Origin of the sequence: Klebsiella variicola, from assembly GCF_000828055.2 — a bacterium.
In the GTDB taxonomy this organism is placed as follows: domain Bacteria; phylum Pseudomonadota; class Gammaproteobacteria; order Enterobacterales; family Enterobacteriaceae; genus Klebsiella; species Klebsiella variicola.
On record NZ_CP010523.2, the window covers coordinates 4,907,199 to 4,964,252 of the forward strand.

53 protein-coding genes (2 of these 53 running past the window's edge) are annotated in these 57,054 nt (G+C 59.9%); 28 read left to right on the forward strand and 25 right to left on the reverse strand.

Annotation, left to right across the window (positions count from 1 at the left end; genetic code table 11):
* The 7 genes from SP68_RS22940 to SP68_RS22970 form a co-directional block, all read left to right on the forward strand.
* A protein-coding gene (locus SP68_RS22940; RefSeq protein WP_040972644.1) for a SulP family inorganic anion transporter crosses the window boundary here: on the forward strand, positions 1–1,098 show its 3' portion. 372 nt of this gene lie to the left of the window's left edge; the window shows 1,098 of its 1,470 coding nt (coding positions 373–1,470); its start codon lies beyond the left edge, outside the window; the stop codon is at positions 1,096–1,098.
* A 111-nt stretch (positions 1,099–1,209) separates the two neighbouring features.
* Entirely contained in the window at positions 1,210–2,229 is a 1,020-nt protein-coding gene (gene ahr, locus SP68_RS22945) for an NADPH-dependent aldehyde reductase Ahr (protein ID WP_021314291.1), read from the forward strand.
* Positions 2,230–2,359: 130 nt separating this feature from the next.
* The gene (locus SP68_RS22950) at positions 2,360–3,244 is read left to right on the forward strand and encodes a carbohydrate ABC transporter permease (protein ID WP_004146807.1); all 885 of its coding nucleotides are present in this window, start codon (positions 2,360–2,362) and stop codon (positions 3,242–3,244) included.
* Positions 3,234–4,121 (forward strand): carbohydrate ABC transporter permease, encoded by an 888-nt coding sequence (locus SP68_RS22955; RefSeq protein WP_040972642.1) that lies wholly within the window; start codon positions 3,234–3,236, stop codon positions 4,119–4,121. Before SP68_RS22950 ends, SP68_RS22955 begins: the two co-directional genes overlap by 11 nt.
* A 10-nt stretch (positions 4,122–4,131) precedes the next feature.
* Positions 4,132–4,956, forward strand: coding sequence for a phosphodiesterase (locus SP68_RS22960; protein WP_040972639.1), 825 nt, complete (start codon positions 4,132–4,134; stop codon positions 4,954–4,956).
* 5 nt (positions 4,957–4,961) lie between these two features.
* Positions 4,962–6,032, forward strand: coding sequence for an ABC transporter ATP-binding protein (locus SP68_RS22965; RefSeq protein WP_040972637.1), 1,071 nt, complete (start codon positions 4,962–4,964; stop codon positions 6,030–6,032).
* A 139-nt stretch (positions 6,033–6,171) separates the two neighbouring features.
* The gene (locus SP68_RS22970; RefSeq protein ID WP_040972635.1) at positions 6,172–7,482 is read left to right on the forward strand and encodes an ABC transporter substrate-binding protein; all 1,311 of its coding nucleotides are present in this window, start codon (positions 6,172–6,174) and stop codon (positions 7,480–7,482) included.
* A 270-nt stretch (positions 7,483–7,752) separates the two neighbouring features.
* Here SP68_RS22970 and iolE read toward each other — a convergent pair whose 3' ends face one another.
* Genes iolE through iolD form a run of 4 tightly spaced genes read right to left on the reverse strand, consistent with a single transcriptional unit; the run spans position 7,753 to position 12,602 of the window.
* Positions 7,753–8,652, reverse strand: coding sequence for a myo-inosose-2 dehydratase (iolE, locus tag SP68_RS22975; protein ID WP_004192343.1), 900 nt, complete (start codon positions 8,650–8,652; stop codon positions 7,753–7,755).
* Between the two features lie 23 nt (positions 8,653–8,675).
* On the reverse strand, positions 8,676–9,560 hold the full coding sequence (locus SP68_RS22980; protein WP_004152193.1) for a sugar phosphate isomerase/epimerase family protein: 885 nt from the start codon (positions 9,558–9,560) through the stop codon (positions 8,676–8,678).
* A gap of 41 nt (positions 9,561–9,601) precedes the next feature.
* A complete protein-coding gene (gene iolG / locus SP68_RS22985) occupies positions 9,602–10,615 on the reverse strand; it encodes a bifunctional inositol 2-dehydrogenase/D-chiro-inositol 1-dehydrogenase (protein ID WP_004152192.1) in 1,014 nt (337 codons plus the stop codon).
* Between the two features lie 46 nt (positions 10,616–10,661).
* Positions 10,662–12,602 carry a 3D-(3,5/4)-trihydroxycyclohexane-1,2-dione acylhydrolase (decyclizing) gene (iolD, locus tag SP68_RS22990; RefSeq protein WP_040972629.1) on the reverse strand — a complete coding sequence of 647 codons (1,941 nt, stop codon included), beginning with the start codon at positions 12,600–12,602 and terminating at the stop codon, positions 10,662–10,664.
* Positions 12,603–13,107: 505 nt separating this feature from the next.
* On the opposite strand from iolD, the gene SP68_RS22995 reads away from it, so the two are divergent.
* A complete protein-coding gene (locus SP68_RS22995; RefSeq protein WP_012969075.1) occupies positions 13,108–15,021 on the forward strand; it encodes a bifunctional 5-dehydro-2-deoxygluconokinase/5-dehydro-2-deoxyphosphogluconate aldolase in 1,914 nt (637 codons plus the stop codon).
* A gap of 151 nt (positions 15,022–15,172) precedes the next feature.
* On the forward strand, positions 15,173–16,030 hold the full coding sequence (locus SP68_RS23000; RefSeq protein ID WP_004152190.1) for a MurR/RpiR family transcriptional regulator: 858 nt from the start codon (positions 15,173–15,175) through the stop codon (positions 16,028–16,030).
* A gap of 980 nt (positions 16,031–17,010) precedes the next feature.
* Here the strand turns inward: SP68_RS23000 and iolB are convergent.
* Positions 17,011–17,820 (reverse strand): 5-deoxy-glucuronate isomerase, encoded by an 810-nt coding sequence (gene iolB / locus SP68_RS23005; RefSeq protein WP_040972619.1) that lies wholly within the window; start codon positions 17,818–17,820, stop codon positions 17,011–17,013.
* An 18-nt stretch (positions 17,821–17,838) separates the two neighbouring features.
* Positions 17,839–19,344 (reverse strand): CoA-acylating methylmalonate-semialdehyde dehydrogenase, encoded by a 1,506-nt coding sequence (locus SP68_RS23010; protein ID WP_004146794.1) that lies wholly within the window; start codon positions 19,342–19,344, stop codon positions 17,839–17,841.
* 352 nt (positions 19,345–19,696) lie between these two features.
* Here SP68_RS23010 and SP68_RS23015 point away from each other — a divergent pair, with 352 nt between their 5' ends.
* On the forward strand, positions 19,697–20,518 hold the full coding sequence (locus SP68_RS23015) for a TIM barrel protein (protein WP_040972614.1): 822 nt from the start codon (positions 19,697–19,699) through the stop codon (positions 20,516–20,518).
* Between the two features lie 98 nt (positions 20,519–20,616).
* Positions 20,617–22,119 carry a helicase HerA-like C-terminal domain-containing protein gene (locus SP68_RS23020; protein WP_025714859.1) on the forward strand — a complete coding sequence of 501 codons (1,503 nt, stop codon included), beginning with the start codon at positions 20,617–20,619 and terminating at the stop codon, positions 22,117–22,119.
* 48 nt (positions 22,120–22,167) lie between these two features.
* On the opposite strand, the gene lptG is transcribed toward SP68_RS23020, so the two are convergent.
* Positions 22,168–23,250, reverse strand: coding sequence for an LPS export ABC transporter permease LptG (gene lptG, locus SP68_RS23025; protein ID WP_008807120.1), 1,083 nt, complete (start codon positions 23,248–23,250; stop codon positions 22,168–22,170).
* Entirely contained in the window at positions 23,250–24,347 is a 1,098-nt protein-coding gene (gene lptF, locus SP68_RS23030; protein ID WP_012969078.1) for an LPS export ABC transporter permease LptF, read from the reverse strand. Before lptF ends, lptG begins: the two co-directional genes overlap by 1 nt.
* Positions 24,348–24,736: 389 nt before the next feature.
* Here lptF and pepA point away from each other — a divergent pair, with 389 nt between their 5' ends.
* The 4 genes from pepA to SP68_RS23050 all read left to right on the forward strand — a co-directional run bounded on the left by pepA (position 24,737) and on the right by SP68_RS23050 (position 30,293).
* Positions 24,737–26,248: a leucyl aminopeptidase gene (gene pepA, locus SP68_RS23035; protein WP_008807121.1), complete on the forward strand. Its 1,512-nt coding sequence runs from the start codon at positions 24,737–24,739 to the stop codon at positions 26,246–26,248.
* Positions 26,249–26,369: 121 nt separating this feature from the next.
* Entirely contained in the window at positions 26,370–26,813 is a 444-nt protein-coding gene (gene holC / locus SP68_RS23040; RefSeq protein ID WP_008807122.1) for a DNA polymerase III subunit chi, read from the forward strand.
* A complete protein-coding gene (locus tag SP68_RS23045; protein WP_012543078.1) occupies positions 26,813–29,668 on the forward strand; it encodes a valine--tRNA ligase in 2,856 nt (951 codons plus the stop codon). Before holC ends, SP68_RS23045 begins: the two co-directional genes overlap by 1 nt.
* 121 nt (positions 29,669–29,789) lie before the next feature.
* Positions 29,790–30,293 (forward strand): GNAT family N-acetyltransferase, encoded by a 504-nt coding sequence (locus SP68_RS23050; protein WP_008807124.1) that lies wholly within the window; start codon positions 29,790–29,792, stop codon positions 30,291–30,293.
* 283 nt (positions 30,294–30,576) lie between these two features.
* On the opposite strand, the gene miaE is transcribed toward SP68_RS23050, so the two are convergent.
* Together miaE and rraB are read right to left on the reverse strand one after the other, a co-directional pair.
* The gene (gene miaE / locus SP68_RS23055) at positions 30,577–31,341 is read right to left on the reverse strand and encodes a tRNA isopentenyl-2-thiomethyl-A-37 hydroxylase MiaE (RefSeq protein ID WP_008807125.1); all 765 of its coding nucleotides are present in this window, start codon (positions 31,339–31,341) and stop codon (positions 30,577–30,579) included.
* Between the two features lie 49 nt (positions 31,342–31,390).
* Positions 31,391–31,813, reverse strand: coding sequence for a ribonuclease E inhibitor RraB (gene rraB, locus SP68_RS23060; protein WP_008807126.1), 423 nt, complete (start codon positions 31,811–31,813; stop codon positions 31,391–31,393).
* A 98-nt stretch (positions 31,814–31,911) separates the two neighbouring features.
* Here rraB and argL point away from each other — a divergent pair, with 98 nt between their 5' ends.
* Positions 31,912–32,007, forward strand: coding sequence for a putative translational regulatory protein ArgL (gene argL, locus SP68_RS29145; RefSeq protein ID WP_370736902.1), 96 nt, complete (start codon positions 31,912–31,914; stop codon positions 32,005–32,007).
* Positions 31,977–32,981 (forward strand): ornithine carbamoyltransferase, encoded by a 1,005-nt coding sequence (gene argF, locus SP68_RS23065; RefSeq protein WP_040972609.1) that lies wholly within the window; start codon positions 31,977–31,979, stop codon positions 32,979–32,981. Before argL ends, argF begins: the two co-directional genes overlap by 31 nt.
* Positions 32,982–33,042: 61 nt before the next feature.
* Here argF and SP68_RS23070 read toward each other — a convergent pair whose 3' ends face one another.
* A complete protein-coding gene (locus SP68_RS23070; RefSeq protein WP_008807128.1) occupies positions 33,043–33,495 on the reverse strand; it encodes a YhcH/YjgK/YiaL family protein in 453 nt (150 codons plus the stop codon).
* A 194-nt stretch (positions 33,496–33,689) separates the two neighbouring features.
* On the opposite strand from SP68_RS23070, the gene SP68_RS27040 reads away from it, so the two are divergent.
* From SP68_RS27040 to ridA, 5 genes are all read left to right on the forward strand, one after another.
* A complete protein-coding gene (locus SP68_RS27040) occupies positions 33,690–33,794 on the forward strand; it encodes a pyrBI operon leader peptide (RefSeq protein ID WP_012969080.1) in 105 nt (34 codons plus the stop codon).
* The gene (locus tag SP68_RS28980) at positions 33,769–33,828 is read left to right on the forward strand and encodes a pyrBI operon leader peptide (protein WP_227650304.1); all 60 of its coding nucleotides are present in this window, start codon (positions 33,769–33,771) and stop codon (positions 33,826–33,828) included. The genes SP68_RS27040 and SP68_RS28980 overlap by 26 nt, the downstream gene beginning before the upstream one ends.
* Before the next feature lie 2 nt (positions 33,829–33,830).
* Entirely contained in the window at positions 33,831–34,766 is a 936-nt protein-coding gene (gene pyrB / locus SP68_RS23075) for an aspartate carbamoyltransferase (protein WP_004206522.1), read from the forward strand.
* Between the two features lie 13 nt (positions 34,767–34,779).
* Positions 34,780–35,241 carry an aspartate carbamoyltransferase regulatory subunit gene (pyrI, locus tag SP68_RS23080; RefSeq protein WP_002886927.1) on the forward strand — a complete coding sequence of 154 codons (462 nt, stop codon included), beginning with the start codon at positions 34,780–34,782 and terminating at the stop codon, positions 35,239–35,241.
* A gap of 152 nt (positions 35,242–35,393) precedes the next feature.
* The gene (ridA, locus tag SP68_RS23085; RefSeq protein WP_002886926.1) at positions 35,394–35,780 is read left to right on the forward strand and encodes a 2-iminobutanoate/2-iminopropanoate deaminase; all 387 of its coding nucleotides are present in this window, start codon (positions 35,394–35,396) and stop codon (positions 35,778–35,780) included.
* A gap of 72 nt (positions 35,781–35,852) precedes the next feature.
* Here ridA and mgtA read toward each other — a convergent pair whose 3' ends face one another.
* Together mgtA and mgtL are read right to left on the reverse strand one after the other, a co-directional pair.
* The gene (mgtA, locus tag SP68_RS23090) at positions 35,853–38,561 is read right to left on the reverse strand and encodes a magnesium-translocating P-type ATPase (RefSeq protein WP_022065403.1); all 2,709 of its coding nucleotides are present in this window, start codon (positions 38,559–38,561) and stop codon (positions 35,853–35,855) included.
* 145 nt (positions 38,562–38,706) lie between these two features.
* Positions 38,707–38,826, reverse strand: a complete 120-nt coding sequence (mgtL, locus tag SP68_RS29150) for a mgtA regulatory leader peptide MgtL (protein ID WP_353074613.1) — start codon at positions 38,824–38,826, stop codon at positions 38,707–38,709.
* Positions 38,827–38,939: 113 nt separating this feature from the next.
* Here mgtL and treR point away from each other — a divergent pair, with 113 nt between their 5' ends.
* From treR to nrdG, 5 genes are all read left to right on the forward strand, one after another.
* Positions 38,940–39,887, forward strand: a complete 948-nt coding sequence (gene treR / locus SP68_RS23095; protein WP_008807130.1) for a trehalose operon repressor TreR — start codon at positions 38,940–38,942, stop codon at positions 39,885–39,887.
* A gap of 132 nt (positions 39,888–40,019) precedes the next feature.
* Positions 40,020–41,438, forward strand: a complete 1,419-nt coding sequence (gene treB / locus SP68_RS23100; protein WP_008807131.1) for a PTS trehalose transporter subunit IIBC — start codon at positions 40,020–40,022, stop codon at positions 41,436–41,438.
* Positions 41,439–41,489: 51 nt separating this feature from the next.
* The gene (gene treC, locus SP68_RS23105) at positions 41,490–43,145 is read left to right on the forward strand and encodes an alpha,alpha-phosphotrehalase (RefSeq protein WP_040972604.1); all 1,656 of its coding nucleotides are present in this window, start codon (positions 41,490–41,492) and stop codon (positions 43,143–43,145) included.
* Between the two features lie 385 nt (positions 43,146–43,530).
* Complete coding sequence (nrdD, locus tag SP68_RS23110) at positions 43,531–45,669, forward strand: anaerobic ribonucleoside-triphosphate reductase (RefSeq protein ID WP_023339462.1); 2,139 nt, start codon at positions 43,531–43,533, stop codon at positions 45,667–45,669.
* Between the two features lie 249 nt (positions 45,670–45,918).
* Positions 45,919–46,383 carry an anaerobic ribonucleoside-triphosphate reductase-activating protein gene (nrdG, locus tag SP68_RS23115; RefSeq protein ID WP_012969085.1) on the forward strand — a complete coding sequence of 155 codons (465 nt, stop codon included), beginning with the start codon at positions 45,919–45,921 and terminating at the stop codon, positions 46,381–46,383.
* 17 nt (positions 46,384–46,400) lie between these two features.
* Here nrdG and SP68_RS23120 read toward each other — a convergent pair whose 3' ends face one another.
* From SP68_RS23120 to SP68_RS23165, 10 genes are all read right to left on the reverse strand, one after another.
* On the reverse strand, positions 46,401–48,311 hold the full coding sequence (locus SP68_RS23120) for a BglG family transcription antiterminator (protein WP_040972602.1): 1,911 nt from the start codon (positions 48,309–48,311) through the stop codon (positions 46,401–46,403).
* Positions 48,312–48,333: 22 nt separating this feature from the next.
* Positions 48,334–49,488, reverse strand: coding sequence for a lactonase family protein (locus SP68_RS23125; protein ID WP_012543086.1), 1,155 nt, complete (start codon positions 49,486–49,488; stop codon positions 48,334–48,336).
* 125 nt (positions 49,489–49,613) lie between these two features.
* Positions 49,614–50,354, reverse strand: a complete 741-nt coding sequence (gene dagF / locus SP68_RS23130) for a 2-dehydro-3-deoxy-phosphogluconate aldolase (protein WP_008807137.1) — start codon at positions 50,352–50,354, stop codon at positions 49,614–49,616.
* Positions 50,351–51,469: a DgaE family pyridoxal phosphate-dependent ammonia lyase gene (locus SP68_RS23135; RefSeq protein WP_016160167.1), complete on the reverse strand. Its 1,119-nt coding sequence runs from the start codon at positions 51,467–51,469 to the stop codon at positions 50,351–50,353. The genes dagF and SP68_RS23135 overlap by 4 nt, the downstream gene beginning before the upstream one ends.
* Positions 51,453–52,586, reverse strand: coding sequence for an amidohydrolase/deacetylase family metallohydrolase (locus tag SP68_RS23140; RefSeq protein ID WP_012969089.1), 1,134 nt, complete (start codon positions 52,584–52,586; stop codon positions 51,453–51,455). The genes SP68_RS23135 and SP68_RS23140 overlap by 17 nt, the downstream gene beginning before the upstream one ends.
* A 113-nt stretch (positions 52,587–52,699) precedes the next feature.
* The gene (locus SP68_RS23145; RefSeq protein WP_040972599.1) at positions 52,700–53,344 is read right to left on the reverse strand and encodes a DUF4310 family protein; all 645 of its coding nucleotides are present in this window, start codon (positions 53,342–53,344) and stop codon (positions 52,700–52,702) included.
* A gap of 13 nt (positions 53,345–53,357) precedes the next feature.
* On the reverse strand, positions 53,358–54,134 hold the full coding sequence (locus SP68_RS23150) for a DUF4311 domain-containing protein (RefSeq protein WP_002886897.1): 777 nt from the start codon (positions 54,132–54,134) through the stop codon (positions 53,358–53,360).
* Between the two features lie 21 nt (positions 54,135–54,155).
* On the reverse strand, positions 54,156–54,455 hold the full coding sequence (locus SP68_RS23155; protein WP_004206503.1) for a DUF4312 family protein: 300 nt from the start codon (positions 54,453–54,455) through the stop codon (positions 54,156–54,158).
* Positions 54,456–54,457: 2 nt separating this feature from the next.
* A complete protein-coding gene (locus SP68_RS23160) occupies positions 54,458–54,820 on the reverse strand; it encodes an SFCGS family glycine-rich protein (protein ID WP_004206501.1) in 363 nt (120 codons plus the stop codon).
* Between the two features lie 10 nt (positions 54,821–54,830).
* Entirely contained in the window at positions 54,831–55,169 is a 339-nt protein-coding gene (locus tag SP68_RS23165; RefSeq protein ID WP_008807140.1) for a PRD domain-containing protein, read from the reverse strand.
* 103 nt (positions 55,170–55,272) lie between these two features.
* On the opposite strand from SP68_RS23165, the gene SP68_RS28655 reads away from it, so the two are divergent.
* Entirely contained in the window at positions 55,273–55,404 is a 132-nt protein-coding gene (locus tag SP68_RS28655) for a hypothetical protein (RefSeq protein WP_012543089.1), read from the forward strand.
* Between the two features lie 54 nt (positions 55,405–55,458).
* On the opposite strand, the gene cybC is transcribed toward SP68_RS28655, so the two are convergent.
* Together cybC and pmbA are read right to left on the reverse strand one after the other, a co-directional pair.
* A complete protein-coding gene (cybC, locus tag SP68_RS23170) occupies positions 55,459–55,845 on the reverse strand; it encodes a cytochrome b562 (RefSeq protein ID WP_002886893.1) in 387 nt (128 codons plus the stop codon).
* Positions 55,846–55,881: 36 nt separating this feature from the next.
* On the reverse strand, positions 55,882–57,054 hold the 3' portion of the coding sequence (pmbA, locus tag SP68_RS23175) for a metalloprotease PmbA (RefSeq protein ID WP_008807141.1). 180 nt of this gene lie beyond the right edge of the window; 1,173 of the gene's 1,353 nt are visible here — the last part of the coding sequence; its start codon lies off the right edge, out of view — the gene reads right to left on this strand; the stop codon is at positions 55,882–55,884.

Sequence of the window (57,054 nt, forward strand, 5' to 3'; positions counted from 1 at the left end):
ATGCAGCAGATCCCCGTCGCGCTCGGCACGGCGGAAGAGACCGGGCTTGCCGAAGTGGTTCAGGGCAATGCCGCTTTCTCCGTCACTGCGATTGCCGTCGCCGCGGGCGGCCTGCTGGTGCTCTGGCTGTGGGGCTCGCCGCTTATCCGCCGGGTGAAGAGCCTGCGCTGGATCCCCGGGCCGCTGATCGCCGTCCTGCTCGGCTGCGTGACCACCCTGCTGCTGACCCATTTTGCGCCGCAGCAGCTGGCCGCCCTGCCGCGTATTACCCTGCCGGCGTTCGGCAGCCTCGGCGATCTGCTGGGCGAGCTGGAGTCCCCCGCATGGAGCGCCTGGCGTAATCCGTCGGTGTGGGTGGTGGCGGTGACCCTGGCGCTGGTCGCCAGCCTCGAAACCCTGCTCAGCCAGGAGGCGCTGAAAAAGCTGCGCCCGCAAAATCCGCCCCCTTCGCCGAACCGCGAAATGGTCGCCCAGGGCGTCGGCAATCTGCTCTCCGGCGTGCTGGGGGCGATGCCGATCACCGCGGTGATCGTCCGCAGCTCGGTGAACGTCAGCAATGGCGCGCAGAGCAAGCTGTCGATCTTTATCCATGGCGTCCTGCTGTTAATCTGCGGCCTGTGGTTCAGCGGCCTGCTGACCTTAATCCCGCTCGCCAGCCTCGCCGCCGTGCTGCTGTATACCGGCTATAAGCTGGCGACGCCGCGGCTGTTCATCGAGCAGTTCCGCCAGGGGGCGGCGCAGTACGTTCCGTTCCTCGCCACCATCAGCGGGATTATTGCCTTCGGCATGCTGGCGGGGATTGGGATTGGTCTTGCCACCCAGATGGCTTTCAGCCTCTGGCGCAGCCATCGCCACTCGCTGCAGCTGGCGCGCTACGATGACCACTACGTGCTGCGCATCCAGCAGAATCTGACCTTTATGCACAATCCGCATCTGCTGGCCCTGCTGGCGAAAATTCCGGAAAAGAGCGTGGTGATCGTCGAGCACGACAGCGTCGGCTACCTCGACCCGGACGTGCAGGCGGTGCTGGATGATTTTGCCGAGAACGCCCCGCAGCGCGGCATCCAGCTTAATCAGTGGCCGCTGGCCAGCCGCTGACCTTAACGGGCGGCTGGTCCGCCCGCTGCGCGACCCCTCCGATTGCCAAGCGCCGGGGAATACCATGCTCTACACTTTCTGGGTTATCACGCCAACCCCAAGGAAATGAACATGAGCATCATTAAAAGCTACGCCGCCAAAGAAGCGGGCGCCGATCTGTCGCTGTGGGAATACGATGCCGGCGAGCTGCAGCCGGAAGATGTCGAAGTTGAAGTGGAATACTGCGGGATCTGCCATTCGGACCTGTCGATGATCGACAACGAATGGGGGATGTCGAGCTACCCGCTGGTGGCCGGTCACGAGGTGATTGGCCGGGTGGCGGCGCTGGGCAGCGCGGCGCAGGATAAAGGGCTGAAGATTGGCCAGAAGGTCGGCATCGGCTGGACGGCGCGCAGCTGTGGCCATTGCGACGCCTGCATCAGCGGCAATCAGATCAACTGCCTGGAAGGCTCGGTGCCGACCATTCTTAACCGCGGCGGCTTCGCCAATAAGTTGCGCGCTGACTGGCAGTGGGTGATCCCCCTGCCGGAGAGCATCGATCTGGCGTCCGCCGGCCCGATGCTGTGCGGCGGCATCACCGTCTTTAAACCGCTGCTGACCCACCACGTCACCGCCACCAGCCGCGTCGGGGTGATCGGCATCGGCGGCCTCGGCCATATCGCCATTAAGCTGCTGCGGGCGATGGGCGCGGAAGTGACCGCCTTCAGCTCCAACCCGGCGAAAGAGCAGGAAGTGCTGGCGATGGGCGCCGATCGCGTGGTGAACAGCCGCGATCCTGAAGCCTTAAAAGCGCTGGCCGGTCAGTTTGACTTGATCATCAACACCGTGGCGGTGGATCTCGACTGGCAGCCGTACTTCGAAGCCCTGGCTTACGGCGGCAACTTCCATACCGTCGGCGCGGTGATGAAGCCGTTCCCGGTGCCGGCCTTTACCCTTATCGGCGGCGACCGCAGCATCTCCGGCTCGGCGACCGGTAATCCGTCCGAACTGCGTAAGCTGATGAAATTCGCCGGGCGCAGCAAAGTGGCGCCAACCACCGAGCTGTTCCCGATGTCGCAGATTAACGAAGCGCTGAAGCACGTTCGCGAAGGCAAAGCCCGCTACCGCGCGGTGCTGAAAGCCGACTTCTGATGGTTCTCTCCCGCCGGGCGGCCCGCTCGCCCGGCGTTTTCCCCGTCGCTTCATCAAACCGTCATCTCCCCGCCATGCCTCTGTAGTCATTGCTTCCCACAATCCGGGCTTCGATAAATGGCTGAACGAGATGCGCGTCACCATGAGAAAGACCTGGCTTCCCTGGCTGATCCTGTCGCCTTCCCTGCTGTTTTTACTGCTGTTTACCTGGTTCCCGCTGGGGCGTTCGGTGTATGACAGCCTGTTTGATACCCGCATGGCCAGCGACGGCGCGCAGTACGTCGGCCTGGATAACTTCGCCCGCCTGTTTGCCGATAACGTCTTCTGGCAGTCGCTGGGCAATAACCTGCTCTATATCCTGCTGACGGTAGTGCCCGGGGTGACCCTCGCCCTGCTGCTGGCGGTCGCCCTGAGCGAGAACCATCGCGTCAACCGCTGGCTGCGCACCGCCTTCTTCTTCCCGATGATTATCCCGATGGTCAGCGCCGCCGCGCTGTGGCTGTTTATCTTTATGCCCGGCCTCGGCCTGCTCGACCACTATCTGGCGAAGCTGTTCGGGCCGATGAACAACAACTGGCTGGGGCGCAGCAACAGCGCGCTGCTGGCCCTGGCGCTGATCGGCGTGTGGAAGTTCGCCGGCTACTACATGCTGTTTTTCCTCGCCGGGCTGCAGAGCATTCCGGCCTCGACGCGGGAAGCGGCGCTGATGGAGGGGGCTACCCGCACGCAGGTCTTTTTTAAGGTCACGTTACCGCTGCTGCGCCCGACGCTGAGCTTTGTGATCACCACCGCGCTGATCTACTCCATCACCCAGATCGACCACGTGGCGGTGATGACCCGCGGCGGGCCGGACAACGCCACCACCGTGCTGCTCTATTACATCCAGAATCTCGCCTGGGATACCCACGACCTCGGCAAAGCCTCCGCCGCCACCTTCCTGACCCTGGCCGGGCTGTTCGCCTTCTCGCTGATTAACCTGAAACTGCTGGAGAAAGGAGCCCACTATGAGCGCTGACATCTCGCCGCTGCTGGTCCGCACGCCCGCCGCCGCCCGTCCGCTGTGGCTGCGCCTGCGCCGCTCGTCGCCCTTTACGCTGACGGTATTAATGTGCTGCCTGGCGCTGCTGTGGATCAGCCCGTTTATCTGGATGCTGGCCACCTCGTTCAGCGCTACCACCTTCGGGGAAGATATGGCCTCGCTGCTGCCCCGCCTGCCGCTGACCCTCGATAACTTCCGCGACGCCTGGAACAGCGCCGACTGGCTGAGCCTGTACGCCAACACCCTTATCTTCACCTTCGGCACCTTCTTCGTGCAGCTGTTGACCATCACCACCGCCGGGTACGTCTTCGCCTGCCACGAGTTTCGCGGCAAGCAGACGCTGTTTCTCCTGTTCCTGGTGCAGCTGATGATCATGCCGGTGGTGATGATGGTGCCGAACATGCTGACCCTGAAAACCTTCGGCCTGCTCAACACCCTCACCGGGGTGATGATGCCCTACTTCACCTCGGCGTTCGGCGTGTTCCTGATGCGTCAGGCGTTCCTCGCCATCCCGAAAGAGCTGGAAGAGGCGGCGCTGATGGAAGGCTGCCGCTGGTGGCAGGTGCTGTTCCGCATGCTGCTGCCGATGTCCTGGCCGTCGGTGCTGGCCTTCGCCACCGTCAGCATTACCTACCACTGGAACGAGTACCTGTGGCCGCTGATGATGCTCAACGATCCCGATAAGCAGGTGCTGACCGTCGGGCTGGTCTCCTTCGCCATGGGCGCCGAATCCGGCGGCCAGTGGGGCACCATCGGCGCCGGGACGCTGATGGTCTGCCTGCCGCTGATGCTGGCGTTCATCCTTTTTCAGAAACAGTTCCTGCGGAGCTTCGGCTTCTCCGGGATCAAATAAGGAGTGATTCATGCTGTTAGCGCACATTTCCGATACCCATTTCCGCAGCCGCGGCGAGAAGCTGTACGGCTTTATCGACGTCAACGCCGCCAACGCCGACGTGGTCTCCCAGCTTAACGCGCTGCGCGAACGCCCGGACGCGGTGGTAGTGAGCGGGGATATCGTCAACTGCGGCCGCCCGGAGGAGTATCAGGTGGCCCGCCAGATCCTCGGCAGCCTGAACTATCCGCTGTATCTGATCCCCGGCAACCACGACGACAAAGCCCATTTTCTGGAGCATCTTCACCCGCTGTGCCCGCAGCAGGGCAACGATCCGCAAAATATGCGCTATGCGGTGGATGATTTCGCCACCCGCCTGCTGTTTATCGACTCCAGTCGCGCCGGCACCTCAAAGGGCTGGCTGACCGACGAGACCATCGGCTGGCTGGAAGCCCAGCTGTTCGAGGGCGGCGACAAACCGGCAACGATCTTTATGCACCACCCGCCGCTGCCGCTGGGCAATGCGCAGATGGACCCGATCGCCTGCGAAAACGGCCACCGTCTGCTGGCGCTGGTGGAGCGTTTCCCGTCGCTGACGCGCATCTTCTGCGGCCATAACCACAGCCTGACCATGACCCAGTATCGCCAGGCGCTGATCTCCACTATCCCTGGCACCGTCCATCAGGTGCCGTACTGCCACGAAGACACCCGGCCCTATTACGACCTCTCCCCGGCCTCGTGCCTGATGCACCGTCAGGTCGGCGATCAGTGGGTGAGCTACCAGCACTCGCTGGCCCACTACGCCGGGCCGTGGCTGTACGACGAAAACATCAGTTGCCCAACGGAAGAGCGCTAACCGCCATGCTCAGTCTGCAAAACATCAGTAAGCGTTTCGACGGCAAACCGGCGCTCAGCGCCCTGTCGCTGGATATTCACGAAGGCGAATTCGTGGTGCTGGTCGGCCCGTCGGGCTGCGGGAAAAGCACCCTGCTGCGCCTGCTCGCCGGCCTGGAGCCGGTCAGCGAAGGCCAAATCTGGCTGCATGATGAGAACATCACCGCCACCACGCCGCGCGAGCGCAACTTCGCGATGATCTTCCAGAACTATGCCCTGTTTCCGCATCTGTCGGTGCGCGACAACATCACCTTCGGCATGAAGGTGCGCAAGGAAGAGAAAAGCAGCTGGCAGCCGCGGGTGGACAAAGTGGCGCAGATGCTGCAGCTGGAGGCGCTGCTCGACCGCAAACCGGCGAAGCTCTCCGGCGGCCAGCGCCAGAGGGTGGCGATGGCCCGGGCGATCGTGCGCAATCCGCGGCTGTTCCTGATGGACGAGCCGCTCTCCAACCTCGACGCCCGCCTGCGCAGCGAAGTGCGCGACAGCATTATGGCCCTCCACCAGCAGCTGAAAACCAGCACGATCTATGTGACCCACGATCAGACCGAGGCGATGTCGATGGCCGACCGCATCGTGGTGATGAACGGCGGCCACGTACAGCAGGTCGGGCGCCCGGAGTATCTGTACGCCAACCCGGCCAACCTGTTCGTCGCCGGGTTTATCGGTTCGCCGGCGATGAACCTCCTGTCGCTGCCCTGCGCCAACGGTGAAGTACTGTTGGGAGAACAGCGCCATCCGCTGCCGCCGCGCCACCGGGATCAGACCCGCGTCTGGCTGGGCATTCGCCCGGAACATATTACCGACCGCGTGGAGGAGGGCCATCTGCGCCTGCCGGCCACCGTTCTGCAACGAGAACTGATGGGGGCCGACTACCTGCTCCACGTCAGCACCCCGATCGGCACCCTGCGCTTTAGCCGCCGCCACCGCGGCACGGTGCCGGAGAAAGGCGAGTCGCTACTGGTCGGCTTCTCGCCTGCCGATGTGCATCTTTTTCATGCTGAGACCCAGCATAATTTAGCGCCGGTACATCAGGCGTAATTGTTGCAGTCAGTTTGGACGCGGACAGCGCGGAAGAACCGGAGCGTACACGTAGTACGTGAGGATTCTGAGCACTGCCCAGGGCCAAACTGGCAAATAAAATAGCCTGTGGACAGGTGCTTACTGATGGAGACAGATCATGTTTAAACCTCTTACGGTAGTCGCGGTTGGCCTCAGTCTTGCCCTGAGCGGCGCGGCGCTGGCAAAAGAGAAAATAGACTTCATGTTCCCGGCGCCGGTGGACGGCAAGCTGACCATGGAGATGACCCGCGTCATTAAGCAATTCAACGACTCGCAGCAGGATGTCGAAGTGCGCGGGATCTTCACCGGCAACTACGACACCACCAAGATCAAAGCCGAATCGGCGCAGAAGGCCGGCCAGCCGCCGGCGCTGGTGATCATGTCCGCCAACTTCACCACCGATCTGGCGCTGAAGGATGAGATCCTGCCGATGGACGAGCTGTTTAAATATGGCGATCAAAAGGCTGGCGATTTTCTGCAAAAGGAATTCTGGCCCGCGATGCATAAGAACGCCCAGGTGATGGGCACCACCTATGCGATCCCGTTCCATAACTCGACGCCGATCCTCTATTACAACAAGACGATGTTCGATCAGGCCGGGATCAAACAGCCGCCGCAGACCTGGGCCGAGCTGCTGGCTGATGCCAAAAAGCTGACCGACGAGAGCAAAGGCCAGTGGGGGATCATGCTGCCGTCGACCAACGACGACTACGGCGGCTGGATCTTCTCGGCGCTGGTACGCGCCAACGGCGGGAAATACTTTAACGAAGACTATCCTGGCGAGGTCTATTACAACTCGCCGACCGCCATCGGCGCCCTGCGCTTCTGGCAGGATCTGATCTACAAGGACAAGGTGATGCCGTCCGGGGTGCTGAACTCGAAGCAGATCAGCGCCGCGTTCTTCTCCGGCAAGCTCGGGATGGCGATGCTCAGCACCGGCGCGCTGGGCTTTATGCGCGAGAACAGCAAAGACTTTGAGCTTGGGGTAGCGATGCTGCCGGCCAAAGAGCAGCGCGCGGTGCCGATCGGCGGCGCCAGCCTGGTGAGCTTTAAAGGCATCAACGAGGCGCAGAAGAAAGCGGCGTATCAGTTCCTGACCTATCTGGTGAGCCCCGACGTGAACGGCGCGTGGAGCCGCTTTACCGGCTACTTCTCGCCGCGCAAGGCGTCATACGATACGCCGGAGATGAAGGCCTATCTGCAGCAGGATCCGCGGGCGGCGATCGCGCTTGAGCAGCTTAAGTACGCCCATCCGTGGTACTCCACCTGGGAGACCGTGGCGGTGCGTAAGGCGATGGAGAACCAGCTGTCGGCGGTGGTCAATGATGCCAAAGTGACGCCGGAAGCGGCGGTTCAGGCGGCGCAGAAGGAAGCCGATGCGCTGATGAAACCTTATGTGGATAAGACCGCGCTGGCGGAAGTGAAGTGACGCGTTACCCGTCATCGTCACCCTCACCCTGGCCCTCTCCCTGAGGGAGAGGGGACGGTACGGCGCCGTGGTTAAGCCCTGAATCCGGGAGAGGGAACTGTCCGGCGCCGTGGTTGAGCCCTGGGCCCGGGAGAGGGGACTGTCCGGCGCCGTGGTTGAGCCCTGAGTCCGGGAGAGGGGACGGTACGGCGCCGTGGTTAAGCCCTGAGTCCGTTTGTGAAAGGAAAAAAAGCAGGCCATACCCGGTATGGCCTGAAAATGTCACAACGATTAGATCCCTGCCGTTTCGCGGATATATTTGCGCGCTTTGACGGCGTATTCGAAAGGATTGGCCAGAGCAGGATCCTGCTCGGCTTCCACCACCATCCAGCCTTTATAGCCAAAATCGTCCAGCAGCTTGAACACCGGACGGAAATCGATCACCCCGTCGCCCGGGACGGTGAAGGTGCCTTTTTTCACGCCGTCGAGGAACGACAGGCCGTCGCGGCGCACCTGGTCGATCACCGGCGGACGGACGTCTTTCAGGTGAACGTGGTTGATGCGCGGCAGATACTTTTTGAGGATCGCCAGCATCGGCGCTTCGCCGCCTTCGGAATACCAGGCGTGGCCGGTGTCGAACAGCAGGAAGACGCGCTCGTCCACCAGTGACATAAACTTGTCGATTTCCGCGGTGGTCTGAATGCCGGTGCCCATGTGGTGGTGCAGACAGACCTGCATCCCCTTCTCCGCCGCCAGGCGACCGAGGGTGTTATAGCCTTCCGCTACCCGCTGCCACTCTTCTTCGCTGAAGCACGGCTTCGCATCGCCGAGGATCGGTTTATCCAGCCCCTGGATGCTGCCGCTCTGCTCGGAGCAGCCAATCACTTTCGCCCCCATCGCATGAAGGAAGTTCATGTGATTGACGAATTCATCAATGGTTTTTTCCCTCTGGCCGTTGGCGAAAAAGGTGCTGAACCAGGCGTTGCAGATCTGAATGCCGCGGATGTCCAGCATCGGCTTGAGAACCGCCGGGTCGCGCGGATATTTGCTGCCGACTTCGCTGCCGGTAAAGCCAGCCAGCGCCATTTCGCTGACGATCTGCTGGAAGGTGTTTTCGCTGCCGAGCTCCGGCATATCATCGTTAGTCCAGCCGATCGGGGCGATAGCCAGTTTGACGTTATCTTTGTTCATAGTAGGGCTCCTGCCGCTGCGCCTTAGCGGCGCAGCAATTCACGTTCAATAAGTTCACGGGTTTCCACTGCCTGGTATTTCATTTTTTCCGGGTAGCCAAACAGCGAGGTGGCGACAATCGGCTCCCCGCCGACCTTGAAGGTCTGCTCGGCGAATTTCATTTCGCGCAGGGTGCGGAACAGCGCGTCGAAATCCACATCCCCTTCCCCGACGCCTACATGCTGGTGCACCACGGCATCCACGCCCGGCGGGTTAACGATATAGCGGCAATGTTTCGTATGATTGCGGGTATCCGCAATCAGGACATGGGAGAGATCGCTCCCGGCATAGCGCAGCATGCTCGCCACATCGCCGACGCCTTTGTCGTAGAAAAAGGTGTGCGGCACGCTGTAGACGTACTTCACGTTATCGCTGCGGAACGATTTCACAATATCGACGGTTTCATTGTTCTCTTCGCAGAAATCCCAGGGATGCGCCTGGATCTCCACGCGGATGCCTTCCCGCTCAAAAATCGGCAACAGCTCTTCCATGGAGCGATAGAACATTTCATCGCAGATTTCGGGCTGATTCGGATCGCCGGAGAACTCGGTGTTGATCACCTGAACGCCCATCTCCACCGCAATTTCCACCAGCCGTTTCCAGTTTTTCACCGCCGCCTGACGGCGCAGTTCGTCCGGGCCGGACCAGCGGTAGACGCAGATAAACGACGACAGCTCAAGGCCGGTATCGCGCAGCGCCTGCTTGTACTCCGCCATGATCTCCCGGCTGGCGCGCGGGTGCTTGTAGAACGGGTTAATCTGCGGGTGCGGCGACTGTTCAATGTACTTGTAGCCCCACTCCGCTACCTGATGGACCATGCGGGTGATCCCGAGATCCTTAATCACATCCACATCAAAGGCAATTTTCATCGTCGTTACCTGTGCAAAGAAGTTCCGTCAGCAAAACATCCTTAACGTTTGTAGAATGCCGGGCACTCGGGCAGCGTCACTTCAACAGGCTCGCTGGTTCCCTGCGCTTTAATGCAGGCATCCGCCGCCACCGACGCCGCGTAGCCGTCCCAGGCCGACGGGCCGTGCAGCTGGCCGGCTTTGACGTCGTTGATAAAGGCCTGCAGCTCGACGTCGTAGGCTTTGATAAAGCGGTCTTTCCAGTCGGTCAGAATGGCAGTCGACAGGCTGGCGGACTTACGCATCTGGACGGCAGACGGCTCCGGCAGACGGGCAATCCCGGTTTCGCCGACCACTTCGCACTGGATGTCATACCCGTACTGGCAGTTCACGAACACTTCGACGTCTATCAGGGTGCCTTTTTTGGTTTCAAAGGAGACGATCTGCGGATCTTTCAGGCGCGCATGGGTGTGCGAGGTGGAGCGCGGGAAGCGCACCTGCACGGAACGGTAGTCATCGTTCAGCAGCCAGCGCAGCACGTCCAGCTCGTGGATCAGGGTGTTGGTGATCGCCATATCGGTGGTGTAGTTCTCGCCGACCGACTGGTTGCGGTGGGCGCAGCGCAGCATCAGCGGCGCACCGATATCGCCATCGTCGATCACTTTTTTCAGCGCAAGATAGCCTTCGTCGTAGGGGCGCATAAAGCCAACCTGCACCAGGCGACGGCCGGCCTTCATTTCAGCATCGACGATGCGGCGGCAGCCTTCCGCAGACATCGCCAGCGGTTTTTCGCAGAACACCGGCTTACCGGCGGCAATGGCGGCCAGGGTGTACTCTTCGTGGGTCGGGTCCCAGGAGGTGACCAGGATGGCATCGACATCGCTGGCGTTAATCACGTCGTGGCCGTCGGCGTAGACTTCCGCCTGCACGCCCGGCAGCGCGACCGCCGCACGGGCGTTGTCGGCATTGATATCAGACACCGCCACAACGGTGGCGCCCTGCAGAACCTGGGTGCAGCGACGGATGTGTTCTTTACCGATAGCGCCAGCGCCGATGACACCTAATTTGAGCGACATAATGGTTTTCTCCGTAAGTCTGTAGGATTCAGGGTAGAGGTTCGTTTTAGTAATCACGCGCCTGGGCGCGCTTTTCATTAATCATTTGCGCCACCTTGCGGATCCGCTCTGAGAGCGCCGTCTGGGCGACTCCGACGTTCCACCAGCTGCCGTATTTGTGCACCATGGTCTTCGGCAGCACTTTAATATCAATCAGGGTGCTGACCGTTTCGCGACGGGCGGCGTCCAGTGCGTGGCGCAGTTCGTCCAGGGTGGTGACGCGCCAGGTTTTGCAGCCGTAGCCGGCGGCGATGGTGGCGAAGTCCACCGGCACCAGGCCGCCCTGCAGCTGGCCGGTTTCCGGCTGGCGGTAGCGGAACTCGGTGCCGAAGCTGTCCATCCCGTGCTCCATCTGCAGGTTGTTGATGCAGCCGTTGGCCATGTTGTCGAACAGCACGACGTTGATCTTCGCCCGCTCCTGCAGGGAGGTGACCAGCTCAGAGTGCAGCATCATGAAGGAGCCATCGCCGACCAGGGAGTAGACTTCGCTCTGCGGCTGCGCCAGCTTCACGCCCAGCGCGGCGTTGACTTCGTATCCCATGCAGGAGTAGCCGTACTCCACGTGGTAGGTGTTTTCCGCGCGGTTGCGCCAGACGCGCTGCAGATCGCCGGGCAGGCTGCCCGCCGCCGCGACGATCACCGCCTCGGCCGGCAGCGTTTCATTCAGTACCCCAAGGACGCTGCTCTGGGTCAGGGTGGAGTCGGTGATCTGGCGGAACTCGCGATACACCGATTCGCGATCGAGATGATCGTCGATCTCCGGCACAAAGGATTTTTCCTGCCACACCGCCTGGTAGACGCGCTGGGTCTCTTTTAACTGACGACTCTGCACGCTCTCGATCTGCGCGCCCCAGCCGGCCTGCCAGCCGCTGTCCGCCAGCCCCGCGTCGAGGGCGGTCATCGCTTCCCGGGCGTCCGCCAGCATGGCAATGCCGTCCAGCTTCCAGGCGTCGAAGTTGCTGACGTTAATATTCAGGAAACGCACCTCCGGGTGCTGGAAAATCCATTTCGAGGCGGTGGTAAAATCGCTGAAGCGGGTGCCGACGCCGATCACCAGGTCGGCCTCTTTCGCCAGCAGGTTCGCCGCCAGGCAGCCCGTCTCGCCGACGCCGCCGACGTTCAGGGGGTGAGACGAGACCACCGTCCCCTTCCCGGCCTGGGTTTCGGCGAAGGGCACCCCGTAGCGCTCGGCGAAACGGGACAGCGCTTCGCCCGCGCCGGAGTATTTCACCCCACCGCCGCAGACGATCAGCGGTTTACGGCTGGCTTTGATGGCCGCGACGGCGTCCGCCAGCTGCGCGGCGCTGGCCGGGCGGCGGTCGAGACGGTGCAAGCGGCGCGCAAAGAAGGATTCCGGGTAGTCCCAGGCTTCGCCCTGCACATCCTGCGGCAGGCACAGCGTCACCGCGCCGGTTTCCGCAGGGTCGGTCAGGACGCGCATGGCGTTGATGCAGGCGCTCATCAGCTGTTCCGGGCGGGTAATACGGTCCCAGTATTTGCTGACTGCGCGGAAAGCGTCATTGGTGCTGATGCTGAGATCGTAGCTCTGTTCAATCTGCTGGAGCACCGGGTCCGGCTGGCGGGTGGCGAAGACATCGCCCGGCAGCAACAGCAGCGGAATGCGGTTGGCGCTGGCGGTGCCGGCGGCGGTGATCATGTTGGCCGCTCCCGGACCGATGGAGGAGGTGCAGGCGATAATCTGCCGGCGCAGGGCCTGGCGGGCAAAACCGGTGGCCGCGTGGGCCATCCCCTGCTCGTTACGCCCCTGATAGACGCGCATATCGCCGCTGTCCTGCTCCAGCGCCTGCCCCAGCCCCAGGACGTTGCCATGGCCGAAAATCGCGAAAATGCCTTTCACGAATTTCAGCTCTACGCCATCCACTTCCAGGTACTGGTTATCGAGGAACTTCACCAGCGCCTGCGCCGTTGTCAGTCTCAGTTTGCCCATGATGCACAATCCTTATTGTTCAGTATTTGTGTGTGGCGTCGCGCCGATGCCGCCGGGGCCGTCGTTCACGTCACTGGAATACCTGTGGATTATAGGCAAACATTTTTTTCATTAAATACAAATACAGAAGAAATATTTCATTTTGCGAGAGGGATCAAACTCTCTACCCATTTCATACGTTTCACTTACATTCCAGACACGTTTTCGGACCCTTTTTTGCCGCGCCACACGACAATATCCCCTTAAAAATCATAGGTAAAGAAACAGCTTCCGGCGTTTCACTTTCCCCTGGGGCGACAGAGGGGCCGATCCACGCTCGCGCGAGGCTCAGTGCGGCAGAGTGGTAGATCCCTCACACTTTTGGTTTTTTAATTTCGAACGAGTTTGCAAATGAAATATTTATTTCTCAAACTAAGGGTAACCAATAACCCTCAGGCTGTTCACGGAGTCGACGTCGGGATCCCGACCCTTCCAGGCAGCAGACACCAAAAAGGAAATCCTAGCTATGAATGCAGCAGTAAAGCGGCTCGACGTCATCTGTATAGGTCGGGTGGCCGTCGACCTCTATGCCCAGCAGATCGGTTCGCGGCTAGAAGACGTTGCCAGTTTCGCGAAATATCTGGGCGGCTCCTCCGGCAACGTGGCCTTTGGCACCGCGATTCAGGGGCTGAAATCGGCCATGCTGGCGCGCGTTGGCGATGAACACAACGGCCGTTTCCTGCGTGAAACGCTCAACCGCGCCGGGGTGGATACCGAGTATCTGATCACCGACAAATCCCGCCTGACCGCGCTGGTGATGCTGGGGATTAAGGATCAGGAGACCTTCCCTCTGATTTTCTACCGTGATAACTGCGCCGATATGGCCTTAACGCCTGATGACATCAGCGAGGAGTATATTGCCTCCTCCCGGGCGCTGGCGGTGACTGGCACCCACCTGTCGCACGCCAACACTCGCGCCGCGGTGCTGAAGGCGCTGGAATACGCTCGCCGTCACGGCCTGCGTACCGCGCTGGATATCGATTACCGTCCGGTGCTGTGGGGGCTCACCTCGCTCGGCGATGGCGAAACCCGTTTCATTGAGTCCGGGCCGGTCACCAGCCAGCTGCAGGAAGTGCTGCATCTGTTCGATTTGGTGGTGGGAACCGAAGAAGAGTTTCATATTGCCGGGGGCAGCACCGATACCCTGACCGCGCTGAAAAATGTGCGCAATGCCACCAAAGCCACCCTCGTGTGTAAGCGCGGGCCGATGGGCTGCGTAGTGCTGGAAGGCGACATCCCGGACAGCTGGGACCAGGTGCCGCTGCAGCAGGGCGTGCGCGTGGAGGTTCTCAACGTGCTGGGCGCCGGGGATGCCTTTATGTCGGGCCTGCTGCGCGGCTGGCTCAACGACGAAGGCTGGGAGCAGGCTTGCCGTTACGCCAACGCCTGCGGCGCGCTGGTGGTTTCCCGCCACGGCTGCGCGCCGGCGATGCCGACCAAAGTCGAACTCGATGACTACCTGCTGCGCGCCGAATCGGTGCCGCGCCCGGACGTCGACGAGCGCCTCAACCACCTGCACCGGGTCACCAGCCGCCGTCAGCAGTGGCCGGAGCTGTGCATTTTCGCCTTCGACCATCGCAAACAGCTGGCCGACCTGGCACGGGAGACCGGGCGCGATGAAGCCTGCATTCCGCAGCTCAAGCTGTTGTTGTTAGCCGCGGCCGAAGCGGCGGCGCAGGAGGCGGGTCTCGATCAGCGCAGCGGCATTCTGGCCGACGGCACCTATGGCCAGCGTGCGCTGAACGCCATTACCGGCAAGGGCTGGTGGATCGGCCGCCCCATCGAGCTGCCCAGCTCGCGACCGCTGCGTCTGGAGCATGGCAACATCGGCTCGCAGCTGATCGACTGGCCGCTGGAGCATGTCGTCAAATGCCTGGTCTTCTATCATCCTGCCGACCCGGCGGCGCTGCGTGAAGAGCAGGACGCCCTGCTGCTCGAGGTGTGGCAGGCCTGTAACAAGTCAGGCCATGAGCTGCTGCTGGAGGTGATCCTGCCGGAAAATGGCCCGGACAAAGACGAGCGCCATTACCACACCATGCTGGAACACTTCTATCAGCTGGGGATCAAGCCGGACTGGTGGAAGCTGCCGCCGCTCTCCAGCGCCAGCTGGCAGCAGATCACCGCCCTTATCGAGCGCGAAGATCCGTGGAGCCGCGGGATCCTGATCCTCGGCCTCGACGCGCCTTCCGACAAACTGCGCGCCGGTTTCGCCGAGGCGGCCGCACACCCGATGATCAAAGGTTTCGCCGTTGGGCGCACCATCTTTGGCCAGCCGTCGCGGCGCTGGATGCAGGGTGAGCTCAGCGATGAGGCCCTGATAGAGGAAGTGAAACGCAACTACCTGACGCTTATTGGCTACTGGCGCGAAGCCCGCCGCTGATCCCCCTACGCCCGTCTCCGTCACCTTGCGGAGCGGGCGTTTTTCTGTTTCTTCGTGAAATGAATCGCGTATTTCGTCGCAATAAATGAAAAATTCGCTTCATTTGGTACACTGGAAGCCATATTCCTTCCATTTTCTCAGAGCGCACTCTATGGCCAATAACCCAACACAGCTGACCATCCTGCAGGATGAAATCAGGCGTCGCTACGATACGTTAAGCAAACGCCTGAAACAGGTCGCCCGCTATATCCTTGATAACAGCAATAGCGTGGCTTTCGATACCGTGGCCTCCATTGCGCAACAGGCGGATGTTCCCCCTTCCACGTTGATTCGTTTTGCCAACGCCTTCGGCTTCAGCGGCTTTAACGAAATGAAACAGATGTTCAAGCAACATTTGATGGAAGAGACCGCCAACTATACCGAGCGCGCCCGTCTGTTCCGCCAGACTACCAGCGATGAGTCCAGCCCGCCGGAAACGCCGACGGAAATCCTCAATATGTTCACGATGGTGAACAACCAGGCGCTGCAGCAGCTGGCGATGCAGACCTCCAGCGATGATCTGGAGCGCGCGGTGGCCCTGCTGGGCGAAGCGGAAAATATCTACGTCATTGGCCTGCGCCGGTCGTTCAGCGTCGCCTCCTATCTGACCTATGCGCTGCGCCACCTCGATCGCAAAGCCTTTCTGATCGACGGCCTCGGCGGCATGTTCACCGAGCAGCTGAGTCTGGTCGGCCCGAAAGACGTGGTGGTGGCGGTGAGCTTCTCGCCGTACGCCCGGGAAGTGGTCGAGCTGGTGGAGCTGGGCGCGCAGCGCAAAGCGCGACAGATCGCGATTACCGACAGCCAGGTCAGCCCGCTGGCGGCCTTCAGCGATGTCTGCTTTGTGGTGCGTGAAGCGCAGGTGGATGGCTTCCGCTCGCAGGTTGCTTCCCTGTGTCTGGCCCAGACGTTGGCGGTTTCGCTGGCGCTGAACAGCAGCCAGGAGTCCGAGGCCAAGCAGAAGGCGTGAGATAAGCCGCCTGGCGTTAGTTGCCCGGCGGAGTCGTATAAGCCTGCGGGAGGATCTCGTAGGCCGGATAAGCGTAGCGCCATCCGGCACAAAGGCGGGTATGGTGCCGGAGGTGTCCTGCCCGGCGGCGCTGCGCTGGCCGGGCCTGGGATATGTGCGCCTGCGGGTCGCCGGAGATAATGTTATTGGTATGCAACTTTATTAATCCGGGAAAAGCGTTTGTCGCATGTGATTTCAGCGCACATTGCGCTCCCGGTTAATCGTCTGCGTTATGCCTGGCATGGCGCAGGGAGCGCACAGGGGGCGGCCAGTCGCCGCCGCCCCCTGTACCCCCGGGCTCCGGCCAGCAAAATCGCCACTGCGTGGTACCTTCGACTTATCCCTGCAGGCTTCGGGTCGGGCCGAGGCAGCGTCCGTGCAAAACACGGCCCTCAGCCCGCATCCATGCGGGCTGCCCCGGCCTTCCGGGAACGTCTCAGCGATTTTGAGGCCGTCAGCACCGGCAGTTTCAGTCGCACAAGTGGGTCAATCAACGGCAGGTCGCACGACCCCCTGGACGGGCAAGGCGTGAGCCGCCGCCCGGCATAAAAGCGGCTCCGTGCCCGCGGTCATCGCCCGGCGGCGCTGCGCTTGCCGGGCCTACGATATATGAGCTCACGTGAGGATACCGTAGGCCGGATAAGCGTAGCGCCATCCGGCACAAGACGGGTATGGCGCCGGGGATGCCCTGCCCGGCGGCGTTGCGCTTGCAGGCCTGAGGTATAGGGGCTCACGGGAGGATGCCGTAGGCCGGATAAGTGTAGCGCCATCCGGCACGAGACGGGTACGGTGCCGGAGGTTCCTGCCCGGCGGCGCTGCGCTTGCCGGGTCGGGGAGTGGGATTCCGCGGAGCGTTTCGCTAAAAAACACCTGCCGCCCTCAAACAAGAAGGCCGGTTAGCATCGCTAACCGGCCTTTTGTATCCGCTTCTGCACGGCGCGTCAGTCGTGGCGCGGGTACTCCGGCGTGTTGATCCAGGCGTGGTCATCTTCCCAGGTGAACAACCATTTCCGATCCGGCCCGGCCATCACGTTCAGATAGTAGCTGTCGTAACCGGCAATCGCCGCCACCGGGTGGTAACCACGCGGCACCATCACCACATCGTGGTTGTAGGGCGCCATACAGGCGTCCAGGCTGCGGTCATCGGTGTAGACCCGCTGGAAGGCAAAGCCCTGCGGCGGATCGAAGCGGTGGTAGTAGGTCTCTTCCAGCTGCGTCTCTTTGCCCGGCTGGGCGGTATCATGCTTATGCGACGGCCACGAACTGGTGGCACCCTCGTCGGTGTACACCTCCACCACCAGCAGGCAGTCCGCCTCGGCGCTGTCCGGCAGAATATTATGCACCCGGCGCTGGTTGCGCCCTTTCCCGCGATGCTCTACGCCGACGTCTTCCGGCCGAATGAGGCGTGCCGGGAAGCGGCCTTTGCCCGGCGCGCTGCATACCGCCAGCTCCAGATCGGAATCGGCGGTTACCTCGACTTTATCCTGTGGCGGCACGTAGACCGACCACGGCGGGGTGCGTTCAAACGGCGACATCCGTTTACCGAGATTCGGGAAATCGGCATGCTGCGTTTTCACCGACGCCAGCCCGGCGACCAGCACCAGGCACAGCTCGCGATCGCCGCTCTCCAGCGTCACGGTCTGCCCTTTTTTCACCATCCAGACATCAAAGCCGATATAGCGCCAACCGGCGCTTTGCGGCGTAATATGCTGGATCTGTCCCTCTTTTCGCGATTTAGCCAGTAACGACATGGCGCTCTCCTTCGCCGATTAACCTAATGTCGGCATGCTGAATTCAGATACGGTCTGCTGCCCTGCCGGCCAGCGTACGGTGGCGGTCTTCATGCGCGTGTAGAAGCGCACGCCGTCCGGCCCGTGGACGTTCAACGCGCCAAACACCGAGCGCTTCCAGCCGCCGAAGCTGTGGAACGCCATCGGCACCGGGACCGGCACGTTCACCCCAACCATCCCCGCCTGCACGTCGTGGACAAATTCACGCGCGGTGTGGCCGTTGCTGGTGAAAACGGCGCTGCCGTTGCCAAACTCGTGGCTGTTGACCAGCTCCAGGGCGCTGTCATAGTCCGCCGCGCGCACAATCCCCAGCACTGGTCCAAAGATCTCTTCGCGCCAGATGGTCATCTCCGGGGTGACGTGATCGAACAGGGTGCCGCCGACATAATAGCCCGCGTCGTAACCCGGCACGCGCAGTTTGCGGCCATCGACCACCAGTTTTGCCCCTTCGCTTTCGCCTTTATCAATATAGCCGAGCACTTTTTTCTGGTGGGTATCAGACACCACTGGTCCCATCTCGTTCTCTTCCTGGCCGCGCATGCAGCCCGGCCCCACTTTCAGCGCTTCCACCAGCGGCTTCAGGCGGGCGATCAGTTTGTCGGCGGTTTCATCTCCCACCGCCACCACCACCGGCAGCGCCATGCAGCGCTCGCCTGCGGAGCCAAAAGCGCCGCCCATAATGGCGTTAACGGTGGCGTCGAGATCGGCATCCGGCATCACAATCGCGTGGTTCTTGGCGGCGCCGAAGGCCTGTACGCGCTTGCCGTGGGCGCTGGCGGTCTTGTAGATATACTCCGCCACGCCGGAGGAGCCGACGAAGCTCACCGCCGCAATACGCGGGTCAGTGTATAGCTGCTCAGCATCTTCATTGCTGCAGTGCACGACGTTAAACACGCCGTCCGGCAGACCGGCCTCTTTCAGCAGCTCTGCCAGACGCACGGCGGCCGTCGGCGCCAGCGCCGGCGGCTTGAGGACGAAACTGTTGCCGCAGGCCAGCGCCAGCGGGAACATCCACATCGGCACCATCGCCGGGAAGTTGAACGGGGTGATCCCGGCCACTACGCCCAGGGGCTGCATCAGCGAATAGCTGTCGACGCCGGTGCCGACGTCAGAGGAGTATTCGCCTTTAATCAGGTGCGGGATCCCGCAGGCGAATTCGACCACTTCCATGCCGCGGGTCAGCTCGCCCAGCGCATCCGACCACACTTTGCCGTGCTCGCTGACGATGATCCCCGCCAGCTCTTCCACGTGCTGCTCCAGCAACATTTTGAAGTTGAACAGCACGCGGGCGCGGCGCAGCGGCGTGGTACGGGACCAGCTGTCAAACGCATCGCGAGCAACCTGAATCGCCTCGGAGACTTCCTGCGCGGTTGACACCGTGACTTCGCGCACCGCTTTGCCCGTCGCCGGGTCGTATACCGGCATCGTTTCGTTGCTGCTGCTGATAACGGTTTTCCCGCCAATAAAGTTTCCTGTGATCGTCATGTTCTCGCCTCATAGTGAAGGGGGCCAGCGCACACCGGCCCGTCGCTGATTCTGTTGTGCTATAACCGTAGTAAAATGAAATTTATATTTCAACATTGTCGTGAAATGAAATTTCATTTTGGTGATAACAGTCGCATTTTGCGCTGACGGATTGCCTGTGCGTTGCCCGCATCGCGCCTCGTTGTCTCTCGACGCCAGGCTTCCCGCCGCTGTCGCCTCCGTAGTCGGGGCCAGTGATATTTTGCGAGACAGCTCAAACATTCATCATTTCCATTCTTGCTAATTTTGGAATAAACGTTTTGACTGTTAGCCAATTGAACGAACCTACCCCCTCTTCCGTCAGGAGTGTCCTATGGCCATCGCAATGCAACGTTTTTGTATTAACCGCAAAATCGCGCCAGCGCTCAGCATTGAAGCGTTTTTCCGTCTGGTGAACCGTCTGGGCCTGAATAAGGTCGAGCTGCGCAACGATTTACCCAGCGGAAAAGTGACCGACGATCTGAGTCATCAGCAGGTGCGCGAGCTGGCGGCGCGCTACCACATCGAGATCCTGACGATTAACGCGGTCTACCCCTTTAACCGTCGTAGCGAAGAGGTGCGGCAGCTGACCGAATCGCTGCTGAAAGAGGCCCAGGCCATCGGCGCCAAATCGCTGGTGCTCTGTCCGCTCAACGACGGCAGCGAAGAGCCGGCCAGCGAAACCCTGAGCGCCCTGCGCGACCTGGCGCCACTGTTCGCCTTCTACGGCATCCACGGCCTGGTGGAGCCGCTGGGCTTCCCGCAAAGCTCGCTGCGTTCGGCACTCCAGGCGCAGACGCTGATCCACGACGCCCGCGTGCCGTTTAAGCTGCTGATCGACACCTTCCATCACCATCTCTACCCCCAGGCGGCGGACGAGTTCAGCCAGGTGGAGGTGGCGGACATCGGTCTGGTGCACCTCTCCGGGGTGGACGATACCCGTCCGAGCGAGCAGCTCACCGATGCCGAGCGCATCATGCTGACCCCGCAGGATCGTCTCGGCACCTGCGAGCAGGTTAAAGCGCTGGAAGCCCGCGGCTATCAAGGGGTATACGCTTTTGAACCCTTCGCACCTGAGCTGGCGCAGTGGAGCGAAGCGGATATCGAGCGCGAAATTGAGCAGAGCATCGCGCTTATCCAGCGCCACTGCGCCTGAAGCCTGCTCTGGACAGCGTGCGCGGCGCGTGACGATTTTCCCAACGCCGGACGACGAGGTTGCCTATAATCGTCGCAGGATAAATGGAGGAATCGATCATGAGCTCACCCTTGTTGATTGCGCGCACGCTGGATAACGCGCTGTATTTGCTGCCCGCGATGGCCAACCGCCATGGGCTGATCACCGGTGCGACCGGCACCGGTAAAACCGTCACCCTGCAAAAGCTGGCTGAGTCGTTCTCGGAGATTGGCGTGCCGGTATTTATGGCGGACGTCAAGGGCGACCTGACCGGCATTGCCGCCGCGGGGCAGAGCTCAGAGAAACTGCAGGCGCGGCTAGAGAAGATCGGCGTCAGCGACTGGGAGCCGCACGCCAACCCGGTGGTGCTCTGGGATATCTTTGGCGAGAAGGGTCACCCGGTTCGGGCGACGGTCTCCGATCTTGGCCCCCTGCTGCTGGCGCGCCTGCTCAATCTCAACGAGGTGCAGAGCGGCGTGCTGAACATTATTTTTCGCATCGCGGACGACCGCGGCCTGCTGCTGCTCGACTTCAAAGATCTCCGCGCCATCACCCAGTTTATCGGCGACAACGCCAAAGCGTTCCAGAATCAGTACGGCAATATCAGCAGCGCCTCGATCGGCGCCATCCAGCGCGGGCTGTTAACCCTGGAGCAACAGGGCGCCGAGCACTTCTTCGGCGAGCCGATGCTGGATATCGCCGACTGGATGCGCGTCGATGCCACTGGTAAAGGGGTGATCAATATCCTCAGCGCCGAAAAGCTCTACCAGATGCCGAAGCTCTACGCCGCCAGCCTGCTGTGGATGCTTTCCGAGCTTTACGAGCGTCTGCCGGAGGCGGGCGATCTCGACAAGCCCAAACTGGTGTTTTTCTTCGATGAGGCACATCTGCTGTTCAACGACGCGCCGCAGGTGCTGCTGGATAAAATCGAGCAGGTGATCCGCCTTATCCGCTCCAAGGGCGTCGGCGTCTACTTTGTCTCGCAGAACCCGGCGGATATTCCCGACGCGGTGCTCGGCCAGCTGGGCAACCGCGTACAGCATGCCCTGCGCGCCTTTACGCCAAAGGACCAGAAGGCGGTGAAAACCGCCGCCCAGACCATGCGCGCCAATCCGGCCTTCAGTACCGAGCAGGCGATCCAGGAGCTGGGCACCGGCGAGGCGCTGATCTCCTTCCTCGATGAGAAAGGCAGCCCGTCGGTGGTCGAGCGGGCGATGGTGATCGCTCCCTGCTCGCGGATGGGACCGGTCAGCGATGACGAACGCAATGGCCTGCTGAACCACTCGCCGCTGTACGGCAAGTATGAGGAGGAGGTGGACCGCGAGTCGGCCTTCGAGATGCTGCAGCAAGGGGTGCAGGTCGCCACCGGGCAGCAGTCGGCCCCGCCGGCGAAGGGCCAGCAGAGCGGCGATGACGACGGGCTGCTCGGCGGCCTGAAAGATATCCTGTTCGGCAGCACCGGCCCGCGCGGCGGTAAACGCGACGGTATCGTGCAGACCGCAGCGAAAAGCGCGGTTCGCCAGGTCACCAATCAGATCGTCCGCGGCATGCTGGGCAGCCTGCTGGGCGGCCGCAAGCGCTAAAAAAAAGCCCCCTCATCGCTGAGGGGGCTTACGTTTCAGGCTTACCCGCTAGGCCTTGCGCATCATCAGCCAGAGGCTTATCAGGAAGAAGCTGGCGCTCGGCAACAGCGCGCCGATGATCGGCGGGATGCCGTAGACCAGGGTCAGCGGGCCGAAAATCTGATCCAGTACGTAGAAGATAAAGCCGAAGCTAATCCCCGTCACCACCCGCACGCCCATCGGCACGCTACGCAGCGGACCAAAGATAAACGACAGCGCCATCAGCATCATCACCGCCACCGACAGCGGCTGGAAGATTTTGCTCCACATATTGAGCTGGTAGCGTCCCGGATCCTGGCCGCTGGACTTCAGGTATTTCACATAGTTGTGCAGACCGCTGATCGACAGCGCATCCGGATCCAGGGCAACCACGCCGAGCTTATCCGGCGTGAGGTTGGTTTTCCAGGTGCCGCTCACCATCTGCGACCCGGTCACCTGCTTTGGATCGGTCAGGTTGGATTCATCCACCTGCGACAGGCGCCACACTTTATTTTCACTATCGAACTTTGCCGAGGCGGCATAGCGCACCGACTCTAAACGACGCTCCGGATTGAAGGCATAGATGCTGACGCCCCCCAGCTCATCGTTGCCTTTCACGCGTTCGATATAGACAAAGTTGTGGCCATCTTTCGCCCACAACCCTTGCTGAGTCGACAGCAGCGAACCGCCGTACATCTGCTGGGCGCGGTAGTTGCGCGCCATTTGCTCGCCCTGGGGCGCCACCCACTCGCCGATCGCCATGGTCAGCAGCACCAGCGGGATCGCAGTTTTCATTACCGCCAGCGCCACCTGCAGCCGGGTGAAACCGGATGCCTGCATCACCACCAGCTCGCTGCGTTGGGCCAGCATCCCCAGCCCCAGCAACGCGCCAAGCAGCGCCGCCATCGGGAAGAAGATCTGGATGTCCTTCGGCACGCTGAGGATGGTGTAGAGACCAGCGCCCAGCGCATCGTAACTACCCTGCCCGGACTTTTTCAGCTGATCGACAAACTTGATAATGCCGGAGAGCGACACCAGCATGAACAGGGTCATCATGATGGTGTTGAAAATCGTCTTACCGATATAACGGTCAAGTACGCCAAACGCCTGCATCAGGCCGCTCCTTTATTAAAACGGGCGCGGAAGCGGCGCATCGGCACCGTGTCCCACAGGTTTAACAGCACCGCCAGCGCAAAATAGAGCAGGTTAATCGCCCACATCCAGATAGCCGGGTCCATTTTGCCTTTGCCGCCGTTCGACTTAATCGACGTTTGCAGCAGGAAGAACACCAGGTAAAGCAGCATCGCCGGCAGCATCGACAGCACGCGCCCCTGACGCGGGTTCACCACGCTGAGCGGCACCACCATCAGCGCCATAATGAAGACGGTCGCCACCAGCGTGAAGCGCCAGTGCAGTTCGGCACGCGCGCGGTCGGTATGGGTCTGCCACAGAGTGCGCATATCCATCTGTTCGGTGTCGTCCGGATCGGAGGTCACTGCCTGGTGGCCGATAATGGCCTGATAGTTATTGAAGTCGGTAATGCGGAAATCGCGCAGCATCGCGGTGCCTTCAAAGCGGGTGCCCTTGTTGAGGGTCACGACCTGCGAGCCGTCTTTCTGCTGCGACAGCTCGCCGGAATCCGCCACCACCACCGAGGGGCGCGCATTGCCTTTCGGACGCAGCTGGGCAAGGAAGACGTCATGGAAGCGGTTGCCGTTGACGCTCTCGATAAACATCACCGCGTTACCATCGCTGGCCTGCTGGAACTGGCCCTGGGCCAGCGCCGCCATGCCGGGGTTGGCTTTGGCTTCGGCCAGCACTTCGTCCTGATGGCGCGACGACCACGGCCCCGCCCACATGACGTTGACCGCCGCCACCGCGCCGGTGAACAGCGCGAGGATCATCGCCGCCTTGATCAGCACGGCTTTGCTCAGACCGCAGGCGTGCATCACCGTAATTTCACTTTCGGTGTACAGCTTGCCCAGGGTCATTAGCAGGCCAAGGAACAAACTTAACGGCAGGATAAGCTGCGCCATCTCCGGGATGCCGAGCCCCAACAGCGAGAGCACCAGATTGGTTGGGATATCGCCATCCACCGCGGCGCCGAGGATCCTGACTAATTTCTGACAAAAGAAAATCAGTAACAGGATGAATAGGATCGCCAACTGGCTTTTCAGCGTCTCACGAACCAGATATCTTATGATTATCACTATAAATACGCCCGTAAAAACCCGTTTTATTGCAGGAAAATTGCTTGTTTCATGGCTTAAACGTCATTTATTCTCTTTGGTCGTTGAAAACATCGCTAAGATTAAATGACTCATCGGTTCTGCATGTCAGGATCTTTTCTGACGAACCCAGGCCTTAATAACGTTAAGATTAACACGAAGTCACCGCAACAGCGGACATGAGTTACGAAAGCTTGCAATTATATACTCAATGGATTTCGAGTTGTAAGAAGGCAGCAGGGCTGTGACCCCTGGCGCGCGCGTTAGGCCCGCATCAGGTAAGCAGGCGCAGCCGGCGCATCTGCAACTTGAAAGGCGACGAGTATAGCCGTAGCCACCACTGTTGTCTTTAAGATTCAGGAGCATAGTGCATGGAGTTCAGTGTAAAAAGCGGTAGCCCGGAGAAGCAACGGAGCGCCTGTATCGTGGTCGGCGTCTTTGAACCACGTCGCCTCTCCCCCATCGCCGAACAACTCGATAAAATCAGCGACGGCTACATCAGCGCCCTGCTGCGTCGCGGCGAGCTGGAAGGCAAACCTGGCCAGACGTTATTGCTGCACCATGTGCCAAACATTCTGTCTGAGCGCATTCTGCTGATTGGCTGCGGCAAAGAGCGCGAGCTGGATGAACGTCAGTATAAGCAGGTCATCCAGAAAACCATCAATACCCTGAATGATACCGGTTCAATGGAAGCCGTCTGCTTCCTGACCGAGCTGCACGTCAAGGGCCGCAACAACTACTGGAAAGTTCGCCAGGCCGTTGAAACCGCCAAAGAGACGCTGTACAGCTTCGATCAGTTGAAGACCAACAAAAGCGAGCCGCGTCGCCCGCTGCGTAAAATGGTCTTTAACGTGCCGACCCGTCGCGAGCTGACCAGCGGCGAACGCGCCATTCAGCATGGCCTGGCGATCGCCGCCGGCATCAAAGCGGCGAAAGATCTTGGCAACATGCCGCCGAACATCTGTAACGCCGCCTATCTGGCTTCCCAGGCGCGTCAACTGGCCGATACCTACAGCAAGAACGTCATTACCCGCGTGATCGGCGAACAGCAGATGCGCGAGCTGGGGATGAACTCCTATCTCGCCGTCGGCAACGGCTCGCAGAACGAGTCGCTGATGTCGGTCATCGAGTATAAAGGCAACCCGTCTGAGGACGCGCGCCCTATCGTGCTGGTCGGTAAAGGCCTGACCTTCGACTCTGGCGGCATCTCCATCAAGCCTGCCGAAGGCATGGACGAGATGAAGTACGACATGTGCGGCGCCGCGGCGGTGTACGGCGTGATGCGGATGGTTGCCGAGCTGCAGCTGCCGCTGAACGTCATCGGCGTGCTGGCGGGCTGTGAAAACATGCCTGGCGGTCGCGCCTATCGTCCGGGCGACGTTCTGACCACCATGTCCGGCCAGACGGTGGAAGTGCTGAACACCGACGCCGAAGGCCGCCTGGTGTTGTGCGACGTCCTGACCTACGTTGAGCGTTTCGAACCGGAAGCGGTTATCGACGTCGCGACGCTGACCGGCGCCTGCGTGATTGCCCTCGGCCATCACATCACCGGCCTGATGTCGAACCATAACCCGCTGGCTCATGAGCTGATCGGCGCCTCCGAACTGGCGGGCGACCGCGCCTGGCGTCTGCCGCTGGCCGACGAGTTCCAGGATCAGCTGGAGTCCAACTTTGCCGATATGGCGAACATTGGCGGCCGTCCTGGCGGCGCGATCACAGCCGGCTGCTTCCTGTCACGCTTCACCCGTAAGTACAACTGGGCGCACCTCGACATCGCCGGTACCGCCTGGCGTTCCGGTAAGGCCAAAGGCGCCACCGGTCGTCCGGTCGCCCTGCTGTCGCAGTTCCTGCTCAATCGTGCGGGTTTTAACGGCGAAGAGTGATTGCCGTCTGATGCCCGGTGGCGCTACGCTTACCGGGCCTACGGAAAGATGCCGTTTGTAGGCCGGGTAAGCGTAGCGCCACCCGGCTTTGCATTTAAATCCACGACAAGAAGCCCCATATATGAAGAATGCAACGTTCTACCTTCTGGACAACGAAAACACCGTCGAAGGCCTGAGCGCCGTCGAGCAGCTGGTGTGTGACATTGCCGCAGAACGTTGGCGCAACGGCAAGCGCGTCCTGATCGCCTGTGAAGATGAGCAGCAGGCGATTCGTCTCGACGAGGCGCTGTGGTCGCGGCCGCCGGAGAGCTTTGTGCCGCATAATCTGGCGGGCGAAGGCCCGAGAGGCGGCGCGCCGGTGGAGATTGCCTGGCCGCAGAAACGCAACAGCAGCCCGCGGGACATTCTGATCAGTCTGCGGCTTAACTTTGCAGATTTTGCCACCGCTTTCACAGAAGTGATAGACTTTGTCCCTTACGAAGAAAATCTGAAACAACTGGCGCGCGAACGCTATAAAGCGTACCGCATGGCTGGTTTCAACCTGAACACGGCAACCTGGAAATAATGGAAAAGACATACAACCCACAAGATATCGAACAGCCGCTTTACGAGCACTGGGAAAAGCAGGGCTATTTCAAACCGAATGGTGATGAAAGCCAGGAGAGCTTCTGCATCATGATCCCGCCGCCGAACGTCACCGGCAGTTTGCATATGGGTCATGCCTTCCAGCAAACCATCATGGATACCATGATTCGCTACCAGCGCATGCAGGGCAAAAACACCCTGTGGCAGGCCGGTACCGACCACGCGGGTATCGCCACCCAGATGGTGGTTGAGCGTAAGATTGCCGCGGAAGAAGGGAAAACCCGTCACGACTACGGCCGCGATGCCTTCATCGACAAAATCTGGCAGTGGAAAGCAGAATCCGGCGGCACCATTACCCGCCAGATGCGCCGCCTCGGCAACTCCGTGGACTGGGAGCGCGAGCGCTTCACCATGGACGAGGGGCTTTCCAATGCCGTGAAAGAAGTCTTTGTTCGCCTGTACAAAGAAGATCTGATCTACCGCGGTAAACGCCTGGTTAACTGGGACCCGAAACTGCGCACCGCCATTTCCGACCTCGAAGTGGAAAACCGCGAATCGAAAGGTTCCATGTGGCACATCCGCTACCCGCTGGCCGATGGCGCGAAAACCGCTGACGGTAAAGATTACCTGGTGGTCGCCACCACCCGTCCGGAAACCCTGCTTGGCGATACCGGCGTGGCCGTTAACCCGGAAGATCCGCGTTACAAAGATTTGATTGGCAAATTCGTGGTGCTGCCGCTGGTTAACCGTCGCATCCCGATCGTGGGCGACGAACACGCCGACATGGAAAAAGGCACCGGCTGCGTGAAGATCACCCCGGCGCACGACTTTAACGACTACGAAGTGGGTCGTCGTCATCAGCTGCCGATGATCAACATCCTGACCTTTGACGGCGACATCCGCGAAAGCGCGGAAGTCTACGACACCAAAGGCAATGAATCCGACGTCTACTCCAGCGAGATCCCGGCGGAGTTCCAGAAACTGGAACGCTTCGCGGCGCGTAAAGCCGTCGTTGCGGCGGTTGACGCCCTCGGCCTGCTGGAAGAGATCAAACCGCACGATCTGACCGTCCCTTACGGCGATCGCGGCGGCGTGGTTATCGAACCGATGCTCACCGACCAGTGGTACGTGCGTGCGGACGTGCTGGCCAAGCCGGCGGTGGAAGCCGTTGAGAATGGCGACATTCAGTTCGTGCCGAAGCAGTACGAAAACATGTACTTCTCCTGGATGCGCGATATTCAGGACTGGTGTATCTCCCGTCAGCTGTGGTGGGGTCACCGCATCCCGGCATGGTATGACAACGACGGCAACGTCTACGTGGGCCGTAGCGAAGACGAAGTGCGTCAGGAAAACAACCTGAGCGCCGACGTTGCCCTGCGTCAGGATGAAGATGTTCTGGATACCTGGTTCTCTTCCGCGCTGTGGACCTTCTCCACCCTCGGCTGGCCGGAAAACACCGACGCCCTGCGTCAGTTCCACCCGACCAGCGTGATGGTGTCCGGCTTCGACATCATCTTCTTCTGGATCGCCCGCATGATCATGATGACCATGCACTTCATCAAAGATGAAAACGGCAAGCCGCAGGTACCGTTTAAGACCGTCTACATGACCGGTCTGATCCGCGATGACGAAGGCCAGAAGATGTCCAAATCCAAGGGTAACGTTATCGACCCGCTGGATATGGTTGACGGCATTACCCTGCCGGAGCTGCTGGAGAAACGTACCGGCAACATGATGCAGCCGCAGCTGGCGGAAAAAATCCGTAAGCGCACCGAGAAACAGTTCCCGAACGGCATCGAGCCGCACGGCACCGACGCCCTGCGTTTCACCCTGGCAGCGCTGGCCTCTACCGGCCGCGACATCAACTGGGATATGAAGCGTCTGGAAGGTTACCGTAACTTCTGTAACAAGCTGTGGAACGCCAGCCGCTTCGTACTGATGAATACCGAAGATCAGGATTGTGGCTTCAACGGCGGCGAAATGGTGCTCTCCCTGGCCGACCGCTGGATCCTCGCGGAATTCAACCACACCGTGAAAGCGTATCGCGAAGCGCTGGATAACTTCCGCTTCGATATCGCCGCCGGCATCCTGTACGAGTTCACCTGGAACCAGTTCTGCGACTGGTACCTGGAGCTGACCAAGCCGGTGATGAACGGTGGCAGCGAAGCAGAGCTGCGTGGGACGCGTCATACGCTGGTGATCGTGCTGGAAGGTCTGCTGCGCCTGGCGCATCCGATCATTCCATTCATCACCGAGACCATCTGGCAGCGCGTGAAAGCGATCTGCGGTATCACCGCCGACACCATCATGTTGCAGCCGTTCCCGCAGTACGATGCCTCTCAGGTGGATGACGCGGCGCTGGCCGATACCGAATGGCTGAAACAGGCGATCGTCGCCGTGCGTAACATCCGTGCGGAAATGAACATCGCCCCGGGCAAACCGCTGGAACTGCTGCTGCGCGGCTGCAGCAAAGAGGCCGAGCGTCGTGTGAACGACAACCGCAGCTTCCTGCTGAACCTGGCGCGTCTGGAAAGCATTACCGTGCTGCCTGCCGATGATAAAGGTCCGGTCTCCGTGACCAAGATTATCGACGGTGCCGAGCTGCTGATCCCGATGGCGGGCCTCATCAATAAAGAAGATGAGCTGGCGCGTCTGGCGAAAGAAGTGGCCAAAATCGAAGGTGAAATTGGCCGCATCGAAAGCAAGCTGTCCAACGAAGGTTTTGTCGCCCGCGCACCGGAAGCGGTGATCGCTAAAGAGCGCGAGAAGCTGGAAGGCTACGCGGAAGCGAAAGCGAAGCTGATTGAGCAGCAGGCGGTGATCGCCGCGCTGTGATCCTCCCGTCCCTTGCCACCCGGCAAGGGGCGTTTTTTTATGAAACATCCTCGCTTGCGCTTTCCCCTGTCGCGATGTTATTAACATCATCATTCGTCTTTTTTGGGTAATGAGTCATTGTATGAATACGAGCGTCCCCGCGGCGACGTTGCTGCGTCGCATTACGGCGGCAGACAATGCCGCCATCGCCAGGGTCATCCGCCAGGTCTCGGCTGAATATGGCCTGACCGCCGATAAAGGCTATACGGTCGCCGACCCGAATCTCGATGAACTGTATGAGCTGTACAGCCAGCCAGGCTCTGCCTATTGGGTGGTGGAGAAAGAGGGCGAAGTGGTTGGCGGCGGTGGCGTCGCGCCGCTCGCCTGCAGCGAGCCGGATATCTGCGAGTTACAGAAAATGTATTTTATGACCAGCGCGCGCGGTCAAGGGCTGGCGAAGAAGCTGGCGCTGCTGGCGCTGGACTACGCCCGCGAGCAGGGCTTTAAACGCTGCTATCTGGAAACTACCGCCTTCCTGACGGAGGCGATCGGCTTATATGAACATCTCGGCTTTGAGCACATTGACGGGCCGCTGGGTTGCACCGGCCACGTTGACTGTGAAGTGCGGATGCTGAAAACGCTGTAGCGCCTCGATATCGCAGGCGTCCCCGGTAGAGCTACGCTTACCGGGGCTACAGTTCGGTAGCCCGGCTAAGCGTAGCGCAAGCCGGGGTATGTCCCGGGTGGAACCCCTTGCACCTTACCCGTGCTCGCGGTGCCGTTTTTTTGTTGGGTGGCGGCTAACGCCTTACCCGACCTACGGCCCATACCATTGCGAGCTGAAGCTCTCAACGCTATCTCTTTCCCCAGGGCTACTGAAACTGCCGGTGTTAGTGGCTACCGGGGCTACAGGGCCCGAATACCGAGGGTTACGCCGCTACCGGCACACCGCTGTGAAAGCGGAACTCGGCCTCCGGCCTGAGGATCAGCGCCGCTTCCGCCTCGCCGAGCTGGCGCACCCGCTCGCTAATATCGTCTCCGGCAATCTTCTGCGCCAGATCCAGATAGTCCTGATAGTGACGCGCCTCGGAGCGCAGCAGCGACAGATAAAACTTCTGCAGATCGTCATCCAGCCACGGCGCCAGCGCCGCAAAGCGTTCGCAGGAGCGGGCCTCGATATAGGCGCCGCAGATCAACTTATCGATCAGCATCACCGGCTCGTGCGAACGCACCTCCCGCCGCATGCCGCGGGCATAGTTGCTGGCGGTGATTTTGACGTAGGGAATATCACGCGCCAGCATCATCTCCCGCACCTGCCAGAAGTGATGTAGCTCCTCTTTAATCAGCAAAATCATGCTGTCCAGCAACTGGCGGCCCCACGGGTCGTCGGTCTGCGGCATGGCGCTTTTATTGATCCGCTTATGCAGGGCGACAAAATCCGGCTCCGGCCCCCAGCGGTAGGTGAAGTCTTCATACGGCTTCAGGCAGGCCAGCAGCTCGTCGGCGTCGGCTTTATCCGCGACGTAGCGACGCACCAGCAGCATGGCGTTCTGCGCCGCTTTCAGTTCGCACACCATATGGTCGGTCAGCAGCAGCGGCAGGTTTTCCGGCTTGCGGGCTTCGTCAATCCACGCCTGCGGCGTCGGGCAGTGCAGGAAGTTGATAATCGGGGAGAGTATCTGCGGGTAATCCATGGAAGTTCCTTGCTATACGGCGGCAGGCGCCGCCGTATCCATCTGCAGCTTAGTGGCGAACACCATCGTCGTCTTCATCGACAAAATCTTCGTCATCGTCGCCGTCTTCTTCACCGTTCGGGTCCTCATAATAGGTACCCCAACCGTCATACTCGACGTCATATTTTTCTGCCAGCGTCATCAGCTGTTCCACCTGGGCATCGATCAGGTCTGCGTTCAGCGCGCATTCGCTGAGAATATCGCAGCAGATGACCATGTCACCCTCTTCCACTTCCAGCTCTTCGGGCTCGGTCACTTCATAGCCCAGCTTGAACGCTTCCACCGCCACTTTCTCCAGCGTTTCGAAATCGTCTGCAGAGAGGTGATGCTCAATCGTGTACAGTGCGTCCGGATCGCTGCCATCCTCCAGCAGCTCTTCGATAATCAGACGCGTCTCTTCACGCTGTTCTTCCAGGTGTTCCGGGTTTGCCATGGCTCGTTCCTCATAATGTGCGGCAGTTGTCCCTATTGTCACATACCGCCGTCATTGCCTCCACTTCTCAGTGAAAGATTTCGATCACAGACTTGCAAATGAATATTCATACATATAAATTGAATTTTAATTCAATTAGTGGCCTATGCCAGGTGAGGGAACCATGTCTGCGTTTTACCAGAAGCATTTTTTAAAGTTACTCGATTTTACGCCTGCAGAAATCACCACCCTGCTCGAGCTGGCGGCAAAGCTCAAAGCCGATAAGAAAAACGGTATCGAAGTCCAGAAACTGGCAGGGAAAAACATCGCGCTCATCTTCGAAAAAGACTCAACCCGTACACGATGCTCTTTCGAAGTTGCCGCATACGATCAGGGCGCCCGCGTGACCTATCTGGGGCCAAGCGGCAGCCAGATTGGCCATAAAGAGTCGATCAAAGACACCGCCCGCGTGCTCGGGCGGATGTACGATGGCATTCAGTATCGCGGCCACGGCCAGGAGGTGGTGGAGACCCTGGCGCAATACGCCGGTGTGCCGGTGTGGAACGGCCTCACCAACGAGTTCCACCCCACCCAGCTGCTGGCGGACCTGCTGACCATGAAAGAGCACCTGCCGGGCAAAGCCTTTAACCAGATGACGCTGGTCTACGCCGGCGACGCGCGCAACAACATGGGCAATTCGATGCTGGAAGCCGCAGCGCTGACCGGTCTGGATCTGCGCCTGGTAGCGCCATCGGCCTGCTGGCCGGAGTCTCAGCTGGTGGAGACCTGTACCGCACTGGCCAAACAGCAGGGTGGCAACATCACCCTGACGGAAGATATCGCCGCGGGGGTGAAAGGCGCCGATTTTATCTATACCGACGTCTGGGTATCGATGGGCGAGGCGAAGGAAAAATGGGCCGAACGTATCGCCCTGCTCCGCGATTATCAGGTTAACAGTGCGATGCTGGCGCTGACCGGCAATCCGCAGGTCAAGTTCCTCCACTGCCTGCCAGCGTTCCATGACGACCAGACCACGCTGGGCAAACAGATGGCCGCCGATTACGGCCTGCACGGCGGCATGGAAGTGACTGACGAAGTGTTTGAGTCGGCGGCGAGCGTGGTGTTTGACCAGGCGGAAAACCGGATGCATACCATCAAAGCGGTGATGGTGGCGACGCTGGGCAAGTAGCCCCTCGCTGGCGGCCACATCCCGGATAGCACGGCGCTTATCCGGGATATGGCTCGCCATTTTACGCCATCAGCATCTTCACTACCGCTTTGCGCACCTTCGCCGGGGCGCCTACGGCGCACAGCGGTTTATGCACTTCGCCGGGATAAAACACCACAAAATCCCCTTCGTTGAGGATCACCGTTTTCTCCTGCTGGCCTTCGGCCAGAAAAGCGATGTCTTTCTCCGCCAGCCAGTCGGTCTGCGGCTCTCCAGCCGGCAAGGTACTGAAGGTCATCCCCTCGATGCCGCGGAGCACAATCTGAATATCGAGATAGCGGGCATGGTATTCCGCGCGGCGCGCGGCCTGCGGCTCGGTGGTGTCTTCGGAAATCAGATAAAACAGGTTATTGCCGTCGATATCGTGTTTACCCAGCGGCGTCGCCTCGCTGACATGGGCGATGACGTGCTCAATGGCCTCGCGCAGCGCAGCAGGCAGCCATGGCTGCAGATGGTGGATATTGCCAATAATCATCACTTACCTCGAATATAAAACAGCATTTCATTTTATGACTTTATACCCCCATCGCCACTGCCATACCAGTACAGTTTCACCGTTCTTTGCGCTGGCGCACTTTTCTGCAGGCAAACGATTACCTGTTTGTGAATGAATCGCTTGATCGTCATAACGGTCTGCGTATAATGCCAGTCGTTTTGCCGGGAGGAAGCATGGCCAATTGCGTACGACATTCTGTCTTAGCGCGTCTGAACGCAGACGCTGGCCTGGCGTTTTTCTTTCCGTTGCTCATTGGATTCCCGAAGCCCCTTATTTAAGGGGCTTTTTTTTTGCCCAGGCGTCAGGAGATAAGCATGGCTAACCCGCTATATCAAAAACATATCATTTCCATAAACGATCTCAGCCGCGAAGACCTCGAACTGGTGCTGGCGACGGCGGCAAAGCTGAAAGCCAATCCGCAACCCGAGCTGCTGAAGCATAAGGTTATCGCCAGCTGTTTCTTTGAAGCCTCCACCCGTACCCGTCTCTCTTTTGAAACCTCGATGCACCGCCTGGGTGCCAGCGTGGTCGGCTTTTCTGACAGCGCCAATACCTCGCTGGGCAAAAAAGGGGAAACCCTGGCGGATACTATCTCCGTTATCAGCACCTACGTTGACGCCATCGTGATGCGTCATCCGCAGGAGGGCGCCGCGCGCCTGGCGACTGAATTCTCCGGCGGCGTGCCGGTACTGAACGCCGGCGACGGCGCCAACCAGCACCCGACCCAAACCCTGCTCGATCTGTTCACCATTCAGGAGACCCAGGGCCGCCTCGAGAACCTCAACGTGGCGATGGTCGGCGATCTGAAGTATGGCCGTACCGTCCACTCCCTGACCCAGGCGCTGGCCAAATTCAGCGGCAACCGCTTCTACTTTATCGCCCCGGACGCGCTGGCCATGCCGCAGTACATCCTCGATATGCTGGATGAAAAAGGTATCGCCTGGAGCCTGCATAGCGCCATCGACGACGTGATGGCGGAAGTGGATATTCTGTACATGACCCGCGTGCAGAAAGAGCGTCTGGATCCGTCGGAATACGCCAACGTGAAAGCGCAGTTCGTCCTGCGCGCCGCCGACCTCGAAGGGGCGCGCGCCAACATGAAGGTGCTGCACCCGCTGCCGCGCATTGACGAAATCACCACCGATGTCGATAAAACACCGCACGCCTGGTACTTCCAGCAGGCCGGTAACGGCATCTTCGCCCGCCAGGCGTTACTGGCACTGGTACTGAATAGCGAGCTGGCACTGTAAGGGGGAATGAGAGATGACACACGACAATAAACTGCAAGTAGAAGCCATTAAACGCGGCACCGTGATCGACCATATCCCGGCGCAGGTCGGCTTTAAGCTGCTCACCCTGTTCAAACTGACCGAAACCGACCAGCGCATCACCATCGGCCTGAACCTGCCCTCCGGCGAGATGGGCCGCAAGGATTTGATTAAAATCGAGAACACCTTCCTGACCGACGAGCAGGTTAACCAGCTGTCGCTGTACGCCCCGCAGGCGACGGTAAACCGCATTGATGATTACGAAGTGGTGGGCAAATCCCGCCCGAGCCTGCCGGATCGCATTGACAGCGTGCTGGTCTGCCCGAACAGCAACTGTATTAGCCACGCCGAACCGGTTTCTTCCAGTTTTGCAGTGAAAAAACGCGCCGATGACATCGCACTCAAATGCAAATACTGTGAAAAAGAGTTTTCTCATTATGTGGTGCTGGCCAACTAAATGCGGTTGGTATTGGTGGTAGGCCTCCCTATAATGGCTACCACCCTACGCTTCGTCCTTCAGGCGGCGTCTGCGCCGGCGGCACAGCGCTTACCCTCTGGCGGCAACCTGAATGATTTTGCGTAACATTACTCAGTTCATCTGGAGATAACATGAGCAAAACTATTGCGACGGAAAATGCACCAGCAGCGATTGGCCCATACGTTCAGGGCGTTGATCTGGGCAGCATGATCATCACCTCTGGCCAGATCCCGGTCGACCCGAAAACCGGCAGCGTCCCGGAAGACGTGTCCGCGCAGGCGCGCCAGTCGCTGAACAACGTGAAAGCGATCGTTGAAGCCGCTGGCCTCACCGTTGGCGACATCGTCAAGACCACCGTATTCGTCAAAGACCTCAACGATTTCGCTACCGTTAACGCCACCTACGAAGCGTTTTTCACCGAGCACAATGCCACCTTCCCGGCGCGCTCCTGCGTGGAAGTCGCTCGTCTGCCGAAAGACGTGAAGATCGAGATCGAAGCCATCGCCGTACGTCGCTGATCGCTTTGGTTGGCAGAAAAAAAGGCAGCCAGTGGCTGCCTTTTTTACGTGGCTCATCCGAAAATGCGCCCTTCACTGCCAGCCGTAGCGACGGCTATAGAAACCTTTAACGGTCTGGGTCAGCACCATATAGCCCGCCAGGATCACCACCAGCCACGGGAAGTAGCTGAGCGGCAGCGCCTGCAGCTGCAGGTAGCCCGCCAGCGGCGAGAACGGCAGGGCAATGCCCACGGCCATCACCACCAGAGTCATGGCGAACAGCGGCCACGCGGCGCGGCTCTGAACGAACGGAATGCGCCGGGTGCGGATCATGTGCACAATCAGCGTCTGCGACAGCAGCCCTTCAATAAACCAGCCGGACTGGAACAGAGTCTGCATCTCCACGGTATTGGCGTGGAACACCCACCACATCAGGCCGAAGGTGAGGATATCGAAAATCGAGCTGATCGGTCCAAAGAAGACCATAAAGCGCCCGAGATCGGCCGGGTTCCAGCGCTGCGGTTTACGGATCTGCTCATCATCGACGTTATCGAACGGGATCGCCACCTGGGAGACATCGTACAGCAGGTTCTGAATCAACAGGTGCAGCGGCAGCATCGGCAGAAACGGCAGGAAGGCGCTGGCCACCAGCACGCTAAAGACGTTACCGAAGTTGGAGCTGGCGGTCATTTTGATGTACTTGAGCATGTTGGCGAAGGTGCGGCGGCCTTCGATCACCCCCTCCTCCAGCACCATCAGGCTTTTTTCCAGCAGAATGATATCCGCCGCCTCGCGGGCGATATCCACCGCGCCATCAACCGAGATGCCAATATCCGCCGCGCGTAACGCCGGGGCGTCGTTGATGCCGTCGCCCATAAAGCCCACCACGTGACCTTCGCGTTTCAGCAGCGTCACGATACGCTCTTTATGCAGCGGCGCCAGACGTGCAAACAAAGTGGTGCGCTTCGCCAGCGCCGCCAGGTCATCGTCGCTCATGGCTTCAATCTGGCTGCCAATCACCACTTCGCCCGCATCCAGCCCCACTTCATGGCACACCTTCGCCGCCACCAGTTCGCTATCGCCGGTGAGGATTTTCACCGTGATGCCGCTGGCCTTCAGCGCCTTCAGCGCCGGGGCGGTGGTCTCTTTCGGCGGATCAAGGAAGGCGATGTAGCCTTCGAGGATCAGGTCGGATTCATCGGCGCGCTGGTAGTCGCCCTCGCGCGCCGGCAGGTATTTGGTTGCTACCGCCACCACCCGCAGTCCCTGACGGTTCAGGGTATCGGTCACCCGACGGATGCGGCGCAGCATGGTGTCGTCCAGCGGTACGATTTCGCCGTTGTAGCGCACCTGGGTCGAGACGTTAAGGATCTCCTGCAACGCCCCTTTACAGATCAGCTGATGCGCGTCGCCCTGCTCTTTTACCACCACCGACATGCGGCGGCGTTCGAAGTCGAACGGGATCTCATCCACCTTTTGCCAGCGCTCTGCGAGGCCGCGGGCGGCCTCCAGCTCCACGCCTTCCAGCACCGCGGTATCGAGCAGGTTTTTCAGCCCGGTCTGGTAATGGCTGTTGAGCCAGGCGGTATGCAGCACTCTCTCGCTGGACTTACCGGAGACATCGGTGTGGTTCTCCAGCACGATCTTGTCCTGAGTCAGGGTGCCGGTTTTATCGGTGCAGAGAATATCCATCGCGCCAAAGTTCTGAATGGCGTCGAGGTGTTTGACGATCACTTTTTGTTTCGACAGCTTCACCGCCCCGCGCGCCAGCGTCGAGGTGACGATCATCGGCAGCATCTCCGGCGTCAGGCCGACCGCCACCGACAGTGCAAACAGCGCCGCTTCCCACCAGTCGCCTTTGGTGTAGCCATTAATCAATAGCACCACCGGGGCCATCACCAGCATAAAGCGGATCAGCAGCATGCTGACCCGGCTGATGCCTTTCTGGAAGGCGTTCGGCTCGCTTTCCTGCTCGCTGACGCGCCCGGCCAGCTGGCCAAACCAGGTGTTGCCGCCGGTGGCGTAGACGATAGCCTGCGCCGAGCCGCTCACCACGTTGGTCCCCATAAAGCACAGGGTGTCGCATTCCAGCGGGTTCTGCTGCAGCGGGTCGCGGCTGCGCGCGACTTTCTCTACCGGCAGCGATTCGCCGGTCAGCGAGGCCTGAGCGACAAACAGATCGCGCGCCTGAATAATGCGCAGGTCCGCCGGGATCATATCTCCCGCCGACAGCTTGACGATATCTCCTGGCACCAGTTGGTCGATAGGCAGTTCAAGCCAGCGGCTCTCCCCCTGCTCGTTCACCACCCGCAGCACCGTGGCGGTATTGCTGACCATCGCCTTTAGCGCATCCGCCGCTTTGGTCGAGCGCGCTTCCTGGATGAAGTTAAGCAGCGTCGAGATGCCGACCATCAGCGCGATAACGCCCGCGGCGAACAGATCTTCGGTGGAATAGGAGACGATGCCGAGCACCGTCAGCAGCAGGTTGAACGGGTTGCGATAGCAGGTCCACAGATGCACCCACCACGGCGAGGGCTTCTGCGCCGGGATCTGATTGTCACCATGTTTGAGGATCTTTGCCGCCACTTCGCCTTCATTGAGCCCTTCAGGGTGGCTGTCAAAGGCACGCCAGATCTCCTGGTCATCCATCGCCGCAACGTCCAGGCAGCGCTTGCCGAGCGAGTCCGGGATCGGCACGCTGGTCAGGTTACGGGCATCAGGCAGCGGATCGCGCTGGACCAAACGGCGTGGCAGATGGCGGCTAAGCTGCGCGAACAGCTGCCGGGTATAATTTTTCAACATAAACAGTCCCTCCGCGCTCGCGCGAGCGAACGCAGCGTCGCCAACAGGCGTAGCAAAGCCTACCTGTCAGGCATGTAATTTTTATGGCAGGGACATCAAGGACATCACTGCTTTACGCTTTCCGGTAAAGCAGTGTTAAACAGGCTTACCGGAAAGAAAGGTTGCTCCATCGAGGATGAGGAGTGGGATCGGGGTCCATAAATTCTCCGGTAAGTGAATATAAACGGCGCGGATTATAGCGCGCTCGTTGAGACATGTGTGGCATTTATGGCGATGATAAGCCCGCGCAACTAAACCGAACGTAAACCAGACTTTGCTCATTGCGGTTTGGTTGAGTAGCATTAGGCTCACTTCTACCATCCCTGACGAGAATTCCGCATGCAGAACCGGCTGACCATCAAAGATATTGCGCGTTTAAGCGGCGTAGGAAAATCGACGGTATCCCGCGTCCTTAACAACGAGAGCGGGGTCAGCGAACGGACCCGCGAGCGCGTCGAAGCGGTGATGCAGCAGCACGGTTTCTCACCCTCCCGCTCCGCCCGCGCCATGCGCGGCCAGAGCGATAAAGTGGTGGCGATTATCGTCACCCGTCTGGATTCCCTGTCGGAAAACCTTGCCGTGCAGACCATGCTGCCCGCCTTTTATGAACAGGGTTACGATCCGATTATGATGGAGAGTCAGTTCTCCCCGGGACTGGTGGAAGAGCATCTCGGCATGCTCGCCCGGCGTAATATTGACGGCGTAGTGCTGTTCGGATTTACCGGCATTGATGAGGCGATGCTCGCCCCCTGGCGCGATACGCTGGTGCTGATGGCCCGCGACGCCCCCGGTTTCGCCTCGGTGTGCTATGACGACGAAGGCGCCATCACGCTGCTGATGCAGCGGCTCTACGATCGCGGACATCGCCACATCAGTTTTCTTGGCGTCCCGCACAGCGACGTCACCACCGGCGAGCGCCGCCATCTCGCCTACCTCGCCTTCTGTAAAAAGCATCGCCTGACGCCCACCGCCGCTCTGCCGGGCTTGGGCATGAAGCAGGGGTATGACACCGTCGCCAGCGTGCTGACGGCCGAAACCAGCGCCCTGGTCTGCGCGACGGATACCCTCGCCCTCGGCGCCAGCAAGTACCTCCAGCAGCAGGGCCGCGCTGCGCTGCAGCTCGCCAGCGTCGGTAGCACGCCGCTAATGAAGTTTCTCCACCCGGAAATCTTGACCGTCGATCCCGGCTATGCCGAGTCCGGACGCCGGGCCGCCCGGCAGTTGATCGAGCAGATCGCCGGCAGCGTCGAACCCCGCCAGATCGTGATTCCTGCCGCCCTGAATTAATCTCATTCGGACGATTTATGTGATCGTCGCCGGGTTTCGGGAACGTTCCCATTTTGCAAATCAAGCGGAACGGTTAGGATGCCCTCAAGGTAAAAAACGGCATCTCTCCCCCTCTGTTTTTGAGGCTTCATCATGAGCAAAGTAAACCAGCAGGACATCGATAAACTGATCGAACTGGTGGGCGGACGCGGCAACATCGCCACCGTCAGCCACTGTATTACCCGTTTGCGCTTTGTGCTGAACGACCCGGCCATCGCCAAACCAAAAGAGATTGAACAGCTGCGCATGGTGAAGGGATGCTTCACTAACGCCGGCCAGTTCCAGGTGGTCATCGGCACCGAGGTGGGCGATTACTACAAGGCCCTGCTGGCTACCACCGGCCAGACCTCCGCCGATAAAGAGCAGGTCAAGCAGGCCGCGCGGCAAAATATGAAGTGGCATGAGCAGTTGATCTCGCACTTTGCCGAGATCTTCTTCCCGCTGCTGCCGGCGCTAATCAGCGGCGGTCTGATCCTCGGTTTCCGTAACGTCATCGGCGACTTACCCATGAGCAACGGCCAGACGCTGGCTCAGATGCACCCGTCGCTGAAAACCATCTATGACTTCCTGTGGCTGATTGGCGAGGCGATCTTCTTCTATCTGCCGGTGGGGATCTGCTGGTCAGCGGTGAAGAAAATGGGCGGCACGCCGATCCTCGGGATCGTTCTTGGCGTCACCCTGGTTTCCCCGCAGCTGATGAACGCCTATCTCCTCGGCCAGCAGGTGCCGGAGGTGTGGAACTTCGGCCTGTTTACCATTGCCAAAGTCGGCTACCAGGCGCAGGTGATCCCGGCCCTGCTGGCGGGCCTGACGCTCGGCTTTATCGAGACGCGCCTCAAGCGCATCGTGCCTGACTACCTCTACCTGGTCATTGTCCCGGTCTGCTCGCTGATCCTCGCGGTGTTCCTCGCGCACGCCATTATCGGTCCGTTCGGCCGCCTGATCGGCGACGGCGTGGCCTTCGCGGTACGCCATCTGTTAACCGGCAGCTTCGCGCCAATCGGCGCCGCGCTGTTCGGCTTCCTCTACGCGCCGCTGGTGATTACCGGTGTCCACCAGACCACCCTCGCTATCGATATGCAGATGATCCAGAGCATGGGCGGCACCCCGGTGTGGCCGCTGATTGCGCTGTCGAACATTGCCCAGGCGTCGGCGGTGGTCGGCATCATCATCGCCAGCCGTAAACAGAATGAACGTGAAATCTCGGTGCCGGCGGCAATTTCTGCTTACCTCGGGGTTACCGAACCGGCGATGTACGGTATCAACCTGAAGTACCGCTTCCCGATGCTGTGCGCGATGATCGGCTCCGGCCTCGCCGGCCTGCTGTGCGGCCTGAACGGCGTGCTGGCGAACGGCATCGGCGTCGGCGGCCTGCCGGGCATCCTCTCCATCCAGCCAACCTACTGGCAGGTGTACGCCATGGCGATGGCTATCGCGGTGGTGGTGCCGATTATCCTGACCACCGTGGTGTATCAGCGCAAGTACCGTCAGGGCACCTTGCAGATTGTCTAACTTCTTCTTTCGGGGCGCCTTTGGCGCCCCTCGTTGCAGCAGGAAAGCACTATGAATCATCTTCCCCACTGGTGGCAAAACGGCGTTATTTATCAAATCTATCCGAAGAGTTTTCAGGATACCACCGGCAGCGGTACCGGCGATCTGCGCGGCGTCACTTCCCGCCTCGACTATCTGCAGAAGCTTGGGGTCGACGCCATCTGGCTGACGCCGTTCTATGTCTCACCGCAGGTGGATAACGGCTACGATGTGGCGAACTACACCGCTATCGATCCCTCCTACGGCACGATGGCCGACTTTGACGCCCTGGTGGCGGAGGCGAAGGCCCGCGGCATCCGCATCGTGCTGGATATGGTACTGAACCATACCTCGACCGAGCATGAATGGTTCCGTCAGTCGCTGAATAAGGAGAGTCCCTACCGGCAGTTCTATATCTGGCGCGACGGCGAACCGGACGCGCTGCCGAACAACTGGCGCTCCAAGTTTGGCGGCAACGCCTGGCAGTGGCATGCCGACAGCGGGCAGTATTATCTGCACCTGTTCGCCATTGAACAGGCGGATCTCAACTGGGAGAACCCGGCGGTACGCGCCGAGCTGAAAAAGGTCTGCGAATTCTGGGCCGACCGCGGCGTCGACGGTCTGCGCCTCGACGTCGTCAACCTGATCTCGAAAGACCAGACCTTCCCCTGCGATGCGGAGGGTGATGGCCGCCGCTTCTACACTGACGGCCCGCGGGTGCATGAATTCCTGCAGGAGATGAGTCGCGATGTCTTTACTCCCCGTAACCTGATGACCGTCGGCGAGATGTCCTCCACCTCGCTGGAGCACTGCCAGCAGTACGCCGCGCTGGACGGCCGCGAGCTGTCGATGACCTTTAACTTCCACCATTTAAAGGTCGATTATCCCGGCGGTGAAAAATGGACCCTCGCCCGCCCGGACTATGTGGCGCTGAAAGCGCTGTTCCGTCACTGGCAGCAGGGGATGCACAATCGGGCGTGGAACGCGCTGTTCTGGTGTAACCACGATCAGCCGCGCATCGTGTCGCGCTTTGGCGACGAAGGCGAGTACCGGGTGCCGGCGGCGAAGATGCTGGCGATGGTGCTGCACGGCATGCAGGGCACGCCCTATATCTATCAGGGCGAAGAGATCGGCATGACCAATCCGCACTTCAGCAGCATCAGCGATTACCGTGACGTCGAAAGTCACAATATGTTTATCGAGCGCGCAGCGCAGGGGCAAAGCCCGGACGAACTGCTGGCAATCCTCGCCAGTAAGTCGCGCGACAACAGCCGCACGCCGATGCCATGGCACGCCGGGGAGAACGGCGGCTTCAGCGACGGTGAGCCGTGGATCGGCTTTGGCGATAACTACCGGGAGATCAACGTCGAGGCGGCGCTGGCGGACCCCGATTCGGTGTTTTATGCCTATCAGCAGCTGATTATGCTGCGCAAAACCCTGCCACTGCTGACCTGGGGCGATTACCAGGATCTCCTGCCGGACCATCCATCGCTGTGGTGCTATCGCCGTCAGTGGCAGGGGCAAACGCTGGTGGTGGCCGCCAACCTGAGCCGCGACCTGCAGACCTGGCAGCCAGAGGAAGCCCAGGGCGACTGGAAGATGATCATCAGCAACTATGCCGAAACCACGCCCCGCCCGACCGGTCTGACGCTGCGGCCGTTCGAAGCCGTATGGTGGCTGCAGGCGTAAGGTACTTCTTGCCCGACAGAAACCGGAGCGTAATGCCTGGCATCGGAGGTGGATGCCAGGCATTTTTGCTTATTTTCCAGCCAGATAAATTTACATTTATCGCCAGCGCCCATCATCCGTACTCTCACCTTTTTACCTTGTTCTGGGTCAATAAAATCGCAAACATCTTTGATGCAAATCACTACATATAGAACTTAAAATGCGTCCCGGCCCTACATGTTGTATTAATCGTCTATTATGTCACCATATCTTGTCGATGTCTGGCGGTGATGAGATGTGGATAAAACGGGCCGGATCTGAAGGCAAACAGCACGAGCCGTAGCGTGCAGCGCCTTCGGGATAACCTCCGCCTCTGTGGATAACCTGTTCTATATATGGAGTGATCATGACACCGCATGTGATGAAACGTGATGGCTGTAAAGTGCCGTTCAAATCAGAGCGCATTCAGGAAGCAATTCTACGTGCAGCTAAAGCAGCGGGAGTCGATGACGCAGACTATTGCGCCACCGTCGCAGAAGTCGTTAGCCAACAAATGCAGGGCCGCGCCCAGGTCGACATCAACGAGATTCAGACTGCGGTAGAAAACCAGCTGATGTCCGGCCCCTATAAGCAGCTGGCGCGCGCCTACATTGAGTATCGCCATGACCGCGATAGCCAGCGCGAGAAGCGCGGCCGCCTCAATCAGGAGATCCGCGGCCTCGTCGAGCAGACCAACTCCGCGCTGCTCAACGAAAATGCCAACAAGGATAGCAAAGTCATCCCGACCCAGCGGGACCTGCTGGCCGGTATCGTCGCCAAGCACTATGCGCGGCAGCACCTGCTGCCCCACGATGTGGTGATGGCCCACGAGCGCGGCATGATCCACTATCACGACCTCGATTACTCGCCCTTCTTCCCGATGTTCAACTGCATGCTGATCGATCTGAAAGGGATGCTGACTCAGGGCTTTAAGATGGGCAACGCGGAGATCGAGCCGCCGAAGTCTATCTCTACCGCCACCGCGGTGACGGCGCAGATCATCGCCCAGGTCGCCAGCCATATTTATGGCGGCACTACCATCAACCGTATCGATGAAGTGCTGGCGCCGTTCGTCACCGAAAGCTTCAAAAAGCATCGTAAAATCGCCGAAGAGTGGCAGATCCCGGACGCCGAAGGCTATGCCCGCGCCCGTACCGAAAAAGAGTGCTACGACGCCTTCCAGTCGCTGGAGTATGAAGTCAACACGCTGCATACCGCCAACGGTCAGACGCCGTTTGTCACCTTTGGTTTTGGCCTCGGCACTAGCTGGGAGTCGCGCCTGATCCAGCAGTCGATTCTGCGCAACCGCATCGCTGGCCTCGGTAAAAATCGCAAAACCGCGGTATTCCCGAAACTGGTCTTCGCCATTCGCGACGGTCTGAACCATAAGTTCGGCGATCCGAACTACGACATCAAGCAGCTGGCGCTGGAGTGCGCCAGCAAGCGCATGTACCCGGATATCCTCAACTACGATCAGGTGGTGAAAGTCACCGGGTCGTTTAAAACGCCGATGGGCTGCCGCAGCTTCCTCGGGGTGTGGGAAAACGAGAACGGCGAGCAGGTGCATGACGGGCGCAATAACCTCGGCGTGATTAGCCTCAACCTGCCGCGTATCGCCCTGGAAGCGAAAGGCGACGAAACCGCCTTCTGGGCGCTGCTGGACGAGCGCCTGCAGCTGGCGCGCAAAGCGCTGATGACCCGTATTGCCCGTCTGGAAGGGGTGAAGGCCCGCGTGGCGCCGATCCTGTATATGGAAGGGGCCTGCGGCGTGCGGCTGAAAGCCGACGATGACGTCTCCGAGATTTTCAAAAACGGCCGCGCGTCCATTTCACTGGGTTACATCGGTATCCATGAGACCATCAATGCGCTGTACGGTAATCAGCATATGTACGACAGCGAGGCGCTGCGTGAGAAAGGTGTGGCCATCGTCCAGCGCCTGCGCGACGCCGTCGATGTGTGGAAGGAAGAAACCGGCTACGGCTTTAGTCTGTACAGCACGCCGAGCGAAAACCTGTGCGACCGCTTCTGCCGTCTCGACACCGCCGAGTTTGGCATAGTGGAGGGCGTGACCGATAAAGGTTACTACACCAACAGCTTCCACCTTGACGTCGAGAAGAAGGTCAACCCGTACGACAAGATCGATTTCGAAGCGCCGTACCCGCCGCTGGCCAACGGCGGCTTCATTTGCTACGGCGAGTACCCGAATATCCAGCACAACCTGAAGGCGCTGGAAGACGTGTGGGATTACAGCTATGAGCACGTGCCGTACTACGGCACCAACACGCCGATCGATGAATGCTACGAGTGTGGTTTTACCGGCGAGTTCGAGTGCACCAGCAAGGGCTTTACCTGCCCGAAATGTGGTAACCACGATGCCGCTCGCGTGTCGGTTACTCGTCGGGTATGCGGTTATCTCGGCAGTCCGGACGCGCGTCCGTTCAACGCCGGCAAGCAGGAAGAAGTGAAGCGCCGCGTTAAGCACCTGGCCAATGGGCAGATCGGTTAAAGAGCTATGCGCTTTTCCCGGAGAGCGGCGCGCAGCGCCTTATCCGGGCTACTGTTTTGCACCGTCCGGTAGCCCGGGTAAGGCGGAACGCCGCGACCCGGGAAATGGCCGCATTCCTCCGTTTTCGCAAAGCAATTAGCGTCAGAGCAAGGCGGCAAACGAGGGAATTCCCGGGAGCGTACATTCAGTACGTGACTGGGGTGAGCGAGCGCAGCCAACGCGGCTATGGCGTTAATTGAGAAGCGAAAAATGAATTACCATCAGTACTACCCGGTAGATATCGTCAACGGCCCCGGCACCCGCTGCACCCTGTTTGTCTCCGGCTGCGTCCACGAGTGCCCCGGCTGCTACAACAAGAGCACCTGGCGGGTGAACTCCGGTATGCCGTTTACCGCTGAGATGGCCGACCGCATCATTGCCGACCTCAACGATACCCGCATCAAGCGCCAGGGGATTTCACTCTCCGGCGGCGATCCGCTGCATCCGCAGAACGTCGCGGAGATCCTCAAGCTGGTTCAGCGCGTGCGCGCCGAATGCCCCGGCAAAGATATCTGGGTCTGGACCGGCTATAAACTGGATGAGCTGAATGAGGCGCAGATGCAGGTAGTGAACCTGATCAACGTGCTGGTCGACGGTAAGTTTGTGCAGGATTTAAAAGACCCGGCGCTGATCTGGCGCGGCAGCAGCAACCAGGTGGTACATCATTTGCGTTAATCCCCTCCGTCAGCCTCTCAAAACCGGCTGACGCACTCCATCGCCACCGTTTTAAACTCATTGAAGCTGCGGGTCGTGGCAAGGCGGCTCATGGCGCGCTCGCGCAGGAAAGTCACGAAAATATCGTAGATCGCCATCGCCTCTTCGTACTCGCGCTTACTGATGGCGAGCAGGAAAATGATATGGGCGGTTTCGTCGCCCCAGGCGATCCCCTGCGGGACGATAACCGTATAAACCACCGTCTTTTTGGCCAGCAGTCCCAGGGAGTGCGGCAGCGCAATGCCATCGCCGAGCATGGTGCTGACAATCGCCTCACGCTCCACCACCGAAGCATGAAACTCGGCGTCAACAAAGCCTTCCTCCAGCAGCTGCTGGCACAGCTCGGCGAACAGCGTTTGCTGATCCATCGGCTTATCGACCACCCGGAAGTGGGCGGCATCGAAGTACTTATTCAGCATCCACGGACGGGTACGGTCCACCAACACCAGCTTGCCAATCTGATCCAGCTGATAGTCGGTGGGAAACGGCGCGATGGTCACCACCGGTTTGTCTTTTTCGCTGATGCGCACCGTGGAGATAACAAAATCCGCCTCGATCGCATCCCGCTGTTCATACTCGCGCTGGGAAATCGTGGCGGCGATCTCCAGCTGCGGATATTTGCGCTGCAGGATCGCTTCGATCATCCGTACCATCGCATTGCTGGTATCGCAGACCAGTAGCACCTGTGGTTGACGCTGGTAGCCAATGTTGTAGTGGCGCTCCAGCCCGACGCCGATATGCAGCACCAGGAAGCCAATTTCGTTTTCGCTGATGGTATAAGGCGTGTACTTCCCCCAGCTGGAGACCGCGGCGAGGGTCATATCCCAGGCCATCGGGTAGTGCTGTTTGATGTTATCCAGCAGCGGATTGGGGATCATGATCTGGTAGCGCACGCGGGTGATCATGGTTTTAATGTGGGTCAGCAGATCGGCGTGCAACTGGGCGTCGTCCAGCAGGTTGTAGTTATACTGGCTGTTGATGTAGCGCAGAATGTAATTGACCAGCGCTTCGTCATCGTCGGCGCTGATGGTTTCCGGGTCGACGTCCTGCACCTGACGGGCGGCGAGATGCACGCACAGCCACTCTTCTTCAGCGGGCGAGAAGGGTTTTCCGGCCAGCCGCTGCAGCTCTCCCGCCAAATCGCGCGCGGCGTCGCGGACGTTTTGCGCCACATCTTCAGCGTTGAAATCGGCCAGCGGATAGCCTTCGCTAACGCGGCGCACCACCACTGCGCCGTACAGGCAGATAAAGCGCTCGCCGACATCAGTGAGGCGAATATGGTGCCGGGTAAGCGTCTCCTGTAGCACCGGCTCCAGCAGCGCAGGGACATCCGCCTCCAGCGCCTCGGCGCCGATCAACGGATTGATACCGCCCTGTTGGGCCAGCTCCCACAGCAGATCGGTCAGGCAGGCGCGAATCGACACCTCGCTACCAAACAGCTTCATGCCGTGGCGAGGGCGGGTTTCAAGGGTAAGCTGATAGCGCTGGAAGCGCTCACGCACCTCGACCATATCATTTTGCAGCGTCGCGCGGCTGACGAACCACTCATCCGCCAGATCTTCCAGCTTGATGGAGAACGCCGACGTCAGGAAGCGCACCAGCAGAAACGTGATGCGATCCTGGGCGGTTCGCGGCACGTGCTGCGTCTTCGGCGCCGTCTCCTCCAGCGCCTGAAAGCTCGCCGGGTTATCAATTTTCAGTTGATAACCGCTGCCGCGGTTGAGGATAAACTGCGCGCCATACTGCGCCAGCAGCGCATTCAGGGCGGTAATATCGGCGCGCACGGTACGGGTGGAAACCGACAGGCGTTGCGCCAGCTCATCCTGCGGCAGCGTTTCATTTCGCAGCAGGGTGAAGAGTTGCGCTAAGCGTTGGTTGGGAAATCGCATGTCAGTTCCTTGTGGTTACGGCTCAGGGTTGGGCGGATATCACCATCTGCGATGGGCTACCAACCGGCGTGTAGTCGGAGGCAAAGGTTAATTTGCCATCCTTCGGCGCCACGCTGAAGCGGGTAATATTATCGCTACGCTGGTTCATGACGTACAGCCACTGCCCCTGATTATCCAGGGTCAGCGTACGGGGGTAATCCCCACGCGTCCAGATATCCTCCTGGTGGCTCAGGCGGCCGTCGGCCTGCACCGTAAAGTGGGCGATGCTGTTATGCAGGCGGTTGGCGACATACAGCTGCTTACCATCGTTGCTCAGCGCCAGACCGGCGGCAAAGCTGGTGCCCTTATACTCTTTCGGCAGCGCGGAGACGGTTTTGCCTTCGCGCAGCAAGCCGCTTTGCTTATCCAGATGATAGAAAGTCAGCGTCGACGCTTCTTCGTTGATCAGCCACAGGCCGTCGCCCTTTGGCGTAAAGACGAAGTGGCGTGGGCCGGCGCCCGGCGACGAAGCGGCGATGAACGGCGGATCGTTCGGCGTCAGCTTGCCGCTGGCGCTATCCAGCCGGTACTGATAGATCCGATCCAGCCCCAGATCGGTGGAATAAACAAATTTCCCGCTGGGATCGGCGGCGATCATATGGGCGTGCGGGCCATTGTGATCGCTGATGGCGAAGCTGCCCTCGACGGCCGCCGCCGGGCGTTCGGCGCCTGCCGGGCCTTCATCCTGATGCCTGTCCACTGCCTCGCCCAGGCTACCATCTTCTTTCACCGGTAGCACGGCGATACTCCCGCTGACGTAGTTGGCCACCAGCAGATGTTTACCATCCGGCGTCAGGGAGAGATACACCGGCCCGGCGCCGCCGGAGGCAACCTGGCTGAGCGCGGTCAGCTCGCCATTCTTCTCAATGCGCCACGCCTGCACGACGCCTTTTTCGACTTCACTGGCGGCATACAGCGTTTTGCCATCGCGCGACACGGTCAGCTGCGCGACGTTTGGCAACGCGCTCACCAGCGCCCTGTCACGCAGCGCGCCGGTGTTGGCATCGACGGTAAAGCGGTACAGACCTTCGCCATTGGGATTATAGGTACCTACCCAGGCATAGTGGGTTTGCGCGGCGCCCGCGGCGGCGGCAAACAGGGACAGTGAAGCGACAAGCAGATGACGAGCGACAGGCATAGCAACTCCTTGATGGTTCGGTGGGATAAGTTGCCTCTCACCCCGGCCCTCTCCCAAAGGGAGAGGGAGAAAACCAGATGGTTCCCTCTCCCTCCGGGAGAAAGTTAGGATGAGCGGCAATAGCACTACTTCACTAACTGTTTAGTCATCTCCAGCAGCTGGCGCACATCGGCCGGGCGGGTGTTGCCGCTGGCTTTATCGATAATCGAGCTGTAGATATGCGGGATGATTTTGCTCACCCCGGCATCGAGAGCGATTTTCAGGATCTCGCTGTAGTTGTCCAGATCGATACCGCCGGTCGGTTCCAGCCAGAAATCGTGCGCAGCGCAGGCTTTGGCGACGGCTTCGAATTCGGCGCGGTGCTTCAGGCCGCCCATCGGGAAGTATTTGATGGAGCTGCCGCCCATGTCTTTCAGCAGCGCGATGGCGGTTTCCAGCGGCACAATGCCATCCGCCGCGCCGCTGCTCAGCGGGCCGGTGGAGATCTTCACCATTCCCGGCGTACCGGTCGGCGAGACCAGGCCATTCACCACGGTCTCATTCTGCCCGAGCAGCGCGCGGCTGGTAGCCACGCCGGTGAAGACCTGGTTGACGTGCTGCGGCTGCACCTGGCGAGAAATCTCGCTCACCATCGCCGACTGGTTTGGATCGCCTGCGCCCAGCCCGACGGAGAGCGCGTTATCAATAAGCTTCGCGTAGTCACGCATATCGGCCACCGCGCTGGCGACATCCGGATAGTTTTTGGAGAGCACGCCGACCAGGACATGACCTTCCGCCGCGTCGTAAATTTCGCGGGCGTTGTCTTTGCTGCCCGCCAGGACGTTCAGGCACACGCGATCACGGTAAAAGTTTGGGGTCAGTTTCATGCTTGTTTCTCCTTGTTCAGCACTTCCGCGATGCGGCGAGCAACCACCGCCAGCTGCTGCGCGTTCACGCTGCGGACATCGGCTTCGATAATGCCTTCATTCGCTTTATAGCCGCGGAAGTAGATGGCGTATTCGCCCTGCTTCAGCGCGTTAACCAGATCGCCGGTCTTCACGCCGGTCACCGCTTCGTTGAATTTGATTTCGGCGCGGGCGATATCGCGACCCGCGCTATCCCACACCACCCGGGCGGTCACGCCGTTAAGCGTGTTGAGCTGTTCGATAAACGGCGTCATCTTCGCCACCATCTGCTCGCCGCTCTCTTTGCTCGCCGTCAGGTAGTGTTCAATGGCGCAGGTCAGGCCAAGAATGCCCTCTTTACCCACTTTCATCGCCCGGCCAATCCCCATCGACTGGCGTTTAACCCACTCGACGTACTGCGTTTTGCCGATCACCAGCCCGCTGGTCGGCCCTTCAATGGCTTTTGCGCCGCTGTAGATCACCAGGTCGGCGCCCATGCGGTAGTAGCACTGCAGATCTTCTTCCGCCGCCGCATCGACAATCAGCGGCAAGCCATGCTGGCGCGCCACTTCCGCAGCCTGCGCGACGTTGAGCATGCTTTTCTGTACGCAGTGGTGGGATTTGATGTACAGGATCGCCGCGGTGCGCGGGGTGATTGCCGCCGCCAGCTGTTGGGCGGAACATTCGTTGGCGTAGCCCGCTTCCACCAGCTTACCGCCGCCCAGCGCCACCATGGTGCCAACCGGCGCGCCGAAGTTGACGTTGTGGCCCTTCGGCAACACGATTTCGTTATTCTCAATCGGCGTAACGTGCAGGTTCTCCAGCAGCCAGTCGCTGTCTTTCACCAGCACCGCCGCCACCGACTGGGCAATCCCCGCCGACGCGCAGGAGACAACGGTCGCCCCTTCCACGTCCAGCAACCTGGCAATGTACTCGCCGGTTTTATTCACCAGGTCTTTCATTTCAAAGTACTGGTTCATACCGGCCATCGCGGCTTCCACCACTTCCGGGCGCGGCGTGGAAACGCCCAGCGCCGTCATGCGGCCCGAAGTATTAATCACCTGTTTTAAATGGTATTTCTCAAAAATCGAAGGCATGTTCCGCGCTCCCTTGTTCGGTCAGATAGCCTTTGCCCGCGCGGATCGCGGCCAGCGGCACCAGAATGTTGTCAGCCTGGAGGCTCTCTTTTTCGGCATCCACCAGCAGCGTGGGCCGGTGCTCCAGGCGAAATAGCGTTAAATCGGCGTCGAAGCCCACTTCCAGCCGCCCTTTACGCGACAGGCGCAGCCCCTCGGCGGCGCTGACGGTCACGCAGGCAATGACCTGCGGCAGGGTCATGCCGATGGCGAGGAATTTCGACATCACCAGCGCCAGCGAGCGCACCGGGCCATCGATACGGTTACGGCAGTAAATATCGGAGCTGATGGTGTGCGGCAGAATGCCCAGCGCAATCGCCCGCCGCGCCACTTCAAAGCTGAAGCTGGCGGTGCCGTGCCCAACGTCGAGGCGCACGCCGCGCTGCAGAGCGCGAGTAATCGAGCTACGCAGTTCGCCGGCGGGATTCAGAATGCGGTTCGGCTTGCCGTTATAGCAGTGGGTAATGATGTCGCCGCGGCTCAGCAGATCGGCGATTTCATCGAGGTTCGGCGGGTTATTGCCGATGTGCACCATCAGCGGCAGATCGCCGTTTTCCTGCTGAATGGCCTTGGCGCGCGCCAGCGGCGTAATGCCGTTTTCGCCGACGACGCTGCTGCTCATCCGCGCCTTCAGGCCGACGATAAAATCAGGATGACGCTGCACCGCCTGCTTCACCGCAGCGGCGTCGATATTGGCCATATTCGCCAGTTCATTCTGCGCAATCAGCCCGACGCGCGAGATATTGAGCAACGCATAAACTTCCGTCGCCGCGTTACGGGTCAGTTGATAGAAGTCATCGACGTCGTCGGCGCCGGTGCTGCCGGCATCAATCACGGTGGTGACGCCGGTGGCGATGCCGACGCTGTCCGGCTCATCGTGATAAATCGGCGAATTCGGGTAGCAGTGAACGTGGGAGTCAATCCAGCCGGCGCTGACGTAGCTGTTGCCGTGCAGATCGAGGGTGTTGCGGGAGGGCGCGCTAATCTCGCCCAGCGCCGCGATTTTCCCGTCCTGGATGGCGATATCAGTCAGGGTATCGTCGACGAGGCGCGCACGGCGCAGGAGTAAATCAAACATAGCTATCTCCTGATGAAAAGGGTGAATCTGTTGCCGGATGGCGGCGTACCGCCTTATCCGGCCTACCAATCGCGCTGACGTGTAGGCCCGATAAGCGCAGCGCCATCGGGCGATTAGCTAATCGCCACCGGGAAGATGGAGCCGAGGATCATCGCGCCGAGGATGGCGCCGCCGGTGATCGGTTTCTGCCAGATGTAGAACAGCAGTGCGCCAACCAGCGAGCCAATCCCGATAGGAATCGAGGCGGTCATCGCGCTGAGGATAATCAAGGGACCGAGGAAGCGGCCGGAGGCATTACCGGCCCCCATCATCACGTCGGCGCCGTAAGTGGAATCGCTCTGGTTAATGGTGAACTTACGCGCCAGAATGATGATGTAACCCACTGCCAGACCAAGGACCAGGCCGGTGACCAGCGAGGCGGCGAAGTTCGCCACCGGGAAGACAAAGCCCGCGCCGAGCAGCAGCGCCGGTACGCCAAGACCGATACCGGTCTGTATCGCTCCGCCGATATCGAGGATCCCCACCAGCGACCCTTCGATGATGCGGGCGAACAGGAAGCTGGCGCCAAACGCCGCCACCGCGCCGTAAACGCCGCTATCAATCCCCGACTTCAGCATGGCCACGAAGGCCACTTCGTTAAAGGCGCCGATGCCGTACAGGTAGTACATGTGCGTCCCGGCGAAGACGCCGGAGGAGAGCAGGCCAACAAAGATCGGGAACGACCAGTCGGCATACCAAAAACCTTTATTCTGTTCCATTATCAGGCTCCCGTTACTTGCCGCTGAGTGAGTTGTGGATCATGTCCAGCCAGTTCGGCACGGTCAGATGGAAGGATTCGATCATCTTCATGTCGAAGCCGCGGAAGAAGCCGCTGAGGACAAACAGCGCGACGATGGCCACCATCATCACTTTAGTCACCCGGTTCCAGCCGCTCTCTTCGACGCCTTTACCGATCAGGATCCCCAGCACCAGACCCGGTACGGCGTTACCCATAATCAGCTGCGCGGCGCCGCCGAAAATCGTCGCCCAGAAGCCTGATTTCTTACCGGCATCGATAGCCGCCAGCCAGAAGATCACCGGCATCACGGTGTTCACCAGCAGGTTTGCCGCCGGCACCAGGACCTTAACCGCGGTCACCTGCAGCGCTTCCGGTACGGACGAGGCGGTGAGGTTGAGGAAGGCGACGACAATCATGCCGATGATGCCGCAGGAGATGGCCATTTTTTTCGGATCGTGCAGCGTTTCGCCGACGTTACGATTTTTCAGCATCAGCGCCGCCGCGCCCCAGTTGGGGATAATGCGGTGGTCAACATCCTGGGTGAAGGAGCCTGCTGCCACGGAAGAGGCCCAGGCGTTAAAGAAGAAACCGAGGCCAAAGGAGAAGTGGGAAGCCGGATCGCCTTCGCAGGAATTCAGCTCGCCCAGGGTTCGAAACGCCCCCATCCCCTGGGTGGTAGGGGCGTGAAACATGCGTGCCGCTCCGGCGCCCACGCCGACGCCGACCAGGCCGCCGATGATGAGCGATTTTATTAAAATTATCAGGAACATAGTCAGACCCTTTGCTAACAATCAGGTTTGCGTGACGAAATCCACTTTATCGAGATCGATGGCGGTCACGTTGACGGTGACGTCCAGCTCCACGCTGTAGGTCCGTCGTTCACGGCGCAAAAAGAAGAACAGGAAGGCCTCTTTTCGTACCGCTTCGCGCGCATGAACAACCGTCACGTCCTGTGGCTCAATACGCAGCAGAATGTGCGATGAGGTTTTCATCACCGCAGCCTGCACATGGTTCAGGGCATCGGCGAAGGCCCGTGATTTGCTTTCGCCTTTGCCGGCAACCCTCACCGTGGTGGTGAATTGCTCTTTCATACTTATGCGCCGTATTTCTTTTTCCAGGCTTCTACCAGGCGCTCGCCCAGCTCTTCTTTATCCATAAAGCCGAAGCCCAGCACGTTGCACCCTTCGTTGATGGCAGTGACGCCCTCTTCCACCGAACGCATGCCATATTTCGCTTTGTAGCCGTATTTGGTCTGGGCGGTGATGGCCCCGGCGCCGCCGCTGCCGCAGAAGGAGATGCCGAAGGTAGCGTTTTCCGCTTTCATCATGTCGCCAAGCTTCATATCGGCAGCAACGCCAGGGACGACCACAGCACGTGCGCCCGCTTTCTCAGCGCCTGCAGCGACTTTTTGGCCTTTACCCAGACGGTCGCCAATGACTACGGTGATTTGTTCCATGTTTTGCTCCTTACAGGTTTTCTTTTGCGACTTCGAAATGGACGGACAGCAGCCAGGCCTCTTCATCGGGCAGGTTGCCGAACTGCGCGACCACTTCGCGGGCCAGCGTCATTGAATCTGGTGAAATCTCTTCGAACAGGCTGGCATCCACTTCCGGCAGCGGTTCACCACTGATTGACCGGTGGGCCATGGCCCGCACGTGGGAAGTCAGCATTTGCTCCTGAACGTCGTTAGGGACGATGCCGTGACGGTTTAACAAGGCGTAAACCTGCTGCAGCATCTTGTCAGCCAGCCGTTCGGTCTGCGCTGCCTGCTCCCCTTCGTCGTGTATTACCGCTCCGTTATTCACTTCTGATACCCCGCTGATGTCTCTGGAAATCAAGGTAGCGCCGGGGGATGGGAGTTTGTAGCGAGTTGTTTTCCACTTCGAAGTGGAAAGGGAGACGGCAGGCGTGATCGACCCCACATATTCACAGGGAAAAGGCAAAAACGACGGCTATGACGTGAGATGTATCACAACAATGAGCGTGGACAAGGCGCCCGCGGCAGCGGAAAGGCCGGAAAAAGAGAGTGGAAAAATGTGATATCGGTAGGCTTTCAGGCGGGAGGCATCGGCTGATGCCTCCCGAAAAGAACGGTTAGCGGTACTTCTTATGGTAGGTGTTGCGGGTGGTTTTAAACTCCTCCGCGGCGGCCTGCGCCTCTTTCACCTTGCCTTCGTTCGCCAGCTTCAGCGCACCGTCGATCTGGCCGATCAGAATATCCAGACCATGACGGTAATCTTTCATCTCAGCGCTGTCGGCCGCTTTGCCTTCCAGCTTCGGCGGGGTCTCTTTCTGGGCATCGACCGCGGCGGTACGCATCTTATTCAGCGCCGCTTTCAGCTCGCCGGCGTCGGAGGTCTTCTGTACCACTTGCAGGTTTTCTGCCAGAGTGTCCATGTCTTCGCCCAGGTCGGCGAAGGCCGACGCTGAACCGAGCGCAAAAGCAGAGACAGCCAGCATCGCTAACAGTTTTTTACGCATTGCTCACTTCCTTTTTATTATTTAAGCAAACAGGTGTTATTGCCCGGCGATTTTCATCTCCGGCAGCAGCACAGAACCGCACTGAATGTTGCTGCGCGTTTCAATATCATCGCCAATGGTCACGATATTACGCCACATTTCTTTCAGATTTCCTGCAATGGTGATCTCACTGACAGGATATTGAATTTCGCCGTTTTCTACCCAGAAGCCGGATGCGCCGCGTGAGTAGTCGCCGGTGACGCCACTGACACCCTGCCCCATCAGTTCGGTAACCACAAGACCGGTGCCCATCTCTTTAAGCATCTTTGCAAAACTCAGGCCGCGGCCGTTAATGCGCCAGTTGTGGATGCCCCCGGCGTGGCCGGTGCTTTTCATCCCCAGCTTACGCGCCGAGTAGTTGGTCAGCAGCCACTGGGTCAGCACGCCGTCTTTGATGATGTCACGACGCTCAGTGCGCACGCCTTCGCTGTCGAACGGCGTGGAGGCCAGCCCTTTCAGCAGGTGAGGATGCTCTTCGATGGTCAGCCACTCTGGCAAAATTTGTTTGCCCAGCGAATCGAGCAGGAAGGTGGATTTGCGGTATACCGAACCACCGGCAATCGCTCCGACCAGGTGGCCAAACAGCCCGGTCGCCACTTCGTTGGCGAAAATAACCGGCGCCTTCATGGTCGATAGCTTACGCGGCGCCAGACGCGACAGGGTGCGGCGAGCGCACTCTTCCCCGACCCATTCCGGGGACTGCAGATCCTCGATCGCCCGGCCAATGGTGTAGGCGTAGTCGCGCTCCATATCGCCATCATCTTCCGCGATGACGCAGCTGGAGAGCGAATGGCGAGTCGAGCAGTAACTTTGCAGCATGCCGTGACTGTTACCGAACACTTTGATGCCGTAGTGGCTGTTAAAGCTGCCGCCTTCGGTGTTGGTGATGCGTTTATCGGCCTTCAGCGCCGCTTGCTCCGCGCGGGCGGCCAGTTCGATGGCTTCGTCCGGGGAGACCTCCGCCGGGTGGAACAGGTCCAGATCCGGGGCGTCAAAGGCCAGCAGCTCTTTATCGGCCACACCGGCAAACGGATCCGGGGAGGTGTAGCGCGCAATATCCAGCGCCGCCTGTACGGTGCGGGCGATGGCGTCCGGGCTAAGATCGGTGGAAGAGGCGCTGCCCTTGCGGTTCTGATGGTAAACCGTAATGCCTAACGCCCCATCGCTATT

Excerpts from the sequence above, each read along its gene's own strand:
- ahr (WP_021314291.1), top strand. The coding sequence starts at position 1,210 with ATGAGCATCATTAAAAGCTACGCCGCCAAAGAAGCGGGCGCCGATCTG.
- SP68_RS22950 (WP_004146807.1), top strand. The coding sequence starts at position 2,360 with ATGCGCGTCACCATGAGAAAGACCTGGCTTCCCTGGCTGATCCTGTCG.
- SP68_RS22955 (WP_040972642.1), top strand. The coding sequence starts at position 3,234 with ATGAGCGCTGACATCTCGCCGCTGCTGGTCCGCACGCCCGCCGCCGCC.
- SP68_RS22960 (WP_040972639.1), top strand. The coding sequence starts at position 4,132 with ATGCTGTTAGCGCACATTTCCGATACCCATTTCCGCAGCCGCGGCGAG.
- SP68_RS22965 (WP_040972637.1), top strand. The coding sequence starts at position 4,962 with ATGCTCAGTCTGCAAAACATCAGTAAGCGTTTCGACGGCAAACCGGCG.
- SP68_RS22970 (WP_040972635.1), top strand. The coding sequence starts at position 6,172 with ATGTTTAAACCTCTTACGGTAGTCGCGGTTGGCCTCAGTCTTGCCCTG.
- iolE (WP_004192343.1), bottom strand. The coding sequence starts at position 8,652 with ATGAACAAAGATAACGTCAAACTGGCTATCGCCCCGATCGGCTGGACT.
- SP68_RS22980 (WP_004152193.1), bottom strand. The coding sequence starts at position 9,560 with ATGAAAATTGCCTTTGATGTGGATGTGATTAAGGATCTCGGGATCACC.
- iolG (WP_004152192.1), bottom strand. The coding sequence starts at position 10,615 with ATGTCGCTCAAATTAGGTGTCATCGGCGCTGGCGCTATCGGTAAAGAA.
- iolD (WP_040972629.1), bottom strand. The coding sequence starts at position 12,602 with ATGGGCAAACTGAGACTGACAACGGCGCAGGCGCTGGTGAAGTTCCTC.
- SP68_RS22995 (WP_012969075.1), top strand. The coding sequence starts at position 13,108 with ATGAATGCAGCAGTAAAGCGGCTCGACGTCATCTGTATAGGTCGGGTG.
- SP68_RS23000 (WP_004152190.1), top strand. The coding sequence starts at position 15,173 with ATGGCCAATAACCCAACACAGCTGACCATCCTGCAGGATGAAATCAGG.
- iolB (WP_040972619.1), bottom strand. The coding sequence starts at position 17,820 with ATGTCGTTACTGGCTAAATCGCGAAAAGAGGGACAGATCCAGCATATT.
- SP68_RS23010 (WP_004146794.1), bottom strand. The coding sequence starts at position 19,344 with ATGACGATCACAGGAAACTTTATTGGCGGGAAAACCGTTATCAGCAGC.
- SP68_RS23015 (WP_040972614.1), top strand. The coding sequence starts at position 19,697 with ATGGCCATCGCAATGCAACGTTTTTGTATTAACCGCAAAATCGCGCCA.
- SP68_RS23020 (WP_025714859.1), top strand. The coding sequence starts at position 20,617 with ATGAGCTCACCCTTGTTGATTGCGCGCACGCTGGATAACGCGCTGTAT.
- lptG (WP_008807120.1), bottom strand. The coding sequence starts at position 23,250 with ATGCAGGCGTTTGGCGTACTTGACCGTTATATCGGTAAGACGATTTTC.
- pepA (WP_008807121.1), top strand. The coding sequence starts at position 24,737 with ATGGAGTTCAGTGTAAAAAGCGGTAGCCCGGAGAAGCAACGGAGCGCC.
- holC (WP_008807122.1), top strand. The coding sequence starts at position 26,370 with ATGAAGAATGCAACGTTCTACCTTCTGGACAACGAAAACACCGTCGAA.
- SP68_RS23045 (WP_012543078.1), top strand. The coding sequence starts at position 26,813 with ATGGAAAAGACATACAACCCACAAGATATCGAACAGCCGCTTTACGAG.
- SP68_RS23050 (WP_008807124.1), top strand. The coding sequence starts at position 29,790 with ATGAATACGAGCGTCCCCGCGGCGACGTTGCTGCGTCGCATTACGGCG.
- miaE (WP_008807125.1), bottom strand. The coding sequence starts at position 31,341 with ATGGATTACCCGCAGATACTCTCCCCGATTATCAACTTCCTGCACTGC.
- rraB (WP_008807126.1), bottom strand. The coding sequence starts at position 31,813 with ATGGCAAACCCGGAACACCTGGAAGAACAGCGTGAAGAGACGCGTCTG.
- argL (WP_370736902.1), top strand. The coding sequence starts at position 31,912 with ATGAATATTCATACATATAAATTGAATTTTAATTCAATTAGTGGCCTA.
- argF (WP_040972609.1), top strand. The coding sequence starts at position 31,977 with ATGTCTGCGTTTTACCAGAAGCATTTTTTAAAGTTACTCGATTTTACG.
- SP68_RS23070 (WP_008807128.1), bottom strand. The coding sequence starts at position 33,495 with ATGATTATTGGCAATATCCACCATCTGCAGCCATGGCTGCCTGCTGCG.
- SP68_RS27040 (WP_012969080.1), top strand. The coding sequence starts at position 33,690 with ATGGCCAATTGCGTACGACATTCTGTCTTAGCGCGTCTGAACGCAGAC.
- pyrB (WP_004206522.1), top strand. The coding sequence starts at position 33,831 with ATGGCTAACCCGCTATATCAAAAACATATCATTTCCATAAACGATCTC.
- pyrI (WP_002886927.1), top strand. The coding sequence starts at position 34,780 with ATGACACACGACAATAAACTGCAAGTAGAAGCCATTAAACGCGGCACC.
- ridA (WP_002886926.1), top strand. The coding sequence starts at position 35,394 with ATGAGCAAAACTATTGCGACGGAAAATGCACCAGCAGCGATTGGCCCA.
- mgtA (WP_022065403.1), bottom strand. The coding sequence starts at position 38,561 with ATGTTGAAAAATTATACCCGGCAGCTGTTCGCGCAGCTTAGCCGCCAT.
- mgtL (WP_353074613.1), bottom strand. The coding sequence starts at position 38,826 with ATGCCACACATGTCTCAACGAGCGCGCTATAATCCGCGCCGTTTATAT.
- treR (WP_008807130.1), top strand. The coding sequence starts at position 38,940 with ATGCAGAACCGGCTGACCATCAAAGATATTGCGCGTTTAAGCGGCGTA.
- treB (WP_008807131.1), top strand. The coding sequence starts at position 40,020 with ATGAGCAAAGTAAACCAGCAGGACATCGATAAACTGATCGAACTGGTG.
- treC (WP_040972604.1), top strand. The coding sequence starts at position 41,490 with ATGAATCATCTTCCCCACTGGTGGCAAAACGGCGTTATTTATCAAATC.
- nrdD (WP_023339462.1), top strand. The coding sequence starts at position 43,531 with ATGACACCGCATGTGATGAAACGTGATGGCTGTAAAGTGCCGTTCAAA.
- nrdG (WP_012969085.1), top strand. The coding sequence starts at position 45,919 with ATGAATTACCATCAGTACTACCCGGTAGATATCGTCAACGGCCCCGGC.
- SP68_RS23120 (WP_040972602.1), bottom strand. The coding sequence starts at position 48,311 with ATGCGATTTCCCAACCAACGCTTAGCGCAACTCTTCACCCTGCTGCGA.
- SP68_RS23125 (WP_012543086.1), bottom strand. The coding sequence starts at position 49,488 with ATGCCTGTCGCTCGTCATCTGCTTGTCGCTTCACTGTCCCTGTTTGCC.
- dagF (WP_008807137.1), bottom strand. The coding sequence starts at position 50,354 with ATGAAACTGACCCCAAACTTTTACCGTGATCGCGTGTGCCTGAACGTC.
- SP68_RS23135 (WP_016160167.1), bottom strand. The coding sequence starts at position 51,469 with ATGCCTTCGATTTTTGAGAAATACCATTTAAAACAGGTGATTAATACT.
- SP68_RS23140 (WP_012969089.1), bottom strand. The coding sequence starts at position 52,586 with ATGTTTGATTTACTCCTGCGCCGTGCGCGCCTCGTCGACGATACCCTG.
- SP68_RS23145 (WP_040972599.1), bottom strand. The coding sequence starts at position 53,344 with ATGGAACAGAATAAAGGTTTTTGGTATGCCGACTGGTCGTTCCCGATC.
- SP68_RS23150 (WP_002886897.1), bottom strand. The coding sequence starts at position 54,134 with ATGTTCCTGATAATTTTAATAAAATCGCTCATCATCGGCGGCCTGGTC.
- SP68_RS23155 (WP_004206503.1), bottom strand. The coding sequence starts at position 54,455 with ATGAAAGAGCAATTCACCACCACGGTGAGGGTTGCCGGCAAAGGCGAA.
- SP68_RS23160 (WP_004206501.1), bottom strand. The coding sequence starts at position 54,820 with ATGGAACAAATCACCGTAGTCATTGGCGACCGTCTGGGTAAAGGCCAA.
- cybC (WP_002886893.1), bottom strand. The coding sequence starts at position 55,845 with ATGCGTAAAAAACTGTTAGCGATGCTGGCTGTCTCTGCTTTTGCGCTC.